The organism is Pseudomonas sp. AMR01 (genome assembly GCF_041946035.1).
Lineage (GTDB): Bacteria > Pseudomonadota > Gammaproteobacteria > Pseudomonadales > Pseudomonadaceae > Aquipseudomonas > Aquipseudomonas antarctica_B.
Genome location: NZ_JAUTYR010000024.1, coordinates 1 through 54,682 on the forward strand (window position 1 = coordinate 1; position 54,682 = coordinate 54,682).

59 protein-coding genes and 1 pseudogene are annotated in these 54,682 nt (G+C 59.0%); 36 read left to right on the forward strand and 24 right to left on the reverse strand.

Going from position 1 to position 54,682, the window contains the following annotated elements; genetic code table 11:
- Positions 1-393 precede the first annotated feature (393 nt).
- From glpD to Q7C20_RS19225, 4 genes are all read right to left on the reverse strand, one after another.
- Positions 394-1,932 carry a glycerol-3-phosphate dehydrogenase gene (glpD, locus tag Q7C20_RS19210; protein ID WP_375069511.1) on the reverse strand — a complete coding sequence of 513 codons (1,539 nt, stop codon included), beginning with the start codon at positions 1,930-1,932 and terminating at the stop codon, positions 394-396.
- 286 nt (positions 1,933-2,218) lie between these two features.
- The gene (locus Q7C20_RS19215; RefSeq protein WP_348062180.1) at positions 2,219-2,974 is read right to left on the reverse strand and encodes a DeoR/GlpR family transcriptional regulator; all 756 of its coding nucleotides are present in this window, start codon (positions 2,972-2,974) and stop codon (positions 2,219-2,221) included.
- A 95-nt stretch (positions 2,975-3,069) separates the two neighbouring features.
- Entirely contained in the window at positions 3,070-4,575 is a 1,506-nt protein-coding gene (glpK, locus tag Q7C20_RS19220) for a glycerol kinase GlpK (protein WP_375069513.1), read from the reverse strand.
- 78 nt (positions 4,576-4,653) lie between these two features.
- Positions 4,654-5,511, reverse strand: coding sequence for an MIP/aquaporin family protein (locus Q7C20_RS19225; RefSeq protein WP_375069515.1), 858 nt, complete (start codon positions 5,509-5,511; stop codon positions 4,654-4,656).
- Between the two features lie 327 nt (positions 5,512-5,838).
- On the opposite strand from Q7C20_RS19225, the gene ybaK reads away from it, so the two are divergent.
- Complete coding sequence (ybaK, locus tag Q7C20_RS19230; protein WP_375069517.1) at positions 5,839-6,309, forward strand: Cys-tRNA(Pro) deacylase; 471 nt, start codon at positions 5,839-5,841, stop codon at positions 6,307-6,309.
- A 137-nt stretch (positions 6,310-6,446) separates the two neighbouring features.
- Here the strand turns inward: ybaK and Q7C20_RS19235 are convergent, their stop codons facing one another.
- Positions 6,447-7,556, reverse strand: coding sequence for an ABC transporter ATP-binding protein (locus Q7C20_RS19235; protein WP_375069519.1), 1,110 nt, complete (start codon positions 7,554-7,556; stop codon positions 6,447-6,449).
- Positions 7,553-8,473 (reverse strand): ornithine carbamoyltransferase, encoded by a 921-nt coding sequence (gene argF, locus Q7C20_RS19240; protein ID WP_348060114.1) that lies wholly within the window; start codon positions 8,471-8,473, stop codon positions 7,553-7,555. The genes Q7C20_RS19235 and argF overlap by 4 nt, the downstream gene beginning before the upstream one ends.
- Before the next feature lie 433 nt (positions 8,474-8,906).
- On the opposite strand from argF, the gene Q7C20_RS19245 reads away from it, so the two are divergent.
- Entirely contained in the window at positions 8,907-11,015 is a 2,109-nt protein-coding gene (locus Q7C20_RS19245; protein WP_375069521.1) for a molybdopterin oxidoreductase family protein, read from the forward strand.
- A gap of 84 nt (positions 11,016-11,099) precedes the next feature.
- The gene (gene grxD / locus Q7C20_RS19250) at positions 11,100-11,438 is read left to right on the forward strand and encodes a Grx4 family monothiol glutaredoxin (protein WP_375069522.1); all 339 of its coding nucleotides are present in this window, start codon (positions 11,100-11,102) and stop codon (positions 11,436-11,438) included.
- Positions 11,439-11,506: 68 nt separating this feature from the next.
- Here grxD and bfr read toward each other — a convergent pair whose 3' ends face one another.
- Positions 11,507-11,977, reverse strand: a complete 471-nt coding sequence (bfr, locus tag Q7C20_RS19255; protein WP_348060110.1) for a bacterioferritin — start codon at positions 11,975-11,977, stop codon at positions 11,507-11,509.
- A gap of 200 nt (positions 11,978-12,177) precedes the next feature.
- Positions 12,178-12,396: a bacterioferritin-associated ferredoxin gene (locus Q7C20_RS19260; RefSeq protein WP_010564137.1), complete on the reverse strand. Its 219-nt coding sequence runs from the start codon at positions 12,394-12,396 to the stop codon at positions 12,178-12,180.
- A gap of 243 nt (positions 12,397-12,639) precedes the next feature.
- On the opposite strand from Q7C20_RS19260, the gene Q7C20_RS19265 reads away from it, so the two are divergent.
- Positions 12,640-13,242 (forward strand): peroxiredoxin, encoded by a 603-nt coding sequence (locus tag Q7C20_RS19265; RefSeq protein WP_003172097.1) that lies wholly within the window; start codon positions 12,640-12,642, stop codon positions 13,240-13,242.
- 260 nt (positions 13,243-13,502) lie between these two features.
- Here Q7C20_RS19265 and rnt read toward each other — a convergent pair whose 3' ends face one another.
- Complete coding sequence (gene rnt / locus Q7C20_RS19270; protein ID WP_375069524.1) at positions 13,503-14,174, reverse strand: ribonuclease T; 672 nt, start codon at positions 14,172-14,174, stop codon at positions 13,503-13,505.
- Entirely contained in the window at positions 14,171-15,217 is a 1,047-nt protein-coding gene (pyrC, locus tag Q7C20_RS19275) for a dihydroorotase (protein ID WP_375069526.1), read from the reverse strand. Before pyrC ends, rnt begins: the two co-directional genes overlap by 4 nt.
- Before the next feature lie 156 nt (positions 15,218-15,373).
- Between pyrC and Q7C20_RS19280 the strand changes: the two genes are divergently transcribed.
- From Q7C20_RS19280 to Q7C20_RS19290, 3 genes are all read left to right on the forward strand, one after another.
- Positions 15,374-16,282, forward strand: a complete 909-nt coding sequence (locus tag Q7C20_RS19280; protein WP_375069528.1) for an OmpA family protein — start codon at positions 15,374-15,376, stop codon at positions 16,280-16,282.
- Between the two features lie 129 nt (positions 16,283-16,411).
- A complete protein-coding gene (locus Q7C20_RS19285; RefSeq protein WP_155581260.1) occupies positions 16,412-17,629 on the forward strand; it encodes an argininosuccinate synthase in 1,218 nt (405 codons plus the stop codon).
- 619 nt (positions 17,630-18,248) lie between these two features.
- Positions 18,249-18,881 carry a response regulator transcription factor gene (locus Q7C20_RS19290; protein WP_016970755.1) on the forward strand — a complete coding sequence of 211 codons (633 nt, stop codon included), beginning with the start codon at positions 18,249-18,251 and terminating at the stop codon, positions 18,879-18,881.
- 75 nt (positions 18,882-18,956) lie between these two features.
- On the opposite strand, the gene Q7C20_RS19295 is transcribed toward Q7C20_RS19290, so the two are convergent.
- From Q7C20_RS19295 to metG, 4 genes and pseudogenes are all read right to left on the reverse strand, one after another.
- Positions 18,957-19,139 (reverse strand): PA3496 family putative envelope integrity protein, encoded by a 183-nt coding sequence (locus Q7C20_RS19295; RefSeq protein WP_348060099.1) that lies wholly within the window; start codon positions 19,137-19,139, stop codon positions 18,957-18,959.
- Positions 19,140-19,246: 107 nt separating this feature from the next.
- Positions 19,247-19,885, reverse strand: a complete 639-nt coding sequence (nth, locus tag Q7C20_RS19300) for an endonuclease III (protein WP_375069530.1) — start codon at positions 19,883-19,885, stop codon at positions 19,247-19,249.
- A gap of 628 nt (positions 19,886-20,513) precedes the next feature.
- Positions 20,514-20,888 (reverse strand): annotated as a pseudogene (rsxB, locus tag Q7C20_RS19305) (electron transport complex subunit RsxB); the annotation flags it as partial.
- 291 nt (positions 20,889-21,179) lie between these two features.
- Positions 21,180-23,231, reverse strand: coding sequence for a methionine--tRNA ligase (gene metG / locus Q7C20_RS19310; protein ID WP_375069532.1), 2,052 nt, complete (start codon positions 23,229-23,231; stop codon positions 21,180-21,182).
- Positions 23,232-23,403: 172 nt separating this feature from the next.
- Between metG and apbC the strand changes: the two genes are divergently transcribed.
- The gene (gene apbC, locus Q7C20_RS19315; protein ID WP_348060091.1) at positions 23,404-24,498 is read left to right on the forward strand and encodes an iron-sulfur cluster carrier protein ApbC; all 1,095 of its coding nucleotides are present in this window, start codon (positions 23,404-23,406) and stop codon (positions 24,496-24,498) included.
- Between the two features lie 706 nt (positions 24,499-25,204).
- Here the strand turns inward: apbC and fdxA are convergent.
- The 4 genes from fdxA to Q7C20_RS19335 form a co-directional block, all read right to left on the reverse strand.
- Positions 25,205-25,528: a ferredoxin FdxA gene (fdxA, locus tag Q7C20_RS19320; protein WP_003208688.1), complete on the reverse strand. Its 324-nt coding sequence runs from the start codon at positions 25,526-25,528 to the stop codon at positions 25,205-25,207.
- 142 nt (positions 25,529-25,670) lie between these two features.
- The gene (gene mutS / locus Q7C20_RS19325; RefSeq protein ID WP_375069535.1) at positions 25,671-28,262 is read right to left on the reverse strand and encodes a DNA mismatch repair protein MutS; all 2,592 of its coding nucleotides are present in this window, start codon (positions 28,260-28,262) and stop codon (positions 25,671-25,673) included.
- A gap of 336 nt (positions 28,263-28,598) precedes the next feature.
- Positions 28,599-28,880, reverse strand: coding sequence for a DUF3077 domain-containing protein (locus Q7C20_RS19330; protein ID WP_375069536.1), 282 nt, complete (start codon positions 28,878-28,880; stop codon positions 28,599-28,601).
- A gap of 423 nt (positions 28,881-29,303) precedes the next feature.
- Entirely contained in the window at positions 29,304-29,441 is a 138-nt protein-coding gene (locus Q7C20_RS19335) for a hypothetical protein (RefSeq protein WP_348060895.1), read from the reverse strand.
- Positions 29,442-29,649: 208 nt separating this feature from the next.
- On the opposite strand from Q7C20_RS19335, the gene Q7C20_RS19340 reads away from it, so the two are divergent.
- The 24 genes from Q7C20_RS19340 (at position 29,650) to recX (ending at position 46,079) form a co-directional block, all read left to right on the forward strand.
- A complete protein-coding gene (locus Q7C20_RS19340; protein ID WP_375069538.1) occupies positions 29,650-30,384 on the forward strand; it encodes a helix-turn-helix transcriptional regulator in 735 nt (244 codons plus the stop codon).
- 595 nt (positions 30,385-30,979) lie between these two features.
- A complete protein-coding gene (locus Q7C20_RS19345) occupies positions 30,980-31,324 on the forward strand; it encodes a phage holin family protein (protein ID WP_348060897.1) in 345 nt (114 codons plus the stop codon).
- Between the two features lie 21 nt (positions 31,325-31,345).
- A complete protein-coding gene (locus Q7C20_RS19350; RefSeq protein ID WP_375069540.1) occupies positions 31,346-31,861 on the forward strand; it encodes a hypothetical protein in 516 nt (171 codons plus the stop codon).
- Between the two features lie 3 nt (positions 31,862-31,864).
- Positions 31,865-32,473, forward strand: coding sequence for a phage baseplate assembly protein V (locus Q7C20_RS19355; protein ID WP_375069542.1), 609 nt, complete (start codon positions 31,865-31,867; stop codon positions 32,471-32,473).
- Positions 32,474-32,485: 12 nt separating this feature from the next.
- Entirely contained in the window at positions 32,486-32,818 is a 333-nt protein-coding gene (locus tag Q7C20_RS19360; protein WP_348060902.1) for a phage baseplate protein, read from the forward strand.
- Positions 32,815-33,810, forward strand: coding sequence for a baseplate J/gp47 family protein (locus Q7C20_RS19365; protein WP_348060904.1), 996 nt, complete (start codon positions 32,815-32,817; stop codon positions 33,808-33,810). The genes Q7C20_RS19360 and Q7C20_RS19365 overlap by 4 nt, the downstream gene beginning before the upstream one ends.
- Entirely contained in the window at positions 33,807-34,445 is a 639-nt protein-coding gene (locus Q7C20_RS19370) for a phage tail protein I (protein ID WP_348060906.1), read from the forward strand. Before Q7C20_RS19365 ends, Q7C20_RS19370 begins: the two co-directional genes overlap by 4 nt.
- Positions 34,442-34,972, forward strand: a complete 531-nt coding sequence (locus tag Q7C20_RS19375) for a hypothetical protein (RefSeq protein WP_375069545.1) — start codon at positions 34,442-34,444, stop codon at positions 34,970-34,972. The genes Q7C20_RS19370 and Q7C20_RS19375 overlap by 4 nt, the downstream gene beginning before the upstream one ends.
- A gap of 50 nt (positions 34,973-35,022) precedes the next feature.
- Positions 35,023-35,808, forward strand: a complete 786-nt coding sequence (locus Q7C20_RS19380; protein ID WP_375069547.1) for a phage tail protein — start codon at positions 35,023-35,025, stop codon at positions 35,806-35,808.
- Positions 35,809-36,111: a hypothetical protein gene (locus Q7C20_RS19385; RefSeq protein ID WP_348060912.1), complete on the forward strand. Its 303-nt coding sequence runs from the start codon at positions 35,809-35,811 to the stop codon at positions 36,109-36,111.
- Between the two features lie 86 nt (positions 36,112-36,197).
- Positions 36,198-36,371, forward strand: a complete 174-nt coding sequence (locus tag Q7C20_RS19390; RefSeq protein WP_348060914.1) for a hypothetical protein — start codon at positions 36,198-36,200, stop codon at positions 36,369-36,371.
- A 2-nt stretch (positions 36,372-36,373) separates the two neighbouring features.
- Positions 36,374-37,540 carry a phage tail protein gene (locus Q7C20_RS19395; RefSeq protein WP_375069549.1) on the forward strand — a complete coding sequence of 389 codons (1,167 nt, stop codon included), beginning with the start codon at positions 36,374-36,376 and terminating at the stop codon, positions 37,538-37,540.
- Positions 37,540-38,046, forward strand: coding sequence for a phage major tail tube protein (locus Q7C20_RS19400; RefSeq protein WP_348060918.1), 507 nt, complete (start codon positions 37,540-37,542; stop codon positions 38,044-38,046). Before Q7C20_RS19395 ends, Q7C20_RS19400 begins: the two co-directional genes overlap by 1 nt.
- Positions 38,047-38,267: 221 nt before the next feature.
- The gene (locus Q7C20_RS19405; RefSeq protein WP_375069552.1) at positions 38,268-38,840 is read left to right on the forward strand and encodes a phage tail assembly protein; all 573 of its coding nucleotides are present in this window, start codon (positions 38,268-38,270) and stop codon (positions 38,838-38,840) included.
- Entirely contained in the window at positions 38,837-38,962 is a 126-nt protein-coding gene (locus Q7C20_RS19410; RefSeq protein WP_017844653.1) for a hypothetical protein, read from the forward strand. Before Q7C20_RS19405 ends, Q7C20_RS19410 begins: the two co-directional genes overlap by 4 nt.
- 5 nt (positions 38,963-38,967) lie before the next feature.
- Positions 38,968-40,989, forward strand: coding sequence for a phage tail tape measure protein (locus Q7C20_RS19415; protein ID WP_375069554.1), 2,022 nt, complete (start codon positions 38,968-38,970; stop codon positions 40,987-40,989).
- Positions 40,989-41,372, forward strand: coding sequence for a phage tail protein (locus Q7C20_RS19420; RefSeq protein WP_348060545.1), 384 nt, complete (start codon positions 40,989-40,991; stop codon positions 41,370-41,372). The genes Q7C20_RS19415 and Q7C20_RS19420 overlap by 1 nt, the downstream gene beginning before the upstream one ends.
- Positions 41,365-41,577 carry a tail protein X gene (locus Q7C20_RS19425; protein WP_375069556.1) on the forward strand — a complete coding sequence of 71 codons (213 nt, stop codon included), beginning with the start codon at positions 41,365-41,367 and terminating at the stop codon, positions 41,575-41,577. Before Q7C20_RS19420 ends, Q7C20_RS19425 begins: the two co-directional genes overlap by 8 nt.
- Positions 41,578-41,586: 9 nt before the next feature.
- Positions 41,587-42,597, forward strand: coding sequence for a contractile injection system protein, VgrG/Pvc8 family (locus Q7C20_RS19430; protein ID WP_348060541.1), 1,011 nt, complete (start codon positions 41,587-41,589; stop codon positions 42,595-42,597).
- Positions 42,598-42,839: 242 nt separating this feature from the next.
- On the forward strand, positions 42,840-43,391 hold the full coding sequence (locus Q7C20_RS19435; RefSeq protein ID WP_375069557.1) for a glycoside hydrolase family 19 protein: 552 nt from the start codon (positions 42,840-42,842) through the stop codon (positions 43,389-43,391).
- Positions 43,379-43,879 (forward strand): lysis system i-spanin subunit Rz, encoded by a 501-nt coding sequence (locus Q7C20_RS19440; protein ID WP_375069559.1) that lies wholly within the window; start codon positions 43,379-43,381, stop codon positions 43,877-43,879. Before Q7C20_RS19435 ends, Q7C20_RS19440 begins: the two co-directional genes overlap by 13 nt.
- An 81-nt stretch (positions 43,880-43,960) precedes the next feature.
- A complete protein-coding gene (locus Q7C20_RS19445; protein ID WP_348060535.1) occupies positions 43,961-44,461 on the forward strand; it encodes a nicotinamide-nucleotide amidohydrolase family protein in 501 nt (166 codons plus the stop codon).
- A gap of 83 nt (positions 44,462-44,544) precedes the next feature.
- The gene (gene recA, locus Q7C20_RS19450) at positions 44,545-45,603 is read left to right on the forward strand and encodes a recombinase RecA (RefSeq protein WP_375069561.1); all 1,059 of its coding nucleotides are present in this window, start codon (positions 44,545-44,547) and stop codon (positions 45,601-45,603) included.
- Between the two features lie 8 nt (positions 45,604-45,611).
- On the forward strand, positions 45,612-46,079 hold the full coding sequence (recX, locus tag Q7C20_RS19455; protein WP_348060531.1) for a recombination regulator RecX: 468 nt from the start codon (positions 45,612-45,614) through the stop codon (positions 46,077-46,079).
- A 141-nt stretch (positions 46,080-46,220) separates the two neighbouring features.
- Here recX and Q7C20_RS19460 read toward each other — a convergent pair whose 3' ends face one another.
- Together Q7C20_RS19460 and Q7C20_RS19465 are read right to left on the reverse strand one after the other, a co-directional pair.
- Positions 46,221-47,333 (reverse strand): TIGR00730 family Rossman fold protein, encoded by a 1,113-nt coding sequence (locus tag Q7C20_RS19460; RefSeq protein WP_375069563.1) that lies wholly within the window; start codon positions 47,331-47,333, stop codon positions 46,221-46,223.
- A gap of 381 nt (positions 47,334-47,714) precedes the next feature.
- Positions 47,715-48,155: a PA3611 family quorum-sensing-regulated virulence factor gene (locus tag Q7C20_RS19465; RefSeq protein ID WP_348060527.1), complete on the reverse strand. Its 441-nt coding sequence runs from the start codon at positions 48,153-48,155 to the stop codon at positions 47,715-47,717.
- 179 nt (positions 48,156-48,334) lie between these two features.
- Between Q7C20_RS19465 and Q7C20_RS19470 the strand changes: the two genes are divergently transcribed.
- The 3 genes from Q7C20_RS19470 (at position 48,335) to Q7C20_RS19480 (ending at position 50,395) form a co-directional block, all read left to right on the forward strand.
- Entirely contained in the window at positions 48,335-49,054 is a 720-nt protein-coding gene (locus Q7C20_RS19470) for a tRNA-uridine aminocarboxypropyltransferase (protein WP_375069566.1), read from the forward strand.
- Positions 49,055-49,306: 252 nt separating this feature from the next.
- Positions 49,307-49,957 carry a response regulator transcription factor ErdR gene (gene erdR / locus Q7C20_RS19475; RefSeq protein WP_375069568.1) on the forward strand — a complete coding sequence of 217 codons (651 nt, stop codon included), beginning with the start codon at positions 49,307-49,309 and terminating at the stop codon, positions 49,955-49,957.
- A gap of 75 nt (positions 49,958-50,032) precedes the next feature.
- Complete coding sequence (locus Q7C20_RS19480) at positions 50,033-50,395, forward strand: diacylglycerol kinase (RefSeq protein WP_247402908.1); 363 nt, start codon at positions 50,033-50,035, stop codon at positions 50,393-50,395.
- A gap of 3 nt (positions 50,396-50,398) precedes the next feature.
- Here the strand turns inward: Q7C20_RS19480 and Q7C20_RS19485 are convergent, their stop codons facing one another.
- On the reverse strand, positions 50,399-51,325 hold the full coding sequence (locus tag Q7C20_RS19485; protein WP_348060520.1) for a LysR family transcriptional regulator: 927 nt from the start codon (positions 51,323-51,325) through the stop codon (positions 50,399-50,401).
- 123 nt (positions 51,326-51,448) lie between these two features.
- Between Q7C20_RS19485 and fpr the strand changes: the two genes are divergently transcribed.
- A complete protein-coding gene (gene fpr, locus Q7C20_RS19490; protein ID WP_003189055.1) occupies positions 51,449-52,228 on the forward strand; it encodes a ferredoxin-NADP reductase in 780 nt (259 codons plus the stop codon).
- A 147-nt stretch (positions 52,229-52,375) separates the two neighbouring features.
- On the opposite strand, the gene tsaA is transcribed toward fpr, so the two are convergent.
- The 3 genes from tsaA to Q7C20_RS19505 all read right to left on the reverse strand — a co-directional run bounded on the left by tsaA (position 52,376) and on the right by Q7C20_RS19505 (position 54,314).
- Positions 52,376-53,071, reverse strand: a complete 696-nt coding sequence (gene tsaA, locus Q7C20_RS19495) for a tRNA (N6-threonylcarbamoyladenosine(37)-N6)-methyltransferase TrmO (protein WP_375069571.1) — start codon at positions 53,069-53,071, stop codon at positions 52,376-52,378.
- Positions 53,072-53,074: 3 nt separating this feature from the next.
- The gene (locus Q7C20_RS19500; RefSeq protein WP_348060517.1) at positions 53,075-53,536 is read right to left on the reverse strand and encodes a DUF1456 family protein; all 462 of its coding nucleotides are present in this window, start codon (positions 53,534-53,536) and stop codon (positions 53,075-53,077) included.
- Positions 53,537-53,603: 67 nt separating this feature from the next.
- Positions 53,604-54,314, reverse strand: coding sequence for an rRNA pseudouridine synthase (locus Q7C20_RS19505; RefSeq protein WP_348060515.1), 711 nt, complete (start codon positions 54,312-54,314; stop codon positions 53,604-53,606).
- Positions 54,315-54,682: the final 368 nt, after the last annotated feature.

Sequence of the window (54,682 nt, forward strand, 5' to 3'; positions counted from 1 at the left end):
TTTTGTTTGTTGCTGTTGCGTGGGGGGGGGGGGGGGCGGCTTGCGCCGGTTTTCTACCCACAACAAAACCCCCCCCCCCCCCCCCCGCGCCCCCCCCCCCCCCCGCTCCCACAGTTTTGACCGAGTACAACTTCAATGGCTGCACAAGTCCGCTCTTCTGTGGGAGCTGGCTTGTCGAATCGTCGCACCGCTGCGATGCAGGCACCTCGGTCTATCAGGCACACCCAGTAGATGCCATCGCAGGCAAGCCAGCTCCCACATGGAAAGATGGTTTCATATAGCCGTCCAGCCTCCTCATCCAATGGCTTTCAGCGACAATCCCTCGGCCCAAAAAAGCCCCTGGACCTTTCGGTGCAGGGGCTTGGCTTTAAGCAGCAGGCGCCGAGTGGCTAATCAGGCCGCTTCAATCTTTGCGCGGGTTTGCTCAACCTTGGACAGGTAGCGCTGCACCTTTTCCTGTTCTTCCGGCGTGGTGGACAGGCCCAGTTTGGTGCGGCGCCACAGCACGTCCTGAGGCCCGGTTACCCATTCTTCGGCGCACAGGTAATCGACTTCGCGGGTGTACAGGCCGCCACCCAGGTGGTCGCCCAGGTCTGCCAGCGTTTGCACGCCTTCCAGCAAGCGCCAGGTGCGGCTGCCGTAAGTGGTCGACCAACGGCTCGCGATCTCGGCGGGCAACCAGTCAAATTTGGTGCGAATGGCGTCGGCCAGGGCTTCTGGCGTGGTCATGTTTTCGCCGCCAGGCAGAGTGGCCTTTGCGGTCCAGCTCGGGCGCATGTGCGTGAAGAACGGTGCGAGCAGCGCCATCGCCGACTCGGCGAGCTTGCGATAGGTCGTCAGCTTGCCGCCGAACACCGAGAGGATCGGCGCTTCGCCGCTATCCCCGGACACCGCCAAGGTGTAGTCGCGCGTGATGGCCGACGGGTTATCCGACTCGTCGTTGCACAGAGGGCGCACACCTGAATAGGCGTGGACGATATCGTCGCGGCTCAGTTGTTTCTTGAAGTGCGCGTTGACCACTTTGAGCATGTAGTCGGTTTCACCTTCGGTAATCGCCACTTTTGCCGGGTCACCGGTGTATTCGCGGTCGGTGGTGCCGATGATGGTCAAGTCGTTCAGGTACGGAATGGTGAAAACGATGCGCTGGTCTTCGTTCTGCAAGATGTGCGCGTGGGCGCCTTCATACAGTTTCGGCACGATCAGGTGGCTGCCCTGAATCAGGCGGATGCCGTACGGCGAATCCAGCTTCAGGTCATCCCTGATGAACTTGGCGACCCACGGGCCGGCCGCGTTCACCAGCGCGCGAGCGCGGATCGAGAACAGGCTGCCATCGGCGCGTTCCATGTTCATTTCCCACAGGCCGTTGCTGCGGTGAGCGCTGACGCAACGGGTCTGGGTGTGGATGTGCGCGCCTTTTTCGCGGGCGGCCATGGCGTTCAGTACCACAAGGCGGGCGTCATCCACCCAGCAGTCGGAGTATTCGAAGCCTTTGGTGATTTCGCTTTTCAGCGGGCTGTTCGCGCCGAACTTGATGCTTTTCGAACCTGCGAGTGTTTCGCGCTTGCCGAGGTGGTCGTACAGGAACAAACCCGCGCGAATCATCCACGCCGGGCGCAGGTGAGGGCGGTGCGGCAATACGAAACGCATTTGTTTGACGATGTGCGGGGCCTTGGCCAACAGCACTTCACGTTCGGCCAGTGCTTCGCGCACCAGGCGGAATTCGTAATGTTCCAGGTAGCGCAGGCCGCCGTGGATCAGCTTGCTACTGGCGGAGGAGGTGTGGCTGGCCAGGTCGTCCTTTTCGCAAAGGAATACCGACAACCCGCGACCGGCTGCGTCTGCTGCAATGCCGACGCCATTGATCCCGCCACCGATTACGGCTACGTCATAGACTTCGGCAAGCGGTGGAGCAGGCAAGGTGGAAGGGTTCATCGGCTGTCCTCGCGATCTTTATCGTCTTGGAATTCGAACATTAATGTTCATTTGCGAAAATGGTAGCTGATAAACGCGCGCACAGCCACCCGAGTTCGATTGAAAAAACTCATCGAAGGGCGGGGAAAGGAAGAATTGTGAACATGAACCTGAGGAAGGCTCTAAATGTGTGGTGCTGGAAAATCGTCTTCGCGAGCAAGCCCGCTCCCACTTTTGACCGAGTTCCAGCATGGGAATGCAGTCGAATGTGGGAGCGGGCTTGCTCGCGAAGGCGTCAGTACAGGCGCTAAACCACTTCCAGCCTGACCTTATGCTGATTCAACAACTGCACCAGCGCCGGCACTGGCTGTTGATCGGTCACCAGGCAGTCCACCAAACTGATCGGCCCCAAGCGAATCATGGCATTGCGCCCGAATTTGCTGGAGTCCGCTGCCAGGATCACCTGACGCGCATTGGCAATAATCGCCTGTGAAACCCGCACTTCCTGGTAATCGAAGTCCAGCAGGCTGCCGTCTTCGTCAATGCCGCTGATGCCCACCAGCGCGAAGTCGACCTTGAACTGGTTGATAAAGTCGACGCTGGCCTGGCCCACCACACCGCCGTCACGGCGCACGTTGCCGCCGGTCAGCAACACGTCAAAGTCATCCTTGGCACTGAGCATGGTGGCGACGTTGAGGTTGTTGGTGATGATTTTCAGGTGGTTGTGATTCAGCAGCGCTCGGGCAATGGATTCGGTGGTGGTGCCGATATTGATGAAAATCGAGGCGTGATCGGGGATTTGCGCCGCGATAGCCTCGCCGATGCGTTGTTTTTCATCACGCATCTGGTCGGCACGCATGGCGTACGCAGTGTTTTCAACGCTGGAGTCATAGGCCGCGCCGCCGTGGTAGCGGCGCAGCAGATTGGCGTCCGCCAGCTGGTTGATATCGCGGCGGATGGTTTGCGGGGTAACAACGAACAGCTGCGCCATTTCTTCGATACTGACGTAGCCGCGTTCGCGGACCAGCTCGAGAATTTGTTGTTGGCGGGGAGGCAGATTCATGGGGCGTCCTTCGGGCTGCCATACAAAAGTGGCCCATGATGACGCAGGAATCCGCTCCCTGCCAGTTAGAACCCTCTCCAGGTCACGCGCTTGGCTTATTCAGCGCCTTCGTGCGGTTCCCAGTCACGGGTGCGGCTGACCGCTTTTTGCCAGCCGGCGTAGAGCTTCTCTTTGGCGACTTCGTCCAGTTGCGGTTCGAATTCGCGCTCGATCACCGCCTTGCCACGCAACTCGTCCAGGCTACCCCAGAAGCCGCAGGCCAGGCCCGCCAAGTAGGCCGCGCCCAATGCCGTGGTCTCACGCATTTGCGGGCGCTCAACCTGGGTGCCGAGGATGTCGGCCTGGAATTGCATCAGGAAGTTGTTGGCCACCGCGCCGCCGTCCACGCGCAGGGCTTTGAGGCGTTCGCCCGAATCCTGCTGCATTGCGTCCAGCACGTCGCGCGTCTGGTAGGCAATCGACTCCAGGGCTGCACGAATAATGTGATCCACGCGTACGCCACGGGTTAGGCCGAACAGCGCGCCTCGGGCATACGGGTCCCAGTATGGCGCGCCCAGGCCGGTGAAGGCTGGCACCAGGTACACGCCGTTGCTGTCCTTGACCTTGCCGGCAAAGTATTCGGTGTCGGTGGCGTCGGCGATGATTTTCAACTCGTCACGCAGCCATTGCACGGTGGAGCCGCCATTGAATACTGCGCCTTCCAGGGCGTAAGCCACTTCGCCACGCGGGCCGCAGGCGATGGTGGTGAGCATGCCGTGCTTGGATTTCACCGCCTTGTCGCCGGTGTTCATCAGCAGGAAGCAGCCGGTGCCGTAGGTGTTTTTGGCTTGGCCAGGTTCTACACACATCTGGCCGAACAGCGCGGCTTGCTGGTCACCGGCGATACCGCCAATGGCAATGCCGCTTTTGGTGCGGCCGTAGATTTCCGAGGAGGACTTCACTTCCGGCAGCATTTCGCGTGGCACGTCGAGAATCTCCAGCATCTTCGCATCCCATTCCAGGGTGTGGATGTTGAAGAGCATGGTGCGCGAGGCGTTGGTGTAGTCGGTGACGTGGGTCTTGCCGCCGGTAAATTTCCAGATCAGCCAGCTGTCGATGGTGCCGAACATCAGCTCGCCGTTGCGCGCACGCTCGCGGCTGCCTTCGACGTTGTCGAGGATCCACTTGAGCTTGGTGCCGGAGAAGTACGGGTCGGTGACCAGGCCGGTGGCGTCGTTGATGTATTGCTCGTGGCCATCGCGCTTGAGTTGCTGGCAGATCTCGGTGCTGCGGCGGCACTGCCAGACGATCGCGTTGTAGATCGGGCGACCGGTGACCTTGTCCCACACCACGGTGGTTTCACGTTGGTTGGTGATGCCGATGGCGGCGACCTGGTCATGGTGCAGGCCGGCTTGCGCCAGGGCTTCGACCATGACCGCGCTCTGGGTGGCGAAAATTTCCATCGGGTCATGTTCGACCCAGCCAGGTTGCGGGTAATGCTGGGTGAATTCGCGCTGGGCGGTGCAGACCACGTTGGCGTCGCGATCAAAGATGATCGCCCGGGAACTGGTGGTGCCCTGGTCAAGGGCGATGATGTAGTTCTTATTCTGAATATCGGTCATGTCGAATGCCTTGGAAAATAAGAAAATCGGTAGTCAGCCTGGGCCACGAAAGGGGCAGATGCGTCCAGGCTGGCGCTATCAGGAAATACGGGTCTTGCCGTTGACAGCCGTGTCAGGTGTTTCTTCAGCTATAGCAGGTGCGGCACTCGGCAGATGACGGGCAATCAGCCCGCGATAAGCCGCAGCACCGAGGCATGCGCCAACAATCGGCGCGAAAATCGGTACCAGGAAGTAAGGAATGTCGCGACCGCCAGTGAAGGCTATTTCACCCCAGCCAGCGAAAAAGGTCATCAGCTTGGGGCCGAAATCCCGTGCCGGGTTCATCGCAAAGCCGGTCAGCGGGCCCATGGCGCTACCGATTACGGCGATCAACAGGCCGATCAGCAGCGGTGCCAGCGGGCCACGTGGCAGGCCATTGTTGTCATCGGTGAGGGCCATGATTACGCCCATCAGAATGGCGGTGATGACCATTTCAACCAGGAATGCCTGGGCGGTGCTCAGCAGCGCATGGGGGTAAGTGGAGAATACCGACGCCAATTCCAGGCTGGCCTGGGAGCCGCGAACCATGTGATGGGTTTGTTCGTAATCGAAAAACAGATTGCTATAGAGCGTGTACACCAAGGCGGCCGAGCAGAAGGCGCCGGCGATTTGGGCGAGAATGTAGAAGGGCAGTTTGCGCTTTTCGAAATCGGCAAAGATGCACAGGGCGATACTGACCGCAGGATTGAGGTGAGCCCCAGAAATACCGGCAGTGAGGTAGATCGCCATACTGACGCCGATGCCCCAGATGATACTGATCTCCCACAACCCGAAGCTGGCACCCGCAACCTTGAGCGCAGCGACACATCCTGTACCGAAGAAGATCAGAAGCGCAGTCCCCAGGAACTCGGCCATGCATTGGCTCGAAAGTGAAGGCTGTTGAAGAGCAGTTGTCATGGAAAACCTCAATTGTTGTTCTTGTCTGGCGCACAACCTCAGTGGGTTGTTGCGTGATTTTCACCGCAGGCAGGATCCCCATCCTGCCCGCGGCTTGCTGCTTGAACACTGCAAGTCTATTCCTACAGCATTCGGAAACGAAAAAATATAGACAAGAATGACGCCTGTCAAAGGTCGAAAGTGAACGGTTGGTCATTTTCAAACTATTGGTCTGATGAATGATCATGTCGACAACGCACGCTGCTCATCTTTCCAGTGGGCGCGCTAGAGCCTTTTGCAGGGTCTTGGCCTAGAATTGGGGCTCTGTTCGCCACGCCCGGAACCGCCATGACCCCTGCATTGGACCTGTTGAAAAAAGTTCGCGCCGAACATCGCATCCACAGTTATGAACATGATCCCAAGGCGGCGTCGTATGGCCTGGAGGCCGCAGAGAAATTGGGCCTCGACCCGGCGCAGGTGTTCAAGACCTTGCTGGCCAGCAGTGAGAAAGGCGAATTGTTGGTAGCCGTGGTGCCGGTCGTCGGAAGCCTTGATTTAAAAGCCTTGGCGCAGGCAGCCGGGGTGAAAAAAGTCGAGATGGCTGACCCGGCGGCCGCGCAGCGTTCTACCGGTTACCTGTTAGGCGGCATCAGCCCGTTGGGGCAGAAGAAGCGCTTGCGCACTTTTATCGATGCGACGGCGCAGCCGTTTGCGACGATTTTTGTGAGTGCGGGGCGCAGGGGATTGGAAGTGGAGCTGTCGGCGGCGGTGTTGGCTGAGCATACCCAGGCCAAATTTGCAGAAATTGGCCGGGCTTAATCTTCTTTCGAAATAAATGAAAATCTAAATGTGGGAGCGGGCTTGCTCGCGAATACGGAGTGTCAGTCGATATATTCATCACTGATACACCGCATTCGCGAGCAAGCCCGCTCCCACATTTTTTTGATTCGGTTTCGTCAGTTAGCGGGGCTGTAGCGGCGCACGCCAGACTCGGTATGAGGAATCTGCGCCGCCGTACTGCCAGAAGCCTGAAACAACACCAGATGCTCCGCCGCCACCCGAATTCCCACGTCCACACCGACCTGATGGTCCGCATGGCTCGGGAAAATCGACTCCAACTGCGCACCCGTCGGCAATTGCAGGCGGTACAGCGTCGAAGCCCCGAGGAACGTCTTGCCGACAATTCGCGCTTTCAACGCGCTGTCCGGCGCGTAAACGATGTCATCCGGGCGCAACAGCACGTCCACCGCCCCACCGGTCGGCCAGGTGTAGGCGCGATTGCCGCGCAAGTCACCCAGTTCAGTGCTGACGGATTCCGGCGAACTCAACTGACCACGAATGAAATAACCCTGGCCGATAAAGCTGGCCACATAAGGCGTCTGAGGTTCGTGATAGAGGTTGTAGGGCGTGTCCCACTGTTCAAGACGGCCCTCCTTGAACACCCCCACTTGGTCGCTCACGGCGAAGGCTTCTTCCTGATCATGGGTGACCAGAATCGCACTGGTGCCGCGCGCCTTGAGAATGTCGCGCACCTCATGGCTGAGCTTGCGTCGCAGCTCGCCGTCGAGGTTGGAAAACGGCTCGTCCAGCAACAACAGTTGCGGCTCCGGCGCCAGGGCGCGGGCGAGGGCGACGCGTTGTTGCTGGCCGCCGGACAGCTCGTGGGGGAAACGCTTGCCGAGGTTCTTCAGGTTGACCAGTTCCAGCAACTCGGCAACCACGCGATCTTTTTGCGGGTGCTTGCGAATGCCGAAGGCAATGTTGTCGGCCACGCTGAGATGGGGAAACAGTGCGTAGTCCTGGAACACCATGCCGATACGACGTTTCTCCGGCGCCAGGGTAAACCCGGCACTGGAGATCACTTCGCCGGCCAGGCTGATTTCGCCTTCGTACACCGGCTCGAACCCGGCAATTGCGCGCAGGGTCGTGGTTTTGCCGCAGCCCGAGGAGCCCAGCAGGCAACCAATGTCGCCGGCGTTGAGGTGCAGATTGAGGTTCTGCACCACCCGTTGATCTTGATAGCCGCATGCCAGATTGCGCAGGTTCAGCAGTAAAGGCTGGCTCATGCGTGGTGGTACGACGGCGGCACGAGGAATTCGAGCAATGCTTTTTGCGCGTGCAGACGGTTCTCGGCTTGGTCCCAGGCGACCGAGCGAGTGTCGTCGAGCAGGTCGAGGCTGATTTCTTCGCCACGGTGAGCGGGCAGGCAATGCATGAACAGTACATCCGGCGCAGCCAGGTCGAGCAGGGCGCGGGTCACCTGGAATGGCGCGAACAGGGCCAGTCGCTTGGCGGTTTCTTCTTCCTGGCCCATGGACGTCCACACGTCGGTGCTGACCAGGTGCGCGCCGAGCACGGCATCACGCGGGTCGCGCACCAGGGTAACGCGGTCACCGGCTTGGGCGAGGAAGCGTGCATCGGGCTCGTAGCCTTCCGGGCAGGCAATGCGCAACTGGAAGTCGAACTGGATCGCCGCTTCTATATAGCTGTTGCACATGTTGTTGCCGTCGCCGATCCAGGCCACGGTCTTGCCCTGGATCGAACCCCTGTGTTCAAGGAAGGTTTGCATGTCGGCCAGCAACTGGCACGGGTGCAGGTCATCGGACAAACCGTTGATCACCGGCACGCGGGAATTGGCGGAAAATTCGGTCACGGTGCTGTGGGCGAAGGTACGGATCATCACCGCGTCGAGCATGCTCGACATCACGATGGCGCTGTCGGCGACGGTTTCGCCGCGGCCCAATTGGGTATCGCGCGACGACAGGAAGATGGCCTGGCCACCCAGCTGGATCATGCCGGCTTCGAACGACACGCGGGTGCGGGTCGAGGATTTTTCGAAAATCATCCCGAGCACACGGTTTTTCAAAGGCTCGAACAGTACGCCGCGGTTACGCAGGTCTTTAAGCTCAATGCCTCGACGGATCACGCTGACCAGCTCTTCGGGCGTGCAATCCATCAGGGAGAGAAAGTGCCTTGCGCTCATCATTAACTACCTTTTTGCAACAGACCGCAGATACTCAAAGCCTTGTTTATTGTGACAACGGGCGAGACCTGCGGCGAAAGCCGCACGGGGCGACGAAATAGGGGAAGGCGCGATCTTATAATTAAATGTCGCGTCTTACCAATAGGGCTACGGTTTTTAAGGGTGTTCAGACGTGCGCGAAAGCGCTTTTGAAGACAATTAACGGACAGCAGCGGGCCATTTGTACACTGGCGTCGAGATAGTTTGCAACGCGCCGGGGCGGGCTCAGGCCAGACGGCGGCGGTTTCAGCGGCTTGCGGGAGGGTTTTGAAACTTTTTCTCACGCATGGCCATGCCTTGGCTTGATGCCACTCGATTCACCGGGCGAAGGTTAGTGGTGCTCGCCTGGGACGCGGCTCATAGTGAACTCAAAGCCCTGATAAAGAGACTGGCCATGACCAAGACTCTCCACCACCGTGCCTGCCATCTGTGTGAAGCCATCTGTGGCCTGACCCTGGAAACCACTCACGCCGACGACGGCAGCCTGGCGATCACCTCGATCAAGGGCGACCCGCTCGACACCTTCAGCCGCGGGCATATCTGCCCCAAGGCGGTGGCGCTGCAGGATATCCAGAATGACCCGGACCGCCTGCGCCAGCCGATGTTGCGCGAGGGCAGCGAGTGGCGGCCGATTGCGTGGGAACAAGCCTTTGCGCTCGTAGCCGAACGGCTGGCAGGCATCCAGGCGCGCCATGGGCAGAATGCCGTGGCGGTTTATCAGGGCAACCCCAGCGTGCACAACTACGGGCTGATGACCCACAGCAACTACTTCCTCGGCCAGTTGAAGACGCGTAATCGCTTCTCGGCTACCTCTGTTGATCAATTGCCCCATCACCTCACCAGTCACTTGATGTACGGGCACGGCCTGCTGCTGCCGATTCCCGACATCGATCACACCGACTTTATGCTGATTCTGGGCGGCAACCCGCTGGCGTCCAACGGCAGCATCATGACCGTGCCCGACGTGGAAAAACGCCTTAAGGCGATCCAGGCGCGAGGCGGCAAAGTCGTGGTAGTCGACCCACGCCGCAGCGAGACGGCGGCAATCGCTGACCAGCACCTGTTCGTGCGCCCAGGTGGCGATGCGGCGTTGTTGTTTGGCGTGCTCAATACCCTGTTCAACGAGCGCCTGACGCGCGACAGTCATTTGCCGGTTGAAGGCCTTGAAGAAGTGCGCCGCGCCATTGCCGGGTTTACCGCCGACGCCATGAGCCGCCAATGCGCAGTGCCGGCCGAGCAGATTCGACAGTTGGCGCGGGATTTTGCGGCAGCAGATAAAGCGGTGTGCTACGGGCGTATGGGCGTGTCGACTCAAGCATTCGGCACGCTGTGCCATTGGCTGGTGCAACTGATCAACCTGGTTACTGGCAACCTTGACCGTGTCGGCGGTGCGTTGTGCACCACGCCGGCCGTGGATTTGGTGGCCTCCACCGGCGGCGGGCATTTCAATCGCTGGCAGAGCCGGGTGTCGGGTCGCCCTGAATACGGCGGCGAGCTGCCGGTGTCGGCGCTGGCTGAAGAAATGCTCACCGAGGGCGACGGGCAAATCCGCGCGCTGGTGACGGTGGCGGGCAACCCCGTGCTGTCTACGCCAAATGGTCGGCAACTGGAGCAGGCTCTGGAAGGTCTGGAGTTTATGGTCAGCATCGATCTCTATATCAACGAGACCACGCGGTACGCCGACCTGATCCTGCCGTCGACCTCGGCGCTGGAAAACGATCACTACGACACAACGTTCAATATGTTCGCGGTGCGCAACGTCACCCGTTTCAACCGTGCGATTCTGCCCAAGCCTGAAGGCGCACTGCACGACTGGGAAATCTTTGTGGGCCTGGCCAAAGCGTTTTCGGCGCAGACCGGCGTGGCGCTGAAACCGACGATGGCGCCCGCGCAAATGATTGATCTCGGGTTGCGCGCGGGGTCGTACGGTGACGCTTCCGAACACAAATTATCGGTGGCGATGCTGGCTGATCATCCCCACGGCGTTGATTTGGGCCCGCTGCATGCCAATCTTGCGGCGCGCTTGAAAACCACCAACGGCAACGTGCAGGCAGCGCCCGCTGTGATCCTGGCGGACCTTGCACGCTTCGCCGCGCAGCCGGTGCCAGTGGATGACGAACTGCTGCTGATCGGCCGTCGCCATGTACGCAGCAATAATTCCTGGATGCACAACTATCACCGTTTGGTGAAGGGCAAGCCGCGCCACCAACTGCTGATGCACCCGGATGACCTTTCCAGTCGTCAATTGAGCGATGGCCAGCGTGTGCGTGTCAGCTCGCGCATCGGCATGATCGAAGTGGAAGTGGTCGCCAGCCTGGACATGATGCCCGGCGTGGTCAGCCTGCCTCACGGTTGGGGCCACGGCCGCCCGGGCGTGCAGATGAGCATCGCCAGCAGCCAGCCCGATGCGAGTGCGAATGACCTGACCGACGAGCGGCATGTCGATGAATTGTCTGGAAATGCCGCGCTGAACGGCGTGCCGGTCCAGGTGGCCGCCGCATAAGGCCCGAGCACCGCGCTGGAATTTTGCGTTACAATGCGCCACCGTGCCGACCTGTGAGTCGCAAAGTTCCAGCCGAGGTGTTCCATGGATATCATCGAAACGATCAAAGAGCAGATTGCTGCCAACACCATTCTGCTTTACATGAAGGGCGCGCCGAACGCTCCTCAGTGCGGTTTCTCCGCGAAGGCCTCCCAGGCAATCATGGCGTGTGGCGAGAAATTCGCTTACGTGGACATCCTGCAAAACCCGGAAATTCGCGCGAACCTGCCGAAGTACGCCAACTGGCCAACCTTCCCACAACTGTGGGTAGCCGGTGAGCTGGTCGGCGGTAGCGACATCATCACTGAGATGCAGGCAGATGGTTCGTTGCAAGCGCTGATCAAAGACGCAGCGGCAAACGCGGCGGCCAAGACCGACGCTTGATTCGCCTGCAATAAAAAGCCCCGCTTCTCGAATGAGAGCGGGGCTTTTTTGTACCTGCGCGAAGTGGGTTATTCGCCCATCTGCGATTGCAGGTAGTTTTCCAGGCTGACTTTGACGATCAGGCCCTGTTGGGTTTCGAGCCAGTCGATGTGCTCTTCCTGATCTTCCAGGATGTCTTCCAGCAGCTCACGGCTGCCGTAGTCGCCGGTCACTTCACAGTGAGAAATGGCGGCCTTGAGGTCGCTGTGGCTCTTGCGCTCGAAGCCCAGGTCGCTGCTGATCATTTCCTGGGTGTGCTCGCCGATGTTGAGCTTGCCGAGGTCCTGCACGTTCGGCAGGCCTTCCAGGAACAGGATGCGCTTGATCAGCGCATCAGCGTCTTTCATGGCCTTGATCGACTCTTTGTACTCACGCTTGCCGAGCTTTTCCAGGCCCCAATCGTCATACATGCGCGCATGCAGAAAGTACTGATTGATCGCGACCAGTTCATTGGCAAGGATTTTGTTGAGTTGCTGGATGACTGAAATGTCGCCTTTCATGACTGGGGTCCTGCCCTGTAATCGCTGTGTAGGTGCAGAGTTTGAGCGGCGCAAACCCGAGTGTCAAACCTAAGTTATTGAATAATAAATGAAAATTAATCGGAATAAGAATGTTTGTGTTCCGCGTCTTGGGCCTAACTAGTTGAATTACAGGCATAAAAAAACCGAACACTAAGTTCGGTTCTTTAAAACACCCCTGTTTAGGCGTGTGTAAATTCTGCTGAGTAGGGGAGCGCGGCCTGGGCTGTTTGCAGCTGGGTCAGGGTTTCCCGTACCACTTGCTTGGCGAGGCAAGCACATTTACCGCACTGGCTGGCAACGCCGGTGGTTTCACGCACTTCCTTGTAGCTGCAGCAACCTTCATAGATTGCTTCGCGGATTTGTCCGTCGGTGACGCCAGTGCAGAGGCAGACATACATAAGGGAGAACCGTCGCGGGTTTAAGGCTTAAGTGCGATGGATCTTAATGTTAACGAGAATGATTGTCAAAGTAGATTCGCAGGTCTTTTCACTGCTCAGGCGTCGCGCTGACGAACGGTTTTTTCAGTGTATGATGGCCGGTCTTCACGAAGCGTGACTGTGTCACTGGGCTGTCGCTTGATAGCGGCAGACTTGGGCCGGTCCTTTTACTTCAATCGTCACCCCAGCATCAGGAGATACCCAATGAGCGTACTCGTCGGCAAACAAGCCCCGGATTTCGATGTACCTGCCGTCCTCGGCAATGGCGAAATCGTAGACAGCTTCAAACTGTCTGAAGCCATCAAAGGCAAATACGGCCTGGTGTTTTTCTACCCGCTGGACTTCACCTTCGTCTGCCCGTCCGAGCTGATTGCTCTGGACCACCGCATGGACGATTTCAAGGCGCGCAACGTTGAAGTGGTTGCCGTTTCCATTGACTCCCATTTCACCCACAACGCCTGGCGTAACACTGCCATCAATGATGGCGGCATCGGCAAAGTCAAATACACCATGGCTGCCGACATGAAGCACGACATCGCCAAGGCCTACGACGTTGAGTCCGAAGGCGGCGTGGCTTTCCGTGGCGCGTTCCTGATCGACGACAAGGGCGTTGTGCGCTCGCAGATCATCAACGACCTGCCGCTGGGCCGTAACATGGAAGAGCTGATCCGCCTGGTCGACGCCCTGCAATTCCACGAAGAGCACGGCGAAGTCTGCCCTGCCAACTGGAAAAAAGGCGACAAAGGCATGAACGCTTCGCCAGAAGGCGTTGCGGCTTACCTGACCGAGAACGCTGGCAAGCTGTAAGCCAGATTCGCGGGACAAAAAAACCGGCCTGAGAAGGCCGGTTTTTTTATGCACTGCATTTGGGTTTGTGGCGAGCGAGCTTCTTTGGCGAGCGAGCTTGTTGTGGCGAGCGGGCTTGCCCGCGTTGGGCTGCGCAGCGGCCCCAATAAGGCCCCCGCGGTTAACCTGTTAAACCGCGGTGTCAGGATCTGGGCTGCTTCGCAGCCCAACGCAGGGCAAGCCTGCTCGCCACAACAAGCCCGCTCCCCACAACAAGCCTGTTAGTCGCCGAAGTCTTCCCAGCCGCCCATCTGCTTCCAGCGGTTGACGATGCCGCAGAACAGCTCGGCGGTCTTCTCGGTGTCGTAGCGAGCCGAGTGGGCCTCACGACCGTCGAAGTCGATGCCGGCCGCCTGGCAGGCTTTCGCCAGTACGGTCTGGCCATACGCCAAACCGGCAAGCGTGGCGGTGTCGAAGCTGGAGAACGGGTGAAACGGGTTGCGCTTCATGTCCAGGCGCGTCACGGCGGCGTTGAGGAAGCCCAGGTCGAAGCTGCTGTTGTGGCCGACCAGGATCGCGCGTTTGCAACCATTGGCCTTCAACGCTTTGCGCACGCCACGGAAGATGTCGGTCAGCGCTGCTTCTTCACTCACGGCCATGCGCAGCGGGTGATCGAGCTTGATGCCGGTGAATTCCAAAGCGGCTGCTTCGACGTTCGCGCCTTCAAACGGCTCGACGCGGAAGAAATGGGTGTGCTCCGGGAACACAAAACCCTGTTCGTCCATGCCGATGGTGGTCGCGGCAATTTCCAGCAACGCGTCGGTGGCGCAGTTGAAGCCACCGGTTTCTACGTCGATGACAACCGGCAGATAGCCGCGAAACCGCTCGGCCATCGGGTGGCGGGAACCGCCACCACTGTGCTCGTGTTCGTCGTCGTAATGGTCTTCACTCACTTGCTTTCCTCCAGCAGGCGCCAGCGCAGTGTTTCACCGGCGCGCAGCGGGATAACGGTCAGCTCGCCAAACGGCAGGCTGGCAGGGGCGGTCCAGTCTTCACGAACCAGGGTAATGCGGTCGGTATTCGCCGGCAGGCCATAGAAACGCGGGCCATTGAGACTGGCGAAGCCTTCGAGTTTGTCCAGCGCGTTGCGCGTCTCGAAGGCTTCAGCGTAAAGCTCGATGGCGGCATACGCGGTGTAGCAGCCGGCACAGCCACACGCGGCTTCTTTGGCGTGCTGGGCGTGAGGCGCAGAGTCGGTGCCGAGGAAAAACTTCGGGTTGCCGCTGGTCGCCGCATCCAGCAAGGCCACCTGGTGGGTGTTGCGCTTGAGGATCGGCAGGCAGTAGAAGTGCGGCCGAATCCCGCCCACCAGCATGTGGTTGCGGTTATAGAGCAGGTGATGCGCGGTGATGGTCGCGCCGACGTTGGCTGAAGCCTCGTTGACGAACTGCACGGCATCGGCCGTGGTGATGTGTTCGAACACCACCTTGAGGGTCGGGAACAAATCGACCAGACGGCGCATATGCTCATCGATGAAGATCTTTTCACGGTCGAACACATCGACATCGCCACGGGTGACTTCACCGTGGATCAACAGCGGCATGCCGACGTCAGCCATGGCTTCGATGGCCGGCAAGATCTTGTCGATGCTCGTCACGCCGGAATCGGAGTTGGTGGTCGCGCCCGCCGGGTACAGCTTGGCGGCGTGCACGAAGCCCGTCGCCTTGGCAGCGCGAATTTCTTCTGGCTGAGTGCGGTCGGTCAGGTAGAGCACCATCAACGGTTCGAAGCGGCTGCCGGCCGGGCGCACAGCGAGGATACGCTGGCGATAGGCTTCGGCTTCAGCGGCATTACGCACCGGTGGTACCAGGTTAGGCATGATGATGGCGCGGCCAAACGTGCGCGCGACATCGGCCACAGTTTGGGGTAACGCAGCACCATCGCGAAGATGAATATGCCAGTCGTCGGGACGCAGCAGGGTCAGGCGGTCGGACATTGGGGATTCCAGGCGGGTCAATCTGGTGGGAATGCTACCGGAAAAGACTCTTGCAGGCACTCGCTATCAAGTTTTGCCGCAGGTGTCCGATATCCCTGGGTATGCCTTAACCACGTATGACGCTTTGAAGTGTTGTAGAAACCAGTGGAGCCTCCCGTGCGCCAGCATTATCTAGCCCTGCTCAGTGTGTTTGCCAGCCTGCCTGCGATGGCCCTCACGTTCCAGACACGTCTGGAGAACATTGAGTGGAAGGTGGAAGGCGACCAGTTCGAGTGCCGCCTTACCCAGCCGATCACCGATTTCGGCTCGGGTGAGTTCGTGCGCCGCGCCGGCGAGCAGGCGATATTTCGCCTCAAAGCCTACAACGGCGCGCTGGGTGCGGGCTCAGCCACCTTGCTGGCCGCCGCTGCGCCCTGGCAGCCGGGCCGTGGTGATATCAACCTCGGCGCTGTGCGCGTTGGCAGTGGCGATGTGCTGTTCAACAGCTCTCAGGCCCAGGCCGGTCGGCTGTTCAGCGGTTTGCTCGAAGGCCGCAGCCCCACGGTGCGTCACTACGGGCGCGAAGGCGGCTATTCGGAAGTGCGCCTGTTGCCGGTGAAATTCAATAAGGCCTTCAACGACTATCAGCTGTGCACCACCAAGCTGTTGCCGATGAATTACGACCAAGTCAAACAGACCGAAGTCGGTTTCCCCGGCGGCGGCATCGAGCTGGACGCAGCAGCGAAGAAGAAGCTGGCGGTGATCGTCGCGTTCATGAAGGCCGACCCCACGGTCAACCATATCGAGCTCAACGGCCACTCTGACAACAGCGGCAATCGCCTGACCAACCGTGACGTGTCGCGTCGCCGCGCTCTGGCAGTCACCGACTACTTTAAAGAGAATGGCATCCCGGAATCGCAGATAACCATGCGCTTCCACGGCGAAAGCTACCCGCTGGCGCCGAACACCAATGCCGCCAACCGGGCGCGTAATCGTCGTGTGAATATTCAGCTCGAACGCGTAGCGACTCCCGAGAAACCGGCACCTCAGGCCACTGCCCCGAGCAACCCTGCGCACACCTCATAACGTGCAACTATCGGTCGCTCGCTCGACATAATCTGTCGCTTTATCTTCATTTGCTGTCGCGCCCCTGTAATTTCGCGGTTTTGGTCGGTAGAATCGACGCCTTTCCGTACAACCCCGTGGAGTGATGGCATGGCCGACGTAAACAAGGTCGTTCTCGCGTATTCCGGCGGCCTGGACACTTCGGTGATCCTCAAGTGGCTGCAGGATACTTATAACTGTGAAGTGGTGACCTTCACCGCTGACCTGGGTCAGGGCGAAGAGGTCGAACCTGCACGTGCCAAGGCGCAAGCCATGGGCGTGAAAGAGATCTACATTGACGACCTGCGCGAAGAGTTCGTCCGCGATTTCGTTTTCCCGATGTTTCGCGCCAACACCGTCTACGAAGGCGAGTACCTGCTGGGTACTTCCATCGCACGTCCGCTGATCGCCAAGCGCCTGATCGAAATCGCCAACGAAACCGGCGCTGACGCCATTTCCCACGGCGCTACCGGCAAGGGCAACGACCAGGTGCGCTTCGAATTGGGTGCCTACGCACTTAAGCCTGGCGTGAAAGTGATCGCGCCTTGGCGTGAATGGGACCTGCTCTCCCGTGAAAAGCTGATGGATTACGCTGAAAAGCACAATATCCCGATCGAGCGTCACGGCAAGAAGAAGTCCCCGTACTCGATGGACGCCAACTTGCTGCACATCTCCTATGAAGGCGGCGTGCTGGAAGACACCTGGACCGAGCACGAAGAAGACATGTGGAAATGGACCGTCTCCCCGGAGAACGCTCCAGACAAGGCCCAGTACCTGGAACTGACCTACCGCAACGGCGACATCGTCGCGCTGGACGGCGTCGAAATGACTCCGGCCACCGTGCTGGCGACCCTGAACCGTATCGGCGGCGAACACGGCATCGGCCGTCTCGATATCGTCGAAAACCGTTATGTGGGCATGAAGTCCCGTGGCTGCTACGAGACGCCAGGCGGCACTATCATGCTGCGCGCTCACCGCGCCATCGAGTCCATCACCCTGGACCGCGAAGTGGCTCACCTTAAAGACGAGCTGATGCCAAAGTACGCCAGCCTGATCTACACCGGCTACTGGTGGAGCCCTGAGCGTCTGATGCTGCAACAGATGATCGACGCTTCCCAGGTCCACGTGAACGGCGTTGTGCGCCTGAAGCTGTACAAAGGCAACGTGATCGTAACCGGTCGCAAATCCGATGAGTCGCTGTTCGATGCCAACATCGCCACCTTCGAAGAAGACGGCGGCGCCTACAACCAGGCTGACGCGGCGGGCTTCATCAAGTTGAATGCCCTGCGCATGCGCATCGCTGCCAACAAGGGTCGCAAGCTGTTCTGATCGATCCCTGCGTTGTAAAAAATGGCCCCTAGTCCAAGGGGCCATTTTTTTTGCCTGAATAAAACCTGCGGGCGTTGAATAGCGCCTGATGTTTAAGATTGCCTCTGACAATGTTTAAGTTTAGTTAAACACTAAAGTTTGCCTGTTGAAGAGTTTTGCACGGTTGTACGAATTTTTAACACCTTGCCCGGAACTATGTCTTACAGAAGTTTCACTACCTTATTACAAAGCGCCTGTAAGACGTGGAAAATTCTGTAGGAATTAAGGAAGTTGGAAATTATGTTGGATGGAACTAAAACAGTCGGAATTTTTTCATGTGTCTACTTGCTTCTCGGCGACATGCAATGGGCATTTCCTGAAAATCATGTACGTTCCGTTTACCGCGTGCCCCCTGGATGGCGGATATTTCTCTCAAAACATGTAAGCCCACGGAATGTTCTGAAAGGCTCAGTAAAGACATGTGCATCTGACTTAGTGTTTTTTTGTAGGCCAATTCCTATATCGTTGTGGGTTGGGTCTCTGCTTGCTGTTGCTTGGGGGGGAACGCTATCCCAACTATGAAACGACTAGGCTATTGTGCTTGCTCTAAATAATTCGAACAGCGAAATTGGACTTTCTCATGAATAAAGTGCTGATCGTGGATGATCATCCCGTCATTCGGCTTGCTGTGCGCATGCTAATGGAGCGTCATGGTTATGAAGTCGTTGCCGAGACTGATAACGGTGTCGATGCGTTGCAACTTGCACGGGAACATGTACCGGACATTGTCATATTGGATATCGGGATCCCCAAACTCGATGGGCTGGAAGTTATCTGCCGCCTGGCGTCCACCAAGCAACCTGCGCCCTTCAAGGTGTTGGTGCTGACGTCCCAGGCGCCCGGGCATTTTTCCATGCGCTGCATGCAGGCGGGGGCGGCCGGCTACGTGTGCAAGCAGCAGGACCTGACCGAGTTGCTGAGCGCCATCAAGGCGGTGCTCTCGGGCTACAGCTACTTTCCAAACCAGGCGCTCAATTCGGTCCGTTCCACCATGGGTAATGCCAGTGAAGCAGACATGGTCGAACGTCTGTCGGGCCGGGAGATGATGGTGTTGCAGCAACTGGCCCGTGGCAAAACCAACAAGGAGATCGCCGACGGTATGTTCCTGAGCAACAAGACCGTGAGTACCTACAAGACTCGCCTGCTGCTCAAGCTCAACGCACGCTCCCTGGTCGACCTGATCGAGCTGGCGCAGCGCAACGGCCTCGTCTAGAGGCGGGTGCCAGAGCAGGAATCACCGGCACAAAAAAGCCTCCGTCAGGGAGGCTTCCGGTCGTCAACGGGTCGATCAGAGGTCGAAGTCGTAATCGGCCAGTTGTTTTTGCAAGCGTCGCTCTTCCAGAAGGTTGTCGATAGTGCGGCGTTTGCTCAAATTGGTCTTGGCCACCTCAACAACAGGTGCATCCCCGTCGTCTTCCGACTCGGCAACGAGGTCGTCTTCCACATCCAGTTGTTCTTTGCCAGTGCTCATAAGGTTCACTCCGGGCTAAGACTGCCGTTGGCGCTCCTTATAGCGATATTCCATGGATGGGTAAAAAAGATTTTTTCAATCGATGGATCGAGAAAACCAATGAACCCTCAATCGTCGGAGGTCTTGTCCTTGTATTCGCACAGGTCCTCGATGCGGCAGCTCCCACAGCGTGGCTTGCGGGCCTGGCACACGTAGCGGCCATGCAGGATCAGCCAGTGGTGGGAATCGAGCAGGTAGGGCTTGGGCACATGTTTCATCAACTGTTTCTCTACCTCCACCACATTCTTGCCTCGCGCGATGCCGGTGCGATTGCTGACGCGAAAAATATGCGTGTCGACTGCCATGGTTAATTGCCGGAATGCGGTGTTAAGCACCACGTTCGCGGTCTTGCGACCCACGCCGGGCAGGGCTTCCAGGGCTTCGCGGCTTTGCGGCACTTCACTGCCGTGCAGCTCGATGAGCAGGCGACAGGTTTCGATCACGTTCTTGGCCTTGCTGTTGTACAGGCCGATGGTCTTGATGTATTCCGACAACCCTTCTACGCCCAGCGCATGGATGGCCTCTGGCGTATTGGCGACCGGGTAGAGTTTGGCGGTGGCCTTGTTGACGCCAACGTCTGTGGATTGAGCCGAGAGGATCACCGCAATCAGCAACTCGAACGGGTTGGTGTAGGCCAGTTCGGTTTTCGGTTCAGGATTGTCTTCGTGAAACCTGCGGAAAATTTCCAGGCGTTTTGCGGCGTTCATGGGGCATTGGGTTCCTTGCAGACGGTCGGCGGGATTGTAGCAACACACGCATCAGGTTTCAGGCGTTGCCCAAGGCATCTACTTGACGCTGGGCCTCGTCGAGGCTGTGTTGCGCCTCGGCCAGTTGTTGCGGGTCGGCGTTCACGTCCTGGGCTTTCTTTAACGCCGCGCGGCGCATTGCCAATTGGATTTTGGCGCGTTTCAGTTCAGCCGTGTGGCTGGCTGCAGGTGCCGTCGCCGGTGCGTTGTCTACGTCCAGGGCCGCCAGTGCGTGCTCCGCCGCTTCGAATTGCCGCTGCAGCACGATCAACTGCGACTGTTGCTCAAAAGTCGGTGGGTGACCAAATGCCTTCAAGGATTTGTGCAGCTGGGCGCGGCTCATAGCCACCGTAATCCTGGCTTTCTTGACGGCCGCCTCCTGCGCGGCATCGGCCTGCACGGGCACGACCGGCGTCGGGCGCTTGGCCCGAGCCAGGCGTTCGGCGAGCTTATGCGCTTCGTCGCGTTGCAGGCGTGCGTTGCGCTGCTCAAAGCGCCGCCGCGCCCGGTCTCGTTTAAGGCCACGTTCATGGCGCTGCTGATCATTGGCCGCCAATCCACCCACAAGCGGCAATACAGAGGTAGCAGGGCGCATCTCAATGCAGTCGACAGGGCAGGGCGCGACACACAGGTCGCAACCGGTGCATTCATCGATGATGACGGTGTGCATCAACTTGGCGGCGCCGACAATCGCGTCCACCGGGCAGGCCTGAATGCATTTGGTACAGCCGATGCATTCCGCTTCGCGGATATAGGCGACCTGGGCGGGGGCTTCGCCGCGTGTGGCATCCAGCTCCAGCACTGGCACACGCAGTAACTGCGCGAGGCCGGCAATGGTTTCCTGCCCACCGGGCGGGCACTTGTTGATCGCCTCGCCGAGCGCGATGCCCTCGGCGTAAGGTTTGCAACCCGGGTGCCCACACTTGCCGCATTGGGTCTGCGGCAGCAGCGCGTCGATACGTTGAATGAGGGTCATGGGGTGGTCATTGCGTATGCCGGTTAAACGAACAGGGCTTGGGTGTTGACCCGGCTTGTTAGGGTGAGCGGAAACTGTTGTGGCTTGTGGGCTTGTTGTGGCGAGCGGGCTTGCCCCGCGTTGGGCTGCGGAGCAGCCCCATTACTGTGATCGCGGTTTCTATATGTAGGACCGGGTCGCTGGTTTTAGGGCCGCTGCGCGCCCCAACGCGGGGCAAGCCCGCTCGCCACGACAAGCCCGCTCTCCATAACCAGCCCAGTCAACTCAGGCCTTACACGCTTACTTGATGCGCTGACCCGGCTTGGCGCCGCTGTCGGGGCTCAGCAGGTAGATCTCTTCACCGCCAGGACCGGCCGCCATCACCATGCCTTCGGAAATACCGAACTTCATTTTCCGTGGCTTGAGGTTGGCGATCATCATGGTCAGGCGACCATCGAGCTTGGACGGGTCCGGATACGCGCTCTTGATCCCGGAGAACACGTTGCGTCGCTCGCCGCCGAGATCCAGCGTCAGGCGCAGCAGCTTGTCGGCGCCTTCCACGGCTTCAGCCTTGACGATCAGCGCAACGCGCAGGTCCACGGCAGCGAAGGCGTCGAAATCGATTTCCGCGGAAATCGGGTCCTTGGCCAGCTCGCCATTGCCCGCAGGCGCTGCCGAACCAGTGTCAGTCTGGCTGGCGACCAGGTCTTCTTTCGATGCGTCGGTCATGGCCTGGACTTTTACCGGGTCGATACGGGTCATCAACGGCTTGAACTCGTTCAACTGATGGTTGCTGAGCAAGGTAGCGTGATCATTCCAGGTCAGCGGCGCCACATTAAGGAACGCCTCGGCATCGGCGGCCAGCAATGGCAGCACCGGCTTGAGGAAGATCACCAGTTGGCGGAACAGGTTGACGCCGGTGGCGCAGATCGCCTGGACTTCAGCTTGCTTGCCTTCCTGCTTGTTCAGCGACCACGGCGCCTTGTCGGCGATCCAGGCGTTGGCGCGGTCGGCCAGGCCCATGATCTCGCGCATGGCGCGGGCAAAGTCGCGGGCTTCATAGGCGTCAGCGATGCCCGGCGCGGCGGCCAGGAACGCGCCGGTCAGTTCCGGCGCGGCGTTTTCAGCCACCAGCACACCAGCGTTGCCCTTGTTGATAAAGCCTGCACAACGGCTGGCAATGTTGACGACTTTGCCGACCAGGTCCGAGTTGACCTTCTGTACGAAGTCTTCCAGGTTCAGGTCGAGGTCGTCCACGCCACGGCCCAGCTTGGAGGCGTAGTAGTAGCGCAGGTACTCCGGCGACAGGTGGTCCAGGTAGGTGCGCGCCTTGATAAAGGTGCCACGGGACTTGGACATTTTCTGGCCGTTGACTGTCAGGTAGCCGTGTACGGCAATGCCGGTTGGCTTGCGGTAGCCCGAACCTTCAAGCATCGCTGGCCAGAACAGCGCGTGGAAGTTGACGATGTCCTTGCCGATGAAGTGGTACAGCTCGGCAGTGGAGTCTTTGTTCCAGAACGCGTCGAAATCAAGCTCCGGCGTACGGTCACAGAGGTTTTTGAAGCTGGCCATGTAGCCGATCGGCGCATCCAGCCACACGTAGAAATACTTGCCCGGCTCGTCCGGAATTTCGAAGCCGAAATACGGCGCATCGCGGGAGATGTCCCACTGTTGCAGGCCGGCATCCAGCCACTCGGCGATCTTGTTGGCTACGGCGTCTTGCAGGGTGCCGCTGCGGGTCCAGGTTTGCAGCATTTGCTGGAAATCCGGGAGCTTGAAGAAGAAGTGTTGGGAGTCCTTGAGCACCGGCGTGGCGCCCGAGATGGCCGACTTCGGATCTTTCAGGTCAGTCGGGGCGTAAGTGGCGCCGCATTTTTCGCAGTTGTCGCCGTACTGGTCTTCGGTGCCGCATTTCGGGCAGGTGCCCTTGATGAAGCGGTCGGCCAGGAACATTTTCTTTTCCGGGTCGAAATACTGGGTAATCGAACGTGTGTCGATGTGCCCGGCGTCGCGCAGACGCTTGTAGATCTGGCTCGACAGCTCGCGGTTTTCGTCGGAGTGCGTGGAGTGGAAGTTGTCGAAATCCACCAGGAACTCGGCAAAGTCGGCGCTGTGTTCAGCCTGCACATTGGCGATCAGTTGTTCCGGGGTGATCCCTTCCTTTTCGGCACGCAACATGATGGCCGAACCGTGGGCGTCGTCCGCGCAGACATAAATGCATTGATTGCCGCGATGCTTCTGGAAGCGCACCCACATATCGGTCTGGATGTACTCAAGCATATGGCCAAGATGGATCGAACCATTGGCATAGGGCAGGGCGCTGGTAACGAGGATCTTGCGTGGCTCGGACATGGGGCTCGGCTACTTGATGAAACGGAGGTCGGCCACTATAAAGCGCCGGGAAATATATTTCACCCCGTGGCGCTGTTTCAGCATCTTCCAGACCGTCGAAAGCATGCCGTTGGGCGGCTGGAACGGTTAGGATAGCCGCCTGTTTCAGTCAGTCTTTTTTCGGGAGTAGCCCATGAGCGCCGTCAATCGCGCAGCGGTGGAAGCCGTTCTTCGCCAGTACACCGACCCCTATTTGAATCAGGACCCGGTCAGCGCCGGCTGTGTACGCGCCATCGAGGTCCAGGGCGACCAGGTGTCGGTCCAGCTGGAGTTGGGTTATGCCGCAGGCCTGTTCAAGAACGGCTGGGCGCAAATGCTGCAAATGGCCATCGAAGGCCTCGACGGTGTGCGTTCGGCCAAGGTCGACATCCAGTGTGTGATCGCCGCGCACAAGGCTCAGGCACAGATCCCGGGCCTGGCCAACGTGAAGAACGTGGTCGCCGTGGCCTCCGGCAAGGGCGGTGTGGGTAAATCCACCACGGCCGCCAACCTCGCGCTGGCGTTGGCCCGCGAAGGCGCGCGTGTGGGCATTCTCGACGCCGATATCTACGGCCCGAGCCAAGGTGTGATGTTCGGCATCGCCGAAGGCACACGGCCGAAGGTCAAGGATCAGAAATGGTTCGTGCCGATCGAGTCCCATGGCGTGGAGGTCATGTCCATGGCCTTCCTCACCGATGACAACACGCCGATGGTCTGGCGCGGGCCGATGGTCTCCGGTGCGTTGTTGCAATTGGTCACCCAGACCGCGTGGGGCGACCTCGATTACCTGGTAATCGACATGCCGCCCGGCACCGGCGATATCCAGCTGACCCTGGCGCAGAAAGTCCCGGTGGCCGGTTCGGTAATCGTGACCACGCCGCAGGATTTGGCGCTGCTCGACGCGAAAAAGGGCGTGGAGATGTTCCGCAAGGTCAACATTCCGGTGCTCGGCGTCGTGGAAAACATGGCGGTGCACATCTGCTCCAATTGCGGCCACGCCGAGCACCTGTTTGGTGAGGGCGGCGGCGAGAAGCTTGCGACCCAGTACGGCGTCGAATTGCTGGCCTCGTTGCCGCTGTCGATGCTGATTCGCGAACAGGCCGATGGTGGCAAGCCTACCGTGGTGGCCGAGCCTGACAGCCCGGTCGCGATGATTTATCAAGAGCTCGCACGCCACGTAGGCGCCCGGATTGTGCTGCAAGAAGCGGCCGCCCCGGCGATGCCGACGATTACTGTCAGCGACGACTGATCGTTCTGAAGCAAAAAAGCCTCGGCATTGCCGTAGTGCTGACCAGCGAAGGAAGCGTTGTGGCGAGCGAGCTTGCCCCGCGTTGGGCTGCGCAGCAGCCCCAAACCAGACGCCGCGTTCTTTCTGAAAGAACGCGGCGTTTTTTATGGGGCCGCTGCGCAGCCCAACGCGGGGCAAGCCCGCTCGCCACAAAAATGTGAGCGCTCGGAACTCCCTTAACTGAACAGCATTACGGCATTCCCGGGGCTTTTTCTTGTATGGGGATCGGTCAGCAGGGTGCGGTTACGCTTTTACGCAATTGCTCGTGTAAGCATTCGCTTACTTTTTCGTAAGTGAATGGTTTTTTTACCGGGTGTGTGCGGCTAAAAACAGCGAGAGACTTTTCTATCTGATTGAAAAATAACAATTATTTATACCGACTTTTACAGCGGAGCTGCTCAGAGCTGAAGTTGGATCCCGTTGAAGTTCCCTCGGAACTCTCTAACATCAGCCCTGTGTCCACGGATTGACACGGCCATCAAGGAACGATGGTTCAAGGAACGTCGCAGGAAGCGATTCATCAGGACGATGAAAAGGAATACAGGGACCAGGGAAGAAATGTGGGCGGGTCATACCGCCCCTTTTTTTCGCCTGTAGAAAAGTAAAACCCACCCTGCAGAAACGCAAAAAGGCCCGCAAGGGGCCTTTTTATTGGGCAGCAGCGCGCTTAGCGTTCGAGGTCTGCAATCTTACCCTTCTTGCCATCCCACTCCGCCGCATCCGGCATCGGGTCTTTGCGCTCAGTGATGTTCGGCCAGATTTCCGCCAGCTCGACGTTCAACTGAATAAATTCCTGCATCTCTGCCGGGACTTCGTCCTCGGAGAAAATAGCGACGGCCGGGCATTCTGGTTCACACAGGGCGCAGTCAATGCACTCATCCGGGTGGATAACCAGGAAGTTCGGGCCTTCGTAGAAGCAGTCCACCGGACACACTTCGACGCAGTCGGTGTACTTGCACTTGATGCAGTTGTCGGTAACGACGAAGGTCATTTCTAATTTTCTCCTCAGGCGGCGGCGGCGAGACCCTGTGTGGCAGGGCTCGCGAGGTTCGGGAGCGATAGTCTGCAGGCCAGGCTAAGAGCCTGCAGCATCCCAAACCGCGCAAGAGTCTACCAGCTTGCACGCGGTAGCGTTATATCCGAACCTTCAGTGCATATAACATTTCTAGCGCTTTGCGCGGCGTCATGTCGTCCAGATCAAGCTTGGCCAACTCATCCAGCACCGGATGGGGCAGGCTGGCAAACATATCGCTCTGATGCGGCGCGCTGGCTTTGCCTTTGGTTTTTGCAGGGCTGGCGACCACGGTTTCGTGAGGCAAGGCCGTGGTTTCCAGGCGGCTGAGGTGCTCGCGAGCGCGGATGATCACGTCGGTCGGTACACCGGCCAATTGCGCCACGGCCAGGCCGTAACTCTGGCTGGCTGGCCCCGGCAGCACGTGGTGCAGGAACACGATGCGCTCGTTGTGTTCGGTAGCATTCAAGTGAACGTTGGCCACCAGCGGCTCGCTTTCCGGCAGCACGGTGAGTTCGAAATAGTGAGTGGCAAACAGCGTATAGGCGCGCAACTGCGCCAGCCGCTCGGCCGCCGCCCATGCCAGCGACAGGCCGTCGAAGGTGCTGGTGCCGCGACCTACTTCGTCCATCAACACCAGGCTGCGCTCGGTGGCGTTGTGCAGAATGTTGGCGGTTTCGCTCATTTCCACCATAAAGGTCGAACGGCCGCCAGCCAGGTCATCGCTGGAACCGATCCGCGTGAAAATGCGGTCCACCAACGACAATTCACAGCTGGCCGCCGGCACGAAGCTGCCGATGTGCGCCAGCAACACGATCAACGCGGTCTGACGCATGTAAGTGGATTTACCGCCCATGTTCGGGCCGGTGATCACCAGCATGCGGGTGTCGTCATCCAGCGACAGGTCGTTGGCGACGAACGGCGTGGTCAACACCTGCTCCACCACCGGGTGGCGGCCCTGCACGATGCGCATGCACGGCTCGCTCACAAAGCGCGGGCAGTTCAAGTCTAGGTTCAGCGCGCGTTCGGCCAGGTTGCTCAACACATCCAGCTCCGCCAGGGCGCTGGCGGTGTCTTGCAGCGGCGCCAGGCGGCTGATCAAGCCTTCAAGCAAGGCTTCATAGAGCATCTTTTCCCGCGCCAGCGCGCGGCTCTTGGCCGACAGCGCCTTGTCTTCGAACTCCTTGAGCTCCGGCGTGATGAAGCGCTCGGCACCTTTAAGGGTCTGGCGGCGCTGATAATCAATCGGCGCGGATTCGGCTTGCTTGCTCGGCAACTCAATAAAATAGCCGTGCACGCGGTTGTAGCCGACCTTCAAGTTCGCCAGACCGGTGCGGGCTTTCTCGCGGGCTTCCAGATCAATCAGGAACTGCCCGGCGTTTTCGCTCAAAGATTGCAGCTCATCCAGCTCTGTGTCGTAACCGGTTTTCAGCACGCCGCCGTCACGAATGATCGCCGGCGGGTTATCAATGATGGCTTTTTCCAGCAGGGCTGCGAGGTCAGGGTAAGTGCTGGTGGTCACCGCCAGCTGTTGCAGGTGCGGCGTGTCCAGCTCGGTCATCGCGTCTTGCAACTGCGGCAGTGCGCTCAGTGCATCACGCAGGCGCGCCAGGTCACGCGGCCGCGCATTGCGCAGGCCGATCCGCGCCAGAATCCGTTCGATATCGCCGATTTCTTTCAGCTGCGGTTGGAGCTTTTCAAAACGGTAGCCATCCAGCAGGCAGGTGATAGACGTTTGACGCGCTTGCAGCACGCTCAAATCCCGCAGCGGACGGTTCAGCCAGCGTGTCAGCAAACGGCTGCCCATGGCGGTCTGGCAGCGGTCGACTACCGATTGCAGCGTGTTGTCGCGCCCGCCCGACAGGTTGGTGTCCAATTCCAGGTTGCGACGGCTCGCGCCATCCAGCACCACGGTATCGTCCAGGCGCTCATGGCGCAGGCTGCGCAAATGCGGCAGGGCAGTGCGCTGGGTTTCCTTGGCATAACCGAGCAGGCAACCGGCGGCACCGATGGCCAGGGTCAGGGTTTCGCAGCCAAAGCCTTTAAGGTCCTGCACCGAGAATTGCTGACACAGACTTTTCAGCGCCGAATCACGCTCGAAATCCCACGGCGCACGACGTTTGGTCCCACGACGCTTTTCCGCCGGCAAGTCCTTCGGCCAATCATCCGGAATCAGCAACTCCACCGGATTGATCCGCTCCAGCTCCGCCAGCAAATTCTCCCAGCCCTTGATCTCCAGCACGCTGAAATTGCCGCTGGTGATATCCAGCACCGACAGGCCGAACAAACGCTCGTCACCCAGCACGGCTGCGATCAGGTTGTCGCGACGCTCGTCCAGCAGCGCCTCATCACTCACCGTGCCCGGCGTAATAATGCGCACCACCTGACGTTCCACCGGCCCCTTGCTCGTCGCCGGGTCGCCGATCTGCTCACAAATCACAACCGACTCGCCCAGCTTCACCAGCTTGACCAGGTAGCCTTCCAGCGAATGGTAAGGAATGCCACACATCGGAATCGACTGCCCCGCCGACTGCCCGCGCGCGGTCAGGGTGATGTCCAGCAACTTGGCGGCCTTCTTCGCGTCTTCATAGAAGATCTCGTAGAAGTCGCCCATGCGATAGAACATCAACTGATCAGGGTGCTGGTTTTTCAAGCGCCAGTACTGCTGCATCATTGGGGTGTGGGAGGACAGATCTGAAGTGGCTTTACTCATTGGGTCGTAGGCAAATTCGTTGAAAGGAGTGGGGCAAAGGTGGGGCGCTTGGCCCTGCGATTTTGCGATGGCGGCAAGGTTAACATGCGAGGTCGGGGGTTCGCAGGGGGTAAACCGCCGGTGAAAATACAAAAGCGCGCGCGCCTAATGCCGGACAGTATCAAAGGAACACACCGCAACTGTGGCGAGGGAGCTTGCTCCCGCTGGACTGCGTAGCAGGCCCATTTTTTGGGGCCGCTGCGCGCCCCAGCGGGAGCAAGCTCCCTCGCCACAGATTCCCGGCTATTCTCTTAACTGACCATTACCAAGTGCCGCACTGGTTTTTCTTCCACGCCTTTACTGATTGTTGCCGGGCGAATCCAACACCTTCACCACATCATCAACCACCGCCTTCACCATCTCCTGCAAGTAATGCGACGCCCAGGCGTAACGGTCCGTTTCCTTCGTCATCGCTGCATCTTCTGCGAGCTGTTTGGCGACATGGAGGAGGTGGGAGGCGTGTTGCAAGGCTTCGTGCAGAGAGACACCGCTGTTGACGCGGAACAGAGGTTGGTCGGAGTGAAAGGAGAAGGGGGTGACGCCGAGGGTGGATAATGCAGACGGATTTATAGCGGTCATCGGTAAAACTCCCATATCAATTGAGAGCTACCACATTCGTTATCAGGCGAATTGGGTGGCAGCTGTGCGCAGGCTGATAAACCGGAGATACAGGAACCCGGCAGACCCGAAGGTCTCCCACGCACAGCCGCCATTGCACGAAATGATGGGCGAAAAAAAACGCCTGCAAATCGAGTTTTGGGGCGCTGTGTGCGCCTGCATCTTGCCGGGTTATCAGGCCCGGTCGCTGAATTGGCAGCGACTGAGCGGAGGGTAGCGTGGTGGTGGGGTGGGTGCAACTGGGGGAATGGGAATATTGCTTTGCGGTTGTCGAATAGCACACGTACTTAAGGGGGGGCGGCTTTCCTAGGTCGGCAAACACACATTCCCCCTCATTTATTTTCTTGTTCCTGAAGAAGGTGTCATGCCGTTGCACTGCTCGCGTCAATCACTGTTGCTGATATTGGCGCAGCTTTGCTTCGCGTTGCAGAAATCTCGCTGGTCAGAGTCACTGATTGAGGCGCAACTGCCTGCGAAGGTGTAACCGCTGAACATCAACAACACCACAACCACCAGTTTCATCATTTTTTCTTCCTTGGTTTGCCAGGAAGCAGCCTGGCACTGATGAGTCCAATCTCAATGACTGTGTTGCTGAGATATCAAATTGACATCGCTTTAGTCATAAGTTCCGTCGTTACATGGGAAGAATTGCAGTCATCTACGTCGATTATGCATAAAATATGCAAATTAGCATTTGCCAACTCCAAAATCCCCCGTCATCATCCCCGTTATGCAAAAACGCAACGTTTCATCCGTCCTGAGAGAACTCCTCGAGCGCGACCGGATCTCCCCCACGGAGCTTCACCGGCGTACCGGCGTGCCTCAATCCACGTTGTCCCGGATTCTCAACGGCAAGATCGTTGATCCGTCGGACAAGCACATTTCCCGCATCGCCGAGTACTTCCGCGTCAGCACCGACCACCTGCGCGGCCGCGCGGTTGTGGGCGCTTTGCGCGATGACGGGCGCGACCCGATGCACTCGGAACTCAAGGACATAAGCCTGTGGGATGACGACACGCCCGTTAATGATGACGAGGTGTCGATCCCCTTTTTGCGTGAGGTTGAATTGGCTGCTGGATCAGGAAGATTCGTCATCGAGGAAAGCGAGAAGGCCAGCCTGCGGTTCGGCAAGCGCAGCCTTCGCCACAACGGTGTGCAGTTTGACCAGGCCAAGTGTGTGACGGTGCGCGGCAACAGTATGTTGCCGGTGCTGCGTGACGGCGCGACGGTGGGGGTGAATGCGGGCAAGAGTGGCATTGGTGACATCGTCGATGGCGACTTGTATGCCATCAACCACAACGGCCAGCTGCGCGTGAAACAGCTCTACCGCCTGCCTTCCGGGATTCGCCTGCGCAGTTTCAATCGCGATGAGCACCCGGATGAGGACTACAGCTTTCAGGATATCCAGGATGAGCAGATCAGCATCCTCGGTCATGTGTTCTGGTGGGGCATGTACGCCCGTTAACCTTCTTGCGTAAGACAGCGCCCGCCAATGTGCGGGTTTTTTTTCGCCTGTAGAAAACCGCCTATCCCTCGGCCAGCAAGGCTGAAAATGCATCTGTGCATTTCCTTTGTGAAAATAAATGCATTAGTGCATTGACTGTATATGCATACATGCATATTCTTCATCTCAAGCCAGCCAAGAAGGCCTGGTGGAGGCGGCAAGGATGCCGCCAAGGAAGACAAGGAAGGCACCCAACATCGGCAAGGACGCCATCGAAGCGATGGCAGGGATGCCAGGCAATACCGGCAAGGATGCCGACGCTCTTTAGTAACACCGCTTCAAGAAAACAGGCAGCGATGAACCGGCCTTAACGGTTCAGAGGGTTGGCAACTGACCCGGGTGTGCAGCGTAAAGCACCAGAAGCAGTTATCCGGCAGACAGGGATCGTGGTCGGAAAAACATTGAGGAAAGGTCCGTACCGCGCCAGTAGCGCCGAAGGATCGAGGACATCATTACTGAAAAGCCCGGGCGACCGGGCTTTTTGGAATGCCTACCTATAAATGGATTTACCCAAAACCCGGCCCTTTGCCGGCAATGCTCAGCCAGGAGGCGTGACATGACAAACGAGCAGCAAGCGTTAGCGGAAATGCCCATCTGGCTGGTGATCATTTTGGCAGTGATCGGCGGCGTATCCGGCGAAATGTGGCGTGCAGACAAGGAAGGCGCCCGCGGTTGGTCGCTGATTCGGCGCCTGGTGCTGAGATCCGGAGCCTGCATGGTGTGTGGGGTTTCAGCACTGATGCTGTGCTACGCCGCCGGCATGTCGCTCTGGACCGCAGGCGCCATTGGTTGCCTCACCGCCATGGCCGGCGCGGACGTCGCCATCGGCCTTTATGAGCGTTGGGCGGCCAAGCGGATCGGGGTCTATCAAACCCCACCCATTGGACCGGATCAGCCATAACCGCTGCAAGGACGCAATCAGATGACACTTATTGAAAAACCCTCCCAACTGCCGGTGGCAATCGGGGAAGCGCTGAAAATCGCCTTCCCCCAATTGCACGTCGGCAACCATCAGGACTTTCAGAACTCAGGCGACAAAACCGGTGTGTTGATCACCGTTGAACGCAACGGCCCGGGCCTTCGCTCCCTTGAAGGCCGCAAGGCGCATGCGTTGTCGGTTTCACTCAAGGCCATGCTCGCCAGTGGCTCTGCGCCTTTTGACGCCTGCGACCTGGCCAGCCAACTGATGGACCTGGCCCTGGATAACCGCTGGGGCCTGCCGGCAGATCAGTGCGATGTGCCCACGTCCATTGTCGCGGCGCCGTCGATTCAAGCAGACACCGGAATGGACTACGACACCTGGACGGTGTCCTTCACCCAAACCCTCTACCTCGGTCCGCCATTGCTCGAAGATCCTACAGGCACACCGCTGTTTGCCTGCACCTGGGAAGTCTCGAACATCAATGACCCGGACCAATATCGGCCATTGCAGGAGTAGTCCATGTTCGATGCGCTGTTACGCATGCAACTGGGGCCGATCGTCGAGCGTCTGGCGGAAATGGAAGCCCAACTCGAAGATCTGTATCGGCGTGCCGAAAGTTACTGCCGGATTGGTGTGTGCCAGGAAGTCGACCCGGCCAGCAACACCTGCAAGATCAGCCACGGTGAATTACTCACGCCGTCCATTCGTTTTTTCAACCCCAGTGCGGGTGCGCAGACTGAAACGCGCATTCCTTCTGTGGGTGAACAATGCCTGCTGCTCAACTACGGCGGCGGGGAAGGTGGCGGTCAGTCTGTTGCTTTATTCGGTCTCAACTCCAGTCAGTTTCCGCCGGTCTCAAGCGTTGCCACGTTGACTCGGCGACGCCATCAGGACGGCACCCAAAGTGACTATGACGACGCCACTCACACCTTCAATTGGGTCAATGGCCCGACCACGTTCAGTGGCTCCCGCGAACAGGTCAGTGCCAAGGTGGGCGCCGCCAGCCTGACGATTACCCCCCAGAGCATCACCCTGCAAATCGGCGGCACCGGCCTGTTGCTGGATGCCGGCGGCGCGCATTTCAGCGGCCCGTTGGTAGACCACCAGGGCCGGGTCATCAGCCCGTGATAAGGACCTCCCATGATCGGCATCGATCGCAATACCGGGGCAGCCGTCGATGACTGGCTGCAATTTGTGCAGCGCGCCACCCGAGCGCTGACCACCCCTGTGGGCACTCGCCAGAAGCGCCCTTTGTACGGCTCGCTGATCCCGCAGTTGCTCGGCCAGAACCTGGGCGACGATGTGTTGATCCTCGCCCAAAGCCACGCCGCCCAAGCGTTCTACAACACCCAGAACGGCATCGGCGACTTTCAGCCCCAGGTCATCGTCGCCACCCGCCAGGGCGCCGGTCTGTTACTGCGCTTTGCAGGCACCTGGAAAAACCGCCAACAATCCTTCGAGGTCGTGACATGAGCATGCTGATCCCTGGCCAGAACCAACTGGCGGAACCGGCCATCATCGCGGTCGACGAGTTCGAACCGTTGCTGGCGGAGTTCAAGGCGTTTGTGGTTGATTACGTCGCCACCCGAGCGCCGCAAAGCGCGGCCAAACTCAAGGTCAGCCTCGACAACGAGAGCGAGTTGTTGACCCTGGCACTCGAAGCCTTCTGCATTCGTCTGCAAACCCACGAGCGCAAATACAACGCCCGTATCAAGCAGATGCTGGCGTGGTGGGCCACCGGCAGCAACCTGGATGCACGCCTGGCCGACATGGGCCTGGAGCGCCAGGTGCTCGACCCCGGCGACCCGGCGGCTTTCCCGCCCGTACCGCCAACGCTGGAAAGCGACGACGACGCTCGCCTGCGCTACTACCTGGCACCCCACGCCCCGGCGGCGGGTTCGCGTATGCAGTATCGCCGCGAGGTATTCACCTTGGGCGAGCGGCCATCGGTAAAGGTGCAAAGCGCAACGCCGGGCGTAGTGACCGTCAACTACACCTTCGACCCGGACGGTTATGCGGCGCAGGTCAAGGATGGCAATGGGCGGCGAACAGCGCCCGGCGAAGTGATGGTCACCGTGCTTTCACGGGACGGCGATGGCACACCGTCTGCCGATTTGCTTGAGGGCGTTCGTCGCCATTTCGCACGGCCGGATGTACGGCCAGAAACCGATCTCGTCAGCGTTCAGGCGGCGCAGATTCAGCCCTACAAAATTCGCGTAGTCGCCAAGATCAACGCGGGCCCTGATTCAGGGCTGACTCAGGTAGCGGCGCAACAGTTACTGCAAACCTACGCCGAATCGTGCCATCGCCTGGAAGGCCGGGTAGACCCGAGCTGGATCGACTACGCCATCCACAGCGCGGGTGCTGCGCAATTACAAATCCTGGAACCGCTGGCGCCGATTATCAGCACCGCGTTCCAGGCGCCGTATTGCACGGCTGTCGAGGTGGAGGTGCACACGTTATGAGTGAGCCCAAAGCGAGTTTGTTGCCAGCCAACAGTTCACCGCTGGAAAAAGCGTTGGACCTGGGGTTTGGTCAGTTGCTTGACCGTGTGATGCCACCGTTTCCGGCGTTGATGAATCCGTTGCAAACGCCCACCGAATTTCTTCCTTACCTGGCCGCAGACCGTGGCGTCAGCGAGTGGGATGCGGATGCCAGCGAGGCTGAAAAGCGTCTGACCGTGGCCTTGTCCTGGCAGATACAGCGCCAGGCGGGCACGCCCAAAGCACTGAGCTATGCAGTGGAGTCTTTGGGCTTCACGCCCAATATCAGCGCCTGGTACCAGCAGCGACCGATGGGTATGCCTTACACCTTCGACGTGCAGGCAATCATCGGGCGCAGTTGGTCCAGCGGTGACCATAACCGGTTGATCCGCCGCGTCAATGCCGCAAAGAGTGAACGCGACCAAGCGACGATCACCATCGTTCACGAAACCGAAGCCCGGCTTGCGCTCACTCAACTCATCCACGCCCCTCTAAGCGACAGTGAACTGTATCTATACGGTGCATTGCCGGAGTTGGCGTTGGTTGCTCGACTTAACGGTGCCGGGGTTGCCCAGCACTACACCATTAACGACTACGACCTCAGGGCGCAGCCATGACAGATGACATTACGCGCCTGGTGCGCTTCACCTCCAAGGGTTTGGATGAAGTGCTGCAGGCAAAGAACCAGGGCTTGAAAGGCGAGATTACCCATGTCGGTGCCGGTACCGGCCGCTACGACCCGGACGGCACGGAAGTGGCCTTGCGTGACGAGCGCCAACGGGTCGCCATTGTGGATTATGAGGATCTCGGTGAGCGGCAACTTCGAATGGCTGCGCTGTTTGATGGCGAGGCTGAATACGAGATTGGCGAGTTCGGTTTTTACCTCGCCAGTGGGACCTTGTTGGCGGTGTATTCCGTCGCGGGGAAGTTGCTGACGTATAAAGCGGCCGCCGCGCGGGTACTGCAAAAGTTCACGCTGGATATTTCGCCGTTGCCGGCAGACAGCGTGACGATTGTGGTGGGGAGTGAAAATCTGAATGTGTTGTTGGCTGAGGAGATCGCAATTATGGCGGCGGCTTCGGTTAGTAACATGTCGCGCCATATACATTTGATGTTCAGGGTTATGCACCTTGAGGCGCAGTAACCGCCGCTACAAAAGTGCTGAAATGCAAAACAATTGACAGGGAGTTGATGATGGGAATTGAAGCAACGATTACGAAAGTTGTAGATGCATGTAACAAACTTACGGATACCGTGACCAACCAGATTGGGAAGATTAATGCTCAAGTAGACGTCGTATCAAACCAGTTCACTGCTTGGCGTAACAGTGTTCAAGCCAAGGATATTAACGGTCGCGCACTCTACAGCCAGGAGATTGACCTCACCGGACTGCCAACCGATACCTTCTACCCTGTGTGGTGGACGATGCCGGGTAATGAAAGCGGTGAGACTGAAGTCACCTTTTCTCGTATTTTCAGCCGCAATTCAGAATCTACACCTTTTGGGCAAGGTACTTTTCATATCGCGGGTCTGAACTTGCAGATGGAGGGATGCGGGCATCTGTGGAGTGGGGACGGCAATTACCTGACGGTAAAGCGTATTTCGCAAACCTATCGCGAAACGGTTCGTGGTGTCAGTTTTGGGATGATCTGTATTGCACGGCATGTATCGGGTGTCAGGCCTCTGTACCTCGACGTCAAGGATGGGCAGGTTATTGAGTCGTCCATCCATTCCGGACTTTACCTTCGCGGGGGGCTCAGCTACACGGTCAACAAATCCTTTCCAGATGCGGTGAGTTTTAGCCGCCTGGATACTGAAGTAGCCATGGGTGAGAGCACACAAGGCGATTGGGAAATTCGCTGGTGCGTACGTCCCTATCGTTTGGCGGATGTTGATGCCGTATTGGGGGCAACTTTGCCTGAAAAGCGCATGGCGTACGCGTATGACAACGACAAAATTTACGCAATGAAGGGGGCATAAATGACCATTTCGATTAAGTCCGCAGTAACACCTAGTGGTGAGCAACTGATCAATATTCCGGCAGATGTGGATATTCTAAAAAACCTTGGTTTTTCTGCAGAGCAGGCGGCTGCACTTTGTGCAGAAGCTGCAAAATCCATACAACTGGAAAACTCCATCGCTGCGCGTCGCACACTCTATGTGACCGAAGCCGACCCTCTTTTCCTTGAATGGCAATACGACGAAACCCCCGAAAAAGAAAAGGCATGGCGAGACAAAGTCGCTGAAATAAAGGCGGCTTACCCGTTGCCCGATCGAACCTGACCTCACCGCGAGAGCGGTTTTTTTTCGCCTCCCCAAAGCCCCTCCCGCAGGGGCTTTCGCATTTTTCCATCCGGAGAATTAAACCCATGCATAACCGCCAAACCTACACCGTCCTCATCCCATTCCCCACCGGAGGTGGCCACTGGTCCACCGCTGGCGAAGAACTGGAATTGCTCGACGTGGAAGCAACCGCATTGCGCACCGCCGGCCGCCTGGAACTGACCAGCGTCCTCAACTCCACCCCCAAGAAGGCTGACTAACCATGGCTGAGGTTCTGAACTTCGAGCACAACGGCATCACTGTGAATGCCACCGAATCTCCCGAGGCCATGGGTGGCCTGGGCGATAACGTGATTGGCCTGGTCGGCACTGCGCCGAATGCCCATGCGTCGATCCCGAAAAACGCGCCGTTTCGCATCAACAGCTTCACGACTCAGGCGCTGCTGGACCCCACCGGCGCCGAGTCGGGCACGCTGTTTCAGGCGGTGTACCAAATCCTCAAAGTGGTCAAGGTGCCGGTCTACGTGGTGATCGTGGAGGAGGGCGCTACCCCGGCCGACACGCTCAACAATGTAATCGGCGGCGATGAGCCCACCACCGGCCGCAAGCTGGGCCTGGCTGCGCTGGCCAGTGTGCCGGAAGACCTGACCATCATCGGTGCCCCTGGCTTCACGGGTACCAAAGCGGTAGCCGGTGAGTTCGCCTCGTTCGGCAAGCGCATCAAGGCGCGTGTGGTGCTGGATGGCAAAGACGCCAGCGTTGCTGATCAAGTGACCTACAGCGGCGAACTGGGCGGTGCCGACCTTGGCTTCGACCGTTGCCTGCTGGTGCACAACATGCCGTCGGTGTACTCCAAGGTCGCGAAGAAAAACGTGTTCCTGTCGCCGTCTTCCCTGGCCATCGCCGCGCTGGCCAAGGTCAAGCAATGGGAAAGCCCGGGTAATCAGGTGACGTTCGCCGAGGACGTTTCCCGCGTGGTCGAGTACAACATCCTCGACACCTCCACCGAAGGCGACCTGCTCAACCGCTACGGCGTGAGCTACTACGCCCGCACCATCCTCGGTGGCTTTTCGCTGCTGGGTAACCGTTCCATCACGGGCAAGTTCATCAGCTACGTCGGCCTGGAAGACGCCATCAGCCGCAAGCTGGTCAAGGCCGGCCAGAAAGCCATGGCCAAGAACCTCACCAAGTCCTTCATGGACCAAGAGGTCAAGCGCATCAACGACTGGCTGCAAACCCTGGTCGCCGACGAAACCATCCCCGGCGGCAGCGTGTACCTGCACCCGGAACTGAACAGTGTCGAGAAGTACAAGAACGGCACCTGGTACATCGTCATCGACTATGGCCGCTATGCGCCGAACGAACACATGATTTATCAACTCAATGCCCGCGATGAAATCATCGAGCAGTTCCTGGAGGACGTTCTCTAATGTTTACCAACCGTGTAAGACAGGCCATTGCGGCCACCCTTCAAGGCCTGCCGTTGTCCGCAACAGTGGAAGAGTTCACCCCGCCAATCATTGATTTCGAGATGGAACCGATGACCGGCGGCCGCTTTATCGCCGAAGAAATGGCCAAGAGCGGCAAGGTGCTCACCGCGACGCTGATGCTGCAAGGCGTCGGGCCAGAAATCATGCTGGCGCTGGGCGTGAGGCAGGGTGAAGACATCCTGCTCAACGTGCGTGAAGCCGGCCAGGATCAGGACGGCAAGACCTACTTCACCTACCACACGGTCGGCGGCAAGTTGAAAACCCTGACCGAAACCAAGCTGAAGATGGGCGATAAGGTCACGACCACTCTGGCCCTGTCCTGCCGCACCTACAACCGCCTGGAAAACGGTATCTCGGTGATCGACATCGACGTGCGCACCCAGAAGTTCGTGCTCAACGGTGTGGACATCCTCGGTGACGCCCGCCGCGCGGTACTGATGCCTTAAGGGCGACTCTGATTTGAAGCGAGCACGGTCACATGTGGGAGCCGGGCTTGCTGTGGCGAGCAAGCTTGCTTGTGCTGGGGAGCGAAGCGCCCCCCAAAAAGCGGACGACTGCTGCGCAGCCGAGCGGGAGCAAGCTCCCTCGCCACAGCAAGCCAGCTCCCACATTGATCGCGTCCGTTTTCAGATCGTTTTTCAACCACGTTTCAACAAGGAATTGCCCCATGGCCTGGATGCCCCCGCTGCACCTCCTGCTCTCGCCGATCACTGCCGACACCGGCGCGGCGATTGAGCAGGTTCAACTCAAACCGCTGTACTACGCCGCGCAAAAAGATGCGCTGGCCCGGGCCGGTGACGACGAGGACGATCAGTTCTTTGAACTGGCGAAACTCGCCACCGGCCTGTCGGAAAAAGAGCTCGACCAGCTCAAGCGCCCGGACTACGTGAGCATCGCCCAATACGTACACGAAATGTCGACGCTGCCTGCCTCGTTCTTCCTCGGTAAAGCGGATGAGCCGTTGAACTATGAGCAAGTGCAATTGCTCCTGCCCCTCGATGCCGCCGGCCGCAGCCTGACCGCAGTGAGCCTGGAAATGCCAGCTCTGCGCGCTACCAAAGCGATGAAAAAACTCGCCACCAACAAAGAACGTGCCGAGTTCATTACCGCACATTGCACCGGCCTGATGATCCCCGACCTCGCTGGCCTGACCGTTCCCGACTGGACGGAACTGCAGGAGCGTATCGACGATTTTTTAAATCAACCGGCGGACTTCTTTCGGAGCGCGACATCGAAGTGATCCTCGATGTGGTGCCACTGATTTACTCGGTCAATGAGGCGGAAATCCTCGACTGGGACGCCGGAAAAGCATTGCGCCGCTACGACATCGCGATCACTCGCCTTGGCGTCAAACAGGAGTAAGCGGTATGCAGGACACGTATTCGCTGGCCTATGCCATGACCAGGGATGGCCAGGGTATTTTTGGTAGCACAAGCGGCGCCAAAGGTGCCGATATCGTCAATCCAGGCCCTTTGGTGCCCAACAGCCTTGAGGAGGCCGCGCCGCTCTCGCCGATGAGTCTTGCGCTCACTAATGCGGGCGTGGAACTCAGTGGTCTCTCGCTGTCCCTGGGGGTGTTGCGCACCAGCGTGGACGCGCTTGAAGCTTCCTTGTCGGGGCTCATGGCGTTGGGTGTTGATCCGCCGTCGTCGCGGCCTACTGCGTTGGATGTTGAACCGCCGTCGTCGCGGCCTACTGCGTTGGGTGTTGAACCGCCGTCGTCGCGGCTCACTGCGTTGGGTATTGAACCGCCGTTGTCGCGGCTTACTGCGTTGGGTGTTGAGCCGCCCATTTCGCGGCTCAATACGGTGGATACTCAGTCGTCCAGAACCGAGCAGAAGACATCCACTGACGTGACGTCGAGCACTTCGCAAGAACTGCGCTTGACCCGTGAAGCCCTGACGCTTCGGGATGTGCGGAGCCTCGATCCGGTTGCGGCCTTTCAGCAATCGTTTACAGCGCCACTTGCGCCGGAAAAAACAATAACGGTGCTGCGCGAGGAATCCACGAAAAGCGAAGCCAGCCTAACCAAGACGCTTGAGCCTGAGTCGGTATTGGGGGAAGAAACTTGGCTGCAAGCCAAAACCAGCGTGTTGAACAGTGCAAACAGTTGGGCTGGCGAGTCTTCGGCTGCCGCTACGACCGTTAAAACCGCTGAGGCTGTGATTTTGCCCGTGATTTCCCCCGTGTTTACCGGTTTTTTCTCGGGTTTGGGAGAGACAATCAAAACCCGGGTGACGGGTAACCTGGTCGACGTAACGCTGGGCAAGCTGCCTGGCGCTGCTGGGAAGCTGTTCAAGGAAGACGGGTTCGAAAAGGATAAGACGTGCTGCTGTAACGACCCGACCCAACGCTCACCGCGCAGTCGCCGCACTGCCCGCAGAAGCACGCCTGGCGGAAAGAAAGGTACTCAAAAGCCGAAATCGCAGCGGCCACAAAAGCCGAGGAAACCGCAGAAATCGCTGAAGCCGAAGAACTCGCAGCACTCGCAAAAGAAACAAGCGCCCGCTGCGAAGCTGGCGGATGCGAAGCTTGTTCCTAAAAAAACTGGTGGTGCCTCCACTTTATTGCGCGGTGCTTGGCAGAAGGGGGTTCAGTCGCTTTTCCCCGCCTATTCATCAGGAGGCAATCCCGGCGCTCCCGCTCAAGCTCCACAAGCAGGTGGGGCTCAGACGAAAAGCCGAAAGAACAACAGTGTTCCCGGTAAACCGCCCTCAGGCAGAGTGCCAGGGCTGACTGGTGCAGTGGAACGGGGGCTTGTGCCCCTGTCTTCCGAAGTACGGACAAAAAACCTGCCCCTCACACAGACCGTCAGCCATGAGCGTTCAGTCGCACCTGTGGCACATCCGCCGAAGATACCCGGCTCTGGCCTGTTGGGCACGATGAGCAAACTGGAGTCATCCGCCGCTCGCCGCCTTGGCCCGCTGAGGTATGTCGACACCGCCATGGATGTGATCCAGGGTGTGCGTAATGGCGACGCAAAAGCGGTCGGCGCCGGCCTGAGTTCAGCCGGTGGCGCTTGGGCAGGCGCTTCCGCGGGTGCCGCCATCGGCACCTTGATTTTCCCCGGCGTCGGCACTGCAGTCGGCGGCGCCATCGGTGGCTTGCTCGGCAGCGAGGCAGGCAGCTGGCTCGGCGGAAAATTGTTTAGCGCAACGGATCGCCTGCCTGCGCCGGATGCGGTGAGCAAGGAACTCAACAGCGCGCGTACCGACAGCGTCCAGCTCACCCTGGCCCCGAGCATCCAGATTACCGGCGTGAACCCGGCGGATGCCCAGCAGGTCGTCAACCAAGTGATCCAGGCGCTGCAATTTCAGTGCATGCCGATGGTCACTGACGCCCTCGGTATGCGGCGCAACGCGGCACTGGCCGACCATGGAGGTGATTGATGCGACAACAAATGGTGCTGGGCGACTTTATTTTTGGCCTGTCCCGAGGCTTTGCCTATTCCTCGTTGACCCGTAACACCGACGGCGGTTGGAGCGACCTGGCAATTGTTGCCAGCAAGTCCCTGTCGCGACAGAGCGGGCAGAAACTGGAAAAACTCACGTTCGGCGGTACGGCCATGTACGCGGTCGGCATGGCGCGCCTGGACGAATTGCGCGCGTTGCAAAATGCGCGAGCGCCGTTGCCGCTGGTCGATGGTATTGGGCGCAATTGGGGCCTGTGGCGGATTAATTCGCTGGTCGAAAAACAGAGCAACGTGATCGACGATGGCACCGCCATGGTCATGGCCTGGACCCTGGTCCTGGAGGAGTTCATCAATGCGTAGAGTACGAAGTATTGCCGGTGATTCGGTCAACTTGCTGCTCTATCGCGAGTTGGCTCGCTGCGACGACGCCGCCGAAGAAACCCTTTGGCGCTTCAACCCCGGACTTGCTGAATACGGCCCGGTGCTGCCGGCGGACGTGTGGGTGGTCGTGCCGGAAATGGCAACGCGGCCAAGTGCCGTGCGACCTGTTTTGGCCTGGGATTAAGGAGGATGCATGGCACAGGGATTTACGCCGATTGTAGAGTTTTATGGCGCTAATGCGGCGCTGCTCAATGAACGCCTGATGCGCTGGAGCCATACCGACGCCTCAGGTTTAGAGACTGATCGGTTGGAACTGAGCCTCAATATCGAGGGGCTCGAAGGCCTGCCAAGCTTCAATGGCAAAATAGGTTTACGCGTCGGTTATCGGGAGACGGGGTTGGTGGAGAAGGGCGAGTTTGTCGTCACCCAGCGAACTCCCGTGCTGTTTCCCATGAGATTGATGATCGTGGCCACCGCTGCACCCTTCAGCATGGTCGACGCCAGCGGTTATCGCCAACGCCGATCCGCCAGTTACGGGCCGACCACCTTGGGCGCGCTGTTTCGCCAATTGGTCAGCCGTCACGGTTTCTCGCCGCGCGTGGCGCCTGCGCTCGAAGGCATTGCGATCCCTCATATCGACCAATCCAACGAAAGCGACATGGCGTTCATCACGCGCCTGGCCAAGCGTTACTGCGCGGTCACCAAGCCCTTCAACGAACTGTACGTGCTGGCAGAAGCCGGGCAATTCACCTCCATTTCCCTCAAGCAACTGCCGGAAGTGAAGTTGTCGGTGACTCAGGACAACCGTCCGGGAGAGTACGCATTCATCACCGCCAAACTCGACGAAAAGACACGCGCCAAATATGAGGGCACTCGCGTCACCTGGTGGGATGCAGCCGGTGGCAAGAGGCGTGTGGTGCAAGTCGGAAATGCCCCGTTCAAAACCTTGCGCCAACCCTGCCAGAACGAAGCCGAAGCACGCAGCGTCGCCGAAGCTGAATTGCGGCGTGTGGGGCGCGAAGACTTGCAGTTGCAGATTGATTGCCCCGGTAACCCACTGCTGGCCGCCGAAGGGTTGCTGCGGCTGGATGAAACCTGGCCTTCGTATATGCAGGGGCAATGGTCGATGACCAAGGTGGTTCATGTGGGTGACCCGGTGACGGGGTATCGCAGTTCGATTACGGCGGGAGGGTTGTCGACTTAAACAGTTAAACAATTCGCAAGGGGTGTTCATGCATCGCAGGCGCCTGTGAGCGACTTCAGGGTGGGCGTTTGCGACCACACTCAACCGACCTGAAAGGTGAATGGCATGTTCAGCGGATTTCGCATTGTTGCGTTTACTCAACATGGTAGTTCGGGGTTGCCTCCCCGTAACGTCATGCTTGATGGGCAGTACCCGAAGTTTTTGAACAAGCAGGCGCCAGATCGTCTGAAGGACCGTATTCCATGTTAGTGACACAACTGCAGGCAATCATGCCTGGCGCAGGCACTCGAGCGGCTGCTTTCCTGGCGGCTCTGAATGCTGCAATGGTGCGTTACACGATCACCAGCCCCAAGCGCATCGCTGCGTTTCTCGCCCAAGTCGGTCACGAATCCGGCCAGTTGCGCTACGTGCGCGAACTGGGCAGCGACCAATACCTGAGCAAATACGACACCGGCACCCTGGCCGCCCGACTCGGCAACACTCCCGAAGCCGACGGCGATGGCCAGCAGTACCGGGGCAGGGGGCTGATTCAGATCACGGGGCGGCGCAATTATATGGCGTGCAGCCAAGCGTTGTTTGGCGACGACCGCCTGTTGAGGCAACCCGAGTTGCTGGAGCAACCGCAGTGGGCCTGTGAGTCCGCCGCGTGGTTCTGGCAAAGCAATGGTTTGAATGAACTGGCCGACAAAGACCAGTTCACCACCATCACCCGGCGCATTAACGGCGGGCTCAATGGGCTGGACGACCGATTGCAACTCTGGGAGCGGGCCAAGGCGGTGCTATGCGTTACCTAGGCGCGTTACGCGTGATCGGCGTCTGCCTGATGATGGCTGTTGTGTGGCAGGTGCAGGCGTGGCGCCATGGTGCGCAGCTTGAGCGGCAATCGGCGGCTCAAGCTCAGGCGCTCAGTCAACAAAGCCTGGCGGCGTTGCACCAACAACAGCTGGAACAAAACAAACGGCTGGCGCTGGAGCAACAACTCAGCGCCGGCGATCAACAACATGCCCGGGAGCTTGCCGATGCCCAACGTGATCAAGCTCGTCTGCGTGACCGCCTGGCCACTGCTGATGTGCGGTTGTCAGTCCTTCTCGACGCCAACGACCCCGCCGGTGGTTGTGCAGTGCCAGCCACCACCGCCGCCGGCGGCGTGGTTCATGCAGCCGCACGCGCCCGACTTGACCCGGCGCATGCTCAACGAATTATCGGCATCACCGACGACGGCGATAACGCCCTGATCGCCTTGCGTGCCTGCCAGGCTTACGTGCATGCCGTCGCCCGTTAGTGTCTTGCATCAGTCTGTCGCTTGCGTGTGCGGTTTGCTCCTGTAGGGTAGGCAATTCCCCGCCCATCCCTGGAGACGACCGTGAACGAACTCACTCAATTGGCTGCTGAACTGGGTCGCCGTTTGCAGGTGCTCAACGCCCATGTCACCACTGCCGAGTCCTGTACCGGCGGCGGTATCGCAGAAGCCATCACGCGGATCCCGGGGAGCTCGGCCTGGTTTGAGGCCGGGTATGTCACCTATTCCAATCGACAGAAAACCCGGCAATTGGGCGTTCCGGAGGGGTTGTTCGCCAAGGTCGGTGCCGTCAGCCAGGACGTGGTCGAGGCGATGGTGCGCGGCGCGCAGGAAAAAAGCCTGTCGCACTTTGCCGTCGCGGTCAGCGGTGTGGCCGGGCCGGACGGCGGTTCTCCGGACAAACCGGTGGGCACGGTATGGCTGGCATTTGGCGTTGGTGAACAGGTCACCGCCGAGCTCGCGCACTTCCCCGGCAACCGTGACGAGGTCCGCCGACAAACGGTAAAGGCCGCGCTAGAGGGGTTGTTGCGACGAGCTGCAGCAGAAATCGAAAATCAGGGGTAGGCGATCCCGGATCTTTGTGGAACAATACTGTCTACTTATACAGGTTTTGGCCGTCAGGCCTTATTGATTACGTGAGGACTTTAATGGACGAGAACAAGAAGAAAGCCTTGGCTGCGGCCCTGGGTCAGATCGAACGTCAATTCGGCAAGGGTGCCGTAATGCGTATGGGCGATCACGACCGTCAGGCGATCCCGGCTATTTCTACTGGCTCTCTGGGTCTGGACATCGCGCTCGGCATTGGCGGCCTGCCAAAAGGTCGTATCGTTGAGATCTACGGTCCTGAATCTTCTGGTAAAACCACCCTGACCCTATCGGTGATTGCCCAGGCGCAAAAAATGGGCGCCACCTGCGCGTTCGTCGACGCCGAGCACGCCCTAGACCCTGAATACGCCGGCAAGCTGGGCGTCAACGTTGACGACTTGCTGGTTTCCCAGCCGGACACCGGTGAGCAAGCCCTGGAAATCACCGACATGCTGGTGCGCTCCAACGCCATCGACGTGATCGTGGTCGACTCCGTGGCAGCCCTGGTACCAAAGGCTGAAATCGAAGGCGAAATGGGTGACATGCACGTGGGCCTGCAAGCCCGTCTGATGTCCCAGGCGCTGCGTAAAATCACCGGTAACATCAAGAACGCCAACTGCCTGGTGATCTTCATCAACCAGATCCGTATGAAGATCGGCGTGATGTTCGGCAGCCCGGAAACCACTACCGGTGGTAACGCGCTGAAGTTCTACGCTTCGGTCCGTCTCGACATCCGCCGTACCGGCGCGGTGAAGGAAGGCGACGAGGTTGTTGGTAGCGAAACCCGCGTTAAAGTCGTGAAGAACAAAGTGGCCCCGCCATTCCGTCAGGCCGAGTTCCAGATTCTCTACGGTAAAGGTATCTACCTGAACGGCGAGATGATCGACCTGGGCGTGCTGCACGGTTTCGTCGAGAAGTCCGGTGCCTGGTATGCCTACAACGGCAGCAAGATCGGCCAGGGCAAGGCCAACTCGGCCAAGTTCCTGCAAGACAACCCGGACATCGCTGCCACGCTTGAAAAGCAGATTCGCGACAAGTTGCTGACCCCTACGCCAGACGTGAAAGCGGCCGCTAACCGCGAGCCGGTTCAGGAAGTAGAAGAAGTAGACACTGATATCTGAATCAAACGATGACAGTTGTACTGGATACACTCGTCGCCGTTCGGCGCACCGCGATGGACCTGCTCGCTCGCCGCGAGCACGGTCGAGTCGAGCTGACACGTAAATTACGTCAGCGCGGCGCGGAGCCCGAGATGATCGAAACAGCCCTGGACCGGTTAACGGAAGAAGGGCTGCTTTCGGAAGCACGCTACCTCGAAAGCTTTGTTTCCTACCGAGCTCGTTCGGGCCACGGCCCAGCGCGAATTCGCGAAGAGCTGAGCCAGCGCGGCCTGCAACGCGCCGACATCGACCTCGCCCTGCGTGAGTGCGGTATCGACTGGTCGTCTCAGTTGGAAGACACCTGGCGCCGCAAGTTTTCTGGCCACCTGCCAATTGATGCCAGGGAGCGAGCGAAGCAAGGGCGCTTCTTAAGTTATCGCGGGTTTTCGATGGAAATGATCAGCCGCTTATTAAGCGGTCGAAACATGGACGATTGAATCTAACCAGGGTTAACGAGCTGTTGTGGCGAGGGAGTTTGCTCCCGCTGGGCCGCGAAGCGGCCCCACTATCGTCACCCGAACACCACAAAAAAGGCCCACTATGAAAATAGTGGGCCTTTTTTTTTGCCTTCAAAAAACTCAAGCCGGCTGCGGCGTTACCCGTTGCTGCGCCTTTCCCTGAGCCTGTGCCCAGTTTTCCGGCAAGTTGATGTAGTCCACCAACTCCCGCAGCCGTCCTTGATCGCGCCCATTGAAGTTGAACACCAGTCGCGTCAAATGGCTGAATCTCGGCTCATCATGTTCCTCGCCCGAGTAGGCCAACTGCTGGAACTCACCACTCATCCGCAAACTGGCGAACTCACTCTGTAAATGAGCCAGCGCACGCTCACTGAGCGGGTGATTCATACGCACTACAAACTCACGCTTGAGCCAGCGAGTGGAATGGAAGTTGGCGTAGAACTGGTTGATTTCATCCACAGCCTCTTCAGCGCTGTACACCAGCCGGACCAGTTTGAGGTCGGTGGGCAAAATATAGCGGTTGGCTTCAAGTTGGCTGCGGATGAAATCCAGCGCGCCTTGCCAGAACCCGCCGCCGGGTGCGTCCAGCAATACCACCGGCACCAGCGGGCTTTTGCCGGTCTGGATCAGGGTCAGCACTTCGAGTGCTTCGTCCAGGGTGCCGAAACCGCCGGGGCACAGCACCAGTGCATCAGCTTCCTTGACGAAGAACAGCTTGCGGGTAAAGAAGAAATGGAATGACAGCAGGTTGTCAGTGCCATCGATGGTCGGGTTGGCGTGCTGTTCAAACGGCAGCGTGATGTTGAACCCCAAGCTGTGTTGCAGGCCGGCACCTTCATGCGCCGCCGCCATGATGCCGCCACCGCCGCCGGTGATCACCATCAAATCTGACTGTGCCAACTGCGCGCCAACTTCGCGGGCCAAGGCATACAGCGGGCTTTCAACCGGCGTGCGCGCCGAGCCGAATACGGTCACCTTGCGTCTGCCCTTGAACTGTTCGAGCACACGGAAGGCGTTGTCCAACTCGCGGATAGCCTGCAGCGTGATTTTGGCGTTCCAGCGGTTGCGGTCGTCCTGAGCCATGCGCAGAACGGTGAGGATCATGTCGCGATACAGGGGAATGTTCGGGCTGTTGGGAGCGATCAGTTGGAGTTGCGCGTCGACCTGCTGCGTGAGGTCAGCACCGTGTTGCTCGAAATGACGAAGCAGTTGGTCATTGGATTCGTAAGGCATTCAACTTCTCCTTCTTCACAGAGGCTGGGCCATCGGCGAGAAATTCGTCCGAGGCCGCGACACTTGCATGTGTCGCCTCATGCCTTAAGGCGTTGCACGGTGTTCGCCAGGCGGCAGAGTGGTCTCTGTATGTTCCTTGTGATTTGGAAACCTTTGCATTGCAAGTTGCAGGAGGGCAAGCCTCTTTTGCCCTGAAAATGTTACAGGACGACGTGAAAAACACTGCAAATAGGTCATCGATATGAGGCGATCATGAGCCGAAAAACCCATGGCTGGCAACCGGTTATTGGTCACGCATCAGGCAATTTAGCGGTCTGCAGGTCAATGCAGCGGAGGGGGGCGCGCGCCGCTGGACAGAGGCGCGCGAGGGGCAAGCGGGTGTTACTTTTTCTTCTTCGCAGCCGCCGGTGCCGGGCAATCGGCTTCCACGAACTTGACCGACGCCACAGGGCGGTTGGTCTTGTTTTCGGTGATGTCGTAGCGCATCACCGCGCCTTTGGCCATCAGCTCGCGATAACCGGGGTTCAGGCACACGCTTTGGCCCAGTTGGAAGTACACGGCTTTCGGGTTGGCGCGCATCTGTTCTGCGCGGTCCGATTGCACGCTCAGGTGATCGATCAGTTGCATGCCTTCAACGGTGTAAGCCACTTCCAGGGTTTTTTCATCGATTTCCCGTGGCAGGTCCTTGTTGCTTTCAGCCGCGACGCTTTGCAGTTTGCGGTTCATTTGGGCCTCCAGCAGCGAGGCCGCGTGGGCGGCCACAGGCATGACCAGCGCAAGGGCGACGGATGGGGCAACAAGGCGCAGCATGGGACGCAGCATGAAACTCTCCTGATTCGGTTACTGGTGCATAGACCAGCCACTGGGCTGTGCGTTCAGTGGCGCGCAATTATAGGTGACCCTGCGCCACTACAGCCAGGCGTATCGCTGGTAAACTGCGGCCACTTAAGCCTTCTTCGAGTTTCGCCTGTGTTGATTGACCCCTGCTCGCGGTGTATCCGATGAGCCATGCTGTTTCCCGCTTGCGCACCCAGCGGCTGGCACGGGCCGTCCGGCCTTTTCTTAACCGTGGTTCGCGCGCCGAGCGCTGCCCCGGCTGCCGGGTTATTCCCGAATACTGCCTGTGCGCCTGGCGCCCGCAAGTACCGGCGCGGTCCGCCATGTGCCTGTTGATGCACGATGTTGAGCCGATGAAACCCAGCAACACCGGTTGGCTGATCGCCGACGTCATCGCCGACACCACCGCGTTTGCGTGGTCACGCACGGAGGTCGAGCCTGGTTTACTCACCCTGCTGGCCGATCCACAGTGGCAGCCCTACATTGTGTTCCCCGGCGAATTCGTCGCACCAGAACGCGTCGTCAGCCAAGTGAGCGTGGCCGAGGGCAAGCGCCCGTTGTTCATCCTGCTGGACGGCACTTGGAGCGAAGCGCGCAAGATGTTCCGCAAAAGCCCATACCTGGAACATTTGCCGGTGCTGAGCCTCGCGCCTGAACAGCTGTCGCGCTACAAACTGCGCCGCTCCAAGCGTGATGACCATTTTTGCACGGCCGAGGTCGCAGCGCTGTGCCTGGAGTTGGCCGACGACGCCGTGGCCAGCGAAGTGCTGGACGCCTACCTGGACGTTTTCAGCACGCATTACCTGGCGGCCAAGTTCCAGATGCCGCTGGACCCGACGGATGAGGTGCATACGCGTCTGGTGCCTTATATACCGGCGGTATAGCCAGACGATTTGCGCATGATGGCACCGTAACTGCGCAAACCGCTAAAATGCCCGCGGGCGTAGTGCTTGACCCTCTAGTCTACGCTGGGCATGCTGAGCGCCGATTGGGGCGTAACCGTGAATTTTCAGCGTCGTTGCAGGTGTTTTTGACGTTGAGTATGCCCTGTGGCAACGGCTGCCTGGCCGTCGCCTTGTGTGTTGGCGAGCCCTGAAACCATCAGGGTTCCCATAAAAAACAGGATCATTTAATCAATGGCCACATACGACATCCTGATAGCCGATGACCATCCGCTGTTTCGCAGTGCGCTGCATCAGGCCGTAACCCTCGGCCTTGGCCCGGACGTGCGTCTGGTCGAAGTGGCCACCATTGCCGAGCTGGAAGCCCGCCTCACTGAAAAATCCGACTGGGACCTGGTGCTGCTCGACCTGAACATGCCCGGCGCCTACGGCTTTTCGGGGTTGGTGCTGTTGCGCGGGCAATACCCGCAGATCCCTGTGGTGATGGTCTCGGCTCAGGAAGACGCTGACGTGGTGGTGCGCTCGAAGGAGTTCGGTGCCAGCGGTTTTATTCCGAAATCCAGCTCGATGGAAGCCATTCAGAAAGCGGTGCGTATCGTATTGGACGGCGACGTGTCCTGGCCGCCGCAAGCGTTCGAAGAAATCAACGTGTCCGACGAAGCCAAGGCCGCCCGCGATGGCCTCGCCAGCCTGACGCCCCAGCAGTTCCGGGTGTTGACCATGGTCTGTGAAGGCTTGTTGAATAAGCAGATTGCCTATGAGCTGAGTGTGTCGGAAGCGACTATCAAGGCCCACGTCACCGCGATTTTCCGCAAGCTGGGCGTGCGTACGCGCACTCAGGCGGCGCTGCTCCTGCAACAACTTGAGTCAATTTCGCAGCATTAACATGACAACGCTTCACGCTTTTTTGACTCTGCGTGAACTAGCTTCCCCACTTCTTTGGTTCAGTTGCCTACTTCTATGTCGCCTTTCAAGGGTCAAACCGGTATCAAACGTATCTTCAACGCAGGAGGCTATTCCCTCGATGGCCTGCGCGCAGCTTTCACCGGCGAAGCAGCATTTCGCCAATTGGTGTTGCTGAACGTCATCCTGATTCCGTTGAGTTTCTTCCTGCACGTCAGCCGCGTCGAGCGCGCGTTGCTGATTGCCGTGTGCCTGCTGGCGTTGATCGTCGAGTTGCTCAACTCGGCGGTAGAAGCCGCGATTGACCGGATTTCCCTGGACCGCCACCCGTTGTCCAAAAACGCCAAGGACATGGGCAGCGCCGCGCAATTCGTCGCGCTGACCATGATCGCCCTGGTGTGGGCCGTCATCCTGATCTAACGATCAGGCGATGCTCGGCAGCACGATCTCGTCGCTGCGCTGAACCCCGGCGGTGAAGGCGCGGCACAGTTCCAGGAACTCGCGCATCGCCGAGGTCTGGTACTTCTGCTTGTGCCAGATGAAGTAGAACTGCCGGGACAGGTCCAGGTCCGGGGTTTCCACCGGCACCAGGCTGCCACGTCGAAACGCGTCGCGCAGCGCCAGTCGTGAAATGCAACCAATCCCCAGGCCTGACTCCACAGCCCGTTTAATGGCCTCTGTGTGTTCCAGCTCCAGGCGGATATTCAGCGCGCTGCGGTGGTGACGCATGGCCTGATCAAAGGTCAGGCGCGTGCCCGAGCCTTGTTCCCGCAGGATCCAGGCTTCGTGGGTCAGCTCGTCCATCGTTGCCACGCCGCGCTTGGCCAAGTGATGCTGGGGTGCGCAAAACACCACCAGTTCATCCTCCACCCAGGTTTGCACTTCAATGTCCGGGTGGCTGCAGTCGCCTTCGATTAGACCCAGGTCAATTTCGTAATGCGCAACCTGGTGCACGATATTGGCCGTGTTCTGCACATGCAGTTTCACTTGGCTTTCCGGGTGTTGCTGCATGAAACTGCCGATCAGCAGGGTGGCGAGGTAATTGCCAATCGTCAGCGTGGCGCCGACCGCCAAGGAGCCGAAACCGGACTTGCCATTGAGCAGGTCCTCGATCTCCTTGGCCTGGTCCAGCAGCGCCACCGCCTGGGGCAACAGCTGATGGCCGAGGGCGTTGAGGCTCAGGCGTTTGCCCGCGCGGTCGAACAATTGGCAGCTGGATTGACGCTCCAGCTCGGTGATCGAAGTGCTGGCGGCGGATTGAGACAAGGCCAGAAGGCCAGCAGCGCGCGAGACGCTATTTTGCTGGGCGACGGCGACGAAGACTTGCAGTTGACGGAGAGTAAATCGCATATCGATATAACCGATAACCCTTATCTTAATAATCCAGTTAACAGATATTGTCGCCGCCATTAGAATGCTGTGCAATTGCGCAACACTATTTGGCGCAGACCCATTTCCAGGAGTCCCCCGTACATGAGCAACATGAACCACGAGCGTGTCCTCAGTGTTCATCACTGGAACGACACTCTGTTCAGCTTCAAGTGCACCCGCGACCCGGGCCTGCGCTTTGAGAACGGTCAGTTCGTGATGATCGGCCTGCAACAGCCCAACGGCCGCCCGCTCATGCGCGCCTACTCCATTGCCAGCCCGAATTGGGAAGAGCATCTGGAGTTCTTCAGCATCAAAGTCCCCGATGGCCCGCTGACTTCCCAATTGCAGCACTTGAAGGAAGGCGACGAGATCATCATCAGCAAAAAACCGACAGGCACCCTGGTGCTTGACGATTTGAAGCCGGGCAAACACCTCTACCTGCTCAGCACCGGTACGGGCCTTGCGCCGTTTATGAGCGTGATTCAGGACCCGGAAACCTACGAGCGTTTCGAAAAAGTGATCCTGTGCCACGGCGTGCGCTACGTCAACGAAGTCGCTTACCGCGAATTCATCACCGAGCATCTGCCGCAGAACGAGTTCTTCGGCGAGGCCCTGCGTGACAAGTTGATCTACTACCCGACCGTGACCCGCGAGCCGTTCGAAAACGAAGGCCGTCTGACCGACCTGATGCGCAGCGGCAAGCTGTTCAGCGATATCGGTCTGCCGCCGATCAACCCCGAAGATGACCGTGCCATGCTGTGCGGCAGCCCAAGCATGTTGGACGAGACCAGCGAAGTGTTGAACAGCTTCGGTCTGAAAGTTTCGCCGAGGATGCGTGAGCCGGGTGATTACTTGATCGAGCGTGCGTTCGTCGAGAAGTAAACCAGTCAGGCCCTGTGCTGACTGAGCAACAAAGAAGATTTAAATGTGGGAGGGGGCTTGCTCCCGATTGCAGAGTGTCAGTCACTGCATACAGTGGCTGAAACACCGCTATCGGGAGCAAGCCCCCTCCCACATTTTGTTTCCGGTTTATCCTGCTGGAAGCACTTCCAGCACGCAAATCATCCCGGCCTCGGGATAGTGCCAGCGCACATCCACATCCCAGAACCGCACACCGTACTCGCGTTCAGGCCCCGGCGTCTGATACGCCGGCCGTGGGTCCTGCGCCAAACACTGATCAATCAACTCCACCAAGGGCTGGCCAAGACGCTGGGCATGGCCTTGTGCCTGGTGCAGCGCCGTCTTCAGCCACTGCACAGGAATCGGCTGTGGCGCGCCGCTGGCGATGCTGTTGGTGGCGGTGTCGATAATGTCGGCATACGGCACGTACGGTTTGATATCCAGCACCGGCGTGCCATCCAGCAAATCAATCCCGGATATCCACAGCTTGCCGGGCTCCACCTTGTCCAGCTTCACCACCGACTGGCCGATGCCGTTTGGCCGGTGGGTCGCACGCGTGGCAAACACGCCCATGGAGGTGTTGCCGCCCAGACGCGGCGGGCGCACTTTCAGGCGCGGCTTGTCTTCCAGGGCTTCATGGAACACAAACACCAGCCACACATGGCTGACCTGCTCCAGGCCTTGCACTGCCTCACCGCTGTCGAACGGCGCCACCAGCTCCAGCACGCCACGGGCGGCAGGCGCCAGCTGCGGTTGGCGCGGGATGGCGAACTTCTCCTTGAAGCAGGAGCGCACGAAGCCGACGGGCGAGACGTTGTAGCTCATGGCTTACGGACGCACTCGCAGGGTCAGGCCCTTGAGGAAGTTACGCAGCAACTGGTCGCCACACGTGCGGTAGTTGGTGTGGCCGAACTTGCGGAACAGCGCGCTCAGCTCCGGCTTGGACACCGGGAACTCGGAGGCCTTGAGGATGGCGTGCATGTCGTCTTCTTTCAATTCGAAGGCCACGCGCAGTTTCTTGAGGATGATGTTGTTGGTCACCGGGGTCTCGATCGGCTGCGGCGGACGGCTTTCGTCCTTGCCGCGCTTGAAGATCACCAGGCCATCGAGGAAGTGCGCCATGACCTCGTCCGGGCAGAACACGAAGCCTTCTTCTTCATCTTTCTTCAGGTAGGTCAGCAGGTCGTCTTTGGTCACGTCCATGCCGCCGAGCTTGATGATCTCGACCATCTTGTTGTCGCTGATGTCGAGCATGTAGCGCACGCTGCGCAGTACGTCGTTGTGAATCATGGTGGGCAATCCTGGTATTCAACTGAGGGCACCGCCGGGTCAGGCGGTGCCGGGAAAAGGGGGCGGCTTAGAACTTCTCTTTGCCGGACAGGTAACGCCATTGGCCGACCGGCACCTTGCCGATCGAGACGCCGCCGATGCGGATGCGACGGATGGCGACGACTTTCAGGCCAACCGCTTCGCAGAACAGCGCGATCACACCCGGTTGCGGGTTTTTCATCGCAAAACGCAGGCGGTTTTCGTTCTGCCAGCTGGCTTTGACGGCCGGCAGCTCTTTGCCTTTGTAGGTCAGGCCGTGGTTCAGGCGGTTGAGGCCGTGGGCAACCATGTCGCCTTCGACTTCAACCACGTATTCCTGCTCGATCTTGGCGGCATCGGCGGTCAACTTGCGCAGGATTTTCCAGTCCTGGGTGAACACCAGCAGGCCGCTGGCCTTGGCTTGCAGGTCGGCGCTGGCGGTCAGGCGCAGGAAGTGGCCTTTGAGCGGGCGTTTGCTGAAGCGGTGTTCTTCGGACAGGGTGTCGGCGCTGATCGAGGCCATGGCGGTTTCGACGTCGACGCCGACTGGGGCGTGCAGCAGGATGGTGACCGGCTCTGGCGCGGTGGCCTTGGCGTCGGGGTCGAGTTCGACTTTTTCGGTGGTGACTTTGAACTGCGGTTCGTCGATGATTTCGCCGTCTACCGAGACCCAGCCGCCTTCGATGAACAGCTCGGCCTCCCGACGGGAGCAACCGACTAGTTCGATGAGGCGTTTGGAGAGGCGTATGGGGTCAGTCATGACAAGGGCCGTAACAAAAGTGGGCGGCTATTGTACCTGCCTGGCGCCGGTTAATCCCGGACCCATTTCGGGTTTGGGGCTTTTGGGGGTGTTTAGCGGGGTTGGTTTGGTTTGGGTGTTGTGAGGGGAGTGTTGGGGTGAGTGCATATCCGTTGCTGCGGTAACGGCTGGTATTGGTTCCGCTCTTACAGCGGGTCACTTTTTGAACAGCGCAAAAAGTAACCAAAAACGCTCCGCCCCCACCACTCGGTGCCTCGCTGTGGCTCGGCATGCCCGCACTCCGGCTTGAATCCGTGGGCCGCCGCGATGGGCCATCCTTGGCCCAGCGCGGCTAACCCGGCGTCCTGCCGGGTTACCCACGGCTTCAA

Bases quoted from the DNA above. Each gene is read 5' to 3' on its own strand.
- Q7C20_RS19385 (WP_348060912.1), top strand. From the start codon at position 35,809: ATGACCATTTCGATTAAGTCCGCAGTAACACCTAGTGGTGAGCAACTG.
- Q7C20_RS19330 (WP_375069536.1), bottom strand. From the start codon at position 28,880: ATGACCGCTATAAATCCGTCTGCATTATCCACCCTCGGCGTCACCCCC.
- recX (WP_348060531.1), top strand. From the start codon at position 45,612: ATGACAGTTGTACTGGATACACTCGTCGCCGTTCGGCGCACCGCGATG.
- glpK (WP_375069513.1), bottom strand. From the start codon at position 4,575: ATGACCGATATTCAGAATAAGAACTACATCATCGCCCTTGACCAGGGC.
- Q7C20_RS19360 (WP_348060902.1), top strand. From the start codon at position 32,486: ATGATCGGCATCGATCGCAATACCGGGGCAGCCGTCGATGACTGGCTG.
- fpr (WP_003189055.1), top strand. From the start codon at position 51,449: ATGAGCAACATGAACCACGAGCGTGTCCTCAGTGTTCATCACTGGAAC.
- Q7C20_RS19290 (WP_016970755.1), top strand. From the start codon at position 18,249: ATGAATAAAGTGCTGATCGTGGATGATCATCCCGTCATTCGGCTTGCT.
- Q7C20_RS19390 (WP_348060914.1), top strand. From the start codon at position 36,198: ATGCATAACCGCCAAACCTACACCGTCCTCATCCCATTCCCCACCGGA.
- Q7C20_RS19460 (WP_375069563.1), bottom strand. From the start codon at position 47,333: ATGCCTTACGAATCCAATGACCAACTGCTTCGTCATTTCGAGCAACAC.
- Q7C20_RS19470 (WP_375069566.1), top strand. From the start codon at position 48,335: ATGAGCCATGCTGTTTCCCGCTTGCGCACCCAGCGGCTGGCACGGGCC.
- Q7C20_RS19340 (WP_375069538.1), top strand. From the start codon at position 29,650: ATGCAAAAACGCAACGTTTCATCCGTCCTGAGAGAACTCCTCGAGCGC.
- tsaA (WP_375069571.1), bottom strand. From the start codon at position 53,071: ATGAGCTACAACGTCTCGCCCGTCGGCTTCGTGCGCTCCTGCTTCAAG.
- ybaK (WP_375069517.1), top strand. From the start codon at position 5,839: ATGACCCCTGCATTGGACCTGTTGAAAAAAGTTCGCGCCGAACATCGC.
- glpD (WP_375069511.1), bottom strand. From the start codon at position 1,932: ATGAACCCTTCCACCTTGCCTGCTCCACCGCTTGCCGAAGTCTATGAC.
- Q7C20_RS19295 (WP_348060099.1), bottom strand. From the start codon at position 19,139: ATGAGCACTGGCAAAGAACAACTGGATGTGGAAGACGACCTCGTTGCC.
- recA (WP_375069561.1), top strand. From the start codon at position 44,545: ATGGACGAGAACAAGAAGAAAGCCTTGGCTGCGGCCCTGGGTCAGATC.
- mutS (WP_375069535.1), bottom strand. From the start codon at position 28,262: ATGAGTAAAGCCACTTCAGATCTGTCCTCCCACACCCCAATGATGCAG.
- Q7C20_RS19335 (WP_348060895.1), bottom strand. From the start codon at position 29,441: ATGAAACTGGTGGTTGTGGTGTTGTTGATGTTCAGCGGTTACACCTTC.
- metG (WP_375069532.1), bottom strand. From the start codon at position 23,231: ATGTCCGAGCCACGCAAGATCCTCGTTACCAGCGCCCTGCCCTATGCC.
- argF (WP_348060114.1), bottom strand. From the start codon at position 8,473: ATGAGCGCAAGGCACTTTCTCTCCCTGATGGATTGCACGCCCGAAGAG.
- Q7C20_RS19400 (WP_348060918.1), top strand. From the start codon at position 37,540: ATGTTTACCAACCGTGTAAGACAGGCCATTGCGGCCACCCTTCAAGGC.
- bfr (WP_348060110.1), bottom strand. From the start codon at position 11,977: ATGAAAGGCGACATTTCAGTCATCCAGCAACTCAACAAAATCCTTGCC.
- Q7C20_RS19345 (WP_348060897.1), top strand. From the start codon at position 30,980: ATGACAAACGAGCAGCAAGCGTTAGCGGAAATGCCCATCTGGCTGGTG.
- Q7C20_RS19365 (WP_348060904.1), top strand. From the start codon at position 32,815: ATGAGCATGCTGATCCCTGGCCAGAACCAACTGGCGGAACCGGCCATC.
- Q7C20_RS19375 (WP_375069545.1), top strand. From the start codon at position 34,442: ATGACAGATGACATTACGCGCCTGGTGCGCTTCACCTCCAAGGGTTTG.
- Q7C20_RS19480 (WP_247402908.1), top strand. From the start codon at position 50,033: ATGTCGCCTTTCAAGGGTCAAACCGGTATCAAACGTATCTTCAACGCA.
- Q7C20_RS19485 (WP_348060520.1), bottom strand. From the start codon at position 51,325: ATGCGATTTACTCTCCGTCAACTGCAAGTCTTCGTCGCCGTCGCCCAG.
- Q7C20_RS19245 (WP_375069521.1), top strand. From the start codon at position 8,907: ATGACCAAGACTCTCCACCACCGTGCCTGCCATCTGTGTGAAGCCATC.
- Q7C20_RS19225 (WP_375069515.1), bottom strand. From the start codon at position 5,511: ATGACAACTGCTCTTCAACAGCCTTCACTTTCGAGCCAATGCATGGCC.
- Q7C20_RS19430 (WP_348060541.1), top strand. From the start codon at position 41,587: ATGGCACAGGGATTTACGCCGATTGTAGAGTTTTATGGCGCTAATGCG.
- Q7C20_RS19285 (WP_155581260.1), top strand. From the start codon at position 16,412: ATGGCCGACGTAAACAAGGTCGTTCTCGCGTATTCCGGCGGCCTGGAC.
- Q7C20_RS19265 (WP_003172097.1), top strand. From the start codon at position 12,640: ATGAGCGTACTCGTCGGCAAACAAGCCCCGGATTTCGATGTACCTGCC.
- Q7C20_RS19355 (WP_375069542.1), top strand. From the start codon at position 31,865: ATGTTCGATGCGCTGTTACGCATGCAACTGGGGCCGATCGTCGAGCGT.
- Q7C20_RS19420 (WP_348060545.1), top strand. From the start codon at position 40,989: ATGCGACAACAAATGGTGCTGGGCGACTTTATTTTTGGCCTGTCCCGA.
- Q7C20_RS19260 (WP_010564137.1), bottom strand. From the start codon at position 12,396: ATGTATGTCTGCCTCTGCACTGGCGTCACCGACGGACAAATCCGCGAA.
- Q7C20_RS19435 (WP_375069557.1), top strand. From the start codon at position 42,840: ATGTTAGTGACACAACTGCAGGCAATCATGCCTGGCGCAGGCACTCGA.
- Q7C20_RS19440 (WP_375069559.1), top strand. From the start codon at position 43,379: ATGCGTTACCTAGGCGCGTTACGCGTGATCGGCGTCTGCCTGATGATG.
- pyrC (WP_375069526.1), bottom strand. From the start codon at position 15,217: ATGTCCGACCGCCTGACCCTGCTGCGTCCCGACGACTGGCATATTCAT.
- Q7C20_RS19415 (WP_375069554.1), top strand. From the start codon at position 38,968: ATGCAGGACACGTATTCGCTGGCCTATGCCATGACCAGGGATGGCCAG.
- apbC (WP_348060091.1), top strand. From the start codon at position 23,404: ATGAGCGCCGTCAATCGCGCAGCGGTGGAAGCCGTTCTTCGCCAGTAC.
- Q7C20_RS19405 (WP_375069552.1), top strand. From the start codon at position 38,268: ATGGCCTGGATGCCCCCGCTGCACCTCCTGCTCTCGCCGATCACTGCC.
- Q7C20_RS19465 (WP_348060527.1), bottom strand. From the start codon at position 48,155: ATGCTGCGTCCCATGCTGCGCCTTGTTGCCCCATCCGTCGCCCTTGCG.
- Q7C20_RS19500 (WP_348060517.1), bottom strand. From the start codon at position 53,536: ATGATTCACAACGACGTACTGCGCAGCGTGCGCTACATGCTCGACATC.
- grxD (WP_375069522.1), top strand. From the start codon at position 11,100: ATGGATATCATCGAAACGATCAAAGAGCAGATTGCTGCCAACACCATT.
- Q7C20_RS19425 (WP_375069556.1), top strand. From the start codon at position 41,365: ATGCGTAGAGTACGAAGTATTGCCGGTGATTCGGTCAACTTGCTGCTC.
- erdR (WP_375069568.1), top strand. From the start codon at position 49,307: ATGGCCACATACGACATCCTGATAGCCGATGACCATCCGCTGTTTCGC.
- Q7C20_RS19235 (WP_375069519.1), bottom strand. From the start codon at position 7,556: ATGAGCCAGCCTTTACTGCTGAACCTGCGCAATCTGGCATGCGGCTAT.
- Q7C20_RS19380 (WP_375069547.1), top strand. From the start codon at position 35,023: ATGGGAATTGAAGCAACGATTACGAAAGTTGTAGATGCATGTAACAAA.
- Q7C20_RS19370 (WP_348060906.1), top strand. From the start codon at position 33,807: ATGAGTGAGCCCAAAGCGAGTTTGTTGCCAGCCAACAGTTCACCGCTG.
- fdxA (WP_003208688.1), bottom strand. From the start codon at position 25,528: ATGACCTTCGTCGTTACCGACAACTGCATCAAGTGCAAGTACACCGAC.
- Q7C20_RS19395 (WP_375069549.1), top strand. From the start codon at position 36,374: ATGGCTGAGGTTCTGAACTTCGAGCACAACGGCATCACTGTGAATGCC.
- Q7C20_RS19505 (WP_348060515.1), bottom strand. From the start codon at position 54,314: ATGACTGACCCCATACGCCTCTCCAAACGCCTCATCGAACTAGTCGGT.
- Q7C20_RS19350 (WP_375069540.1), top strand. From the start codon at position 31,346: ATGACACTTATTGAAAAACCCTCCCAACTGCCGGTGGCAATCGGGGAA.
- nth (WP_375069530.1), bottom strand. From the start codon at position 19,885: ATGAACGCCGCAAAACGCCTGGAAATTTTCCGCAGGTTTCACGAAGAC.
- Q7C20_RS19215 (WP_348062180.1), bottom strand. From the start codon at position 2,974: ATGAATCTGCCTCCCCGCCAACAACAAATTCTCGAGCTGGTCCGCGAA.